40 protein-coding genes and 1 other RNA gene (1 of these 41 cut by a window edge) are annotated in these 48,435 nt (G+C 62.5%); 15 read left to right on the top strand and 26 right to left on the bottom strand.

The window, feature by feature from the left end:
- Window positions 1-325: 325 nt before the first annotated feature.
- The 5 genes from ACF8GB_RS03180 (at window position 326) to ACF8GB_RS03160 (ending at window position 4,624) form a co-directional block, all read left to right on the top strand.
- The gene (locus ACF8GB_RS03180; protein ID WP_078478873.1) at window positions 326-1,264 is read left to right on the top strand and encodes a 2-hydroxyacid dehydrogenase; all 939 of its coding nucleotides are present in this window, start codon (window positions 326-328) and stop codon (window positions 1,262-1,264) included.
- Window positions 1,265-1,315: 51 nt separating this feature from the next.
- Complete coding sequence (locus tag ACF8GB_RS03175; protein ID WP_196186250.1) at window positions 1,316-2,104, top strand: PhzF family phenazine biosynthesis protein; 789 nt, start codon at window positions 1,316-1,318, stop codon at window positions 2,102-2,104.
- 105 nt (window positions 2,105-2,209) lie between these two features.
- Complete coding sequence (locus ACF8GB_RS03170) at window positions 2,210-2,548, top strand: FKBP-type peptidyl-prolyl cis-trans isomerase (RefSeq protein ID WP_027915980.1); 339 nt, start codon at window positions 2,210-2,212, stop codon at window positions 2,546-2,548.
- 176 nt (window positions 2,549-2,724) lie between these two features.
- Window positions 2,725-3,387, top strand: coding sequence for a hypothetical protein (locus ACF8GB_RS03165; RefSeq protein WP_058639835.1), 663 nt, complete (start codon window positions 2,725-2,727; stop codon window positions 3,385-3,387).
- 43 nt (window positions 3,388-3,430) lie between these two features.
- Window positions 3,431-4,624: a D-amino acid dehydrogenase gene (locus ACF8GB_RS03160; RefSeq protein ID WP_392526525.1), complete on the top strand. Its 1,194-nt coding sequence runs from the start codon at window positions 3,431-3,433 to the stop codon at window positions 4,622-4,624.
- Window positions 4,625-4,678: 54 nt separating this feature from the next.
- On the opposite strand, the gene ACF8GB_RS03155 is transcribed toward ACF8GB_RS03160, so the two are convergent.
- Both ACF8GB_RS03155 and ACF8GB_RS03150 read right to left on the bottom strand, forming a co-directional pair.
- A complete protein-coding gene (locus ACF8GB_RS03155; RefSeq protein WP_058605966.1) occupies window positions 4,679-5,407 on the bottom strand; it encodes an aspartate/glutamate racemase family protein in 729 nt (242 codons plus the stop codon).
- 16 nt (window positions 5,408-5,423) lie between these two features.
- Window positions 5,424-6,956, bottom strand: a complete 1,533-nt coding sequence (locus tag ACF8GB_RS03150; protein WP_058639838.1) for an NCS1 family nucleobase:cation symporter-1 — start codon at window positions 6,954-6,956, stop codon at window positions 5,424-5,426.
- Window positions 6,957-7,456: 500 nt separating this feature from the next.
- On the opposite strand from ACF8GB_RS03150, the gene ACF8GB_RS03145 reads away from it, so the two are divergent.
- Window positions 7,457-8,383, top strand: a complete 927-nt coding sequence (locus ACF8GB_RS03145; RefSeq protein ID WP_196141639.1) for a class I SAM-dependent methyltransferase — start codon at window positions 7,457-7,459, stop codon at window positions 8,381-8,383.
- 68 nt (window positions 8,384-8,451) lie between these two features.
- On the opposite strand, the gene ACF8GB_RS03140 is transcribed toward ACF8GB_RS03145, so the two are convergent.
- The 8 genes from ACF8GB_RS03140 to gcl all read right to left on the bottom strand — a co-directional run bounded on the left by ACF8GB_RS03140 (window position 8,452) and on the right by gcl (window position 18,013).
- Complete coding sequence (locus tag ACF8GB_RS03140) at window positions 8,452-9,450, bottom strand: sulfate ABC transporter substrate-binding protein (RefSeq protein WP_058605969.1); 999 nt, start codon at window positions 9,448-9,450, stop codon at window positions 8,452-8,454.
- Between the two features lie 205 nt (window positions 9,451-9,655).
- Window positions 9,656-10,480 (bottom strand): ion transporter, encoded by an 825-nt coding sequence (locus tag ACF8GB_RS03135; RefSeq protein ID WP_058605970.1) that lies wholly within the window; start codon window positions 10,478-10,480, stop codon window positions 9,656-9,658.
- A gap of 44 nt (window positions 10,481-10,524) precedes the next feature.
- Window positions 10,525-11,400 carry an urea transporter gene (locus ACF8GB_RS03130; RefSeq protein WP_197844518.1) on the bottom strand — a complete coding sequence of 292 codons (876 nt, stop codon included), beginning with the start codon at window positions 11,398-11,400 and terminating at the stop codon, window positions 10,525-10,527.
- Window positions 11,401-11,604: 204 nt separating this feature from the next.
- Complete coding sequence (pyk, locus tag ACF8GB_RS03125) at window positions 11,605-13,020, bottom strand: pyruvate kinase (protein WP_392526524.1); 1,416 nt, start codon at window positions 13,018-13,020, stop codon at window positions 11,605-11,607.
- Complete coding sequence (locus ACF8GB_RS03120; RefSeq protein WP_392526523.1) at window positions 13,017-14,291, bottom strand: glycerate kinase; 1,275 nt, start codon at window positions 14,289-14,291, stop codon at window positions 13,017-13,019. The genes pyk and ACF8GB_RS03120 overlap by 4 nt, the downstream gene beginning before the upstream one ends.
- 177 nt (window positions 14,292-14,468) lie before the next feature.
- Window positions 14,469-15,362 carry a 2-hydroxy-3-oxopropionate reductase gene (locus ACF8GB_RS03115; RefSeq protein WP_058639843.1) on the bottom strand — a complete coding sequence of 298 codons (894 nt, stop codon included), beginning with the start codon at window positions 15,360-15,362 and terminating at the stop codon, window positions 14,469-14,471.
- 43 nt (window positions 15,363-15,405) lie between these two features.
- On the bottom strand, window positions 15,406-16,188 hold the full coding sequence (gene hyi, locus ACF8GB_RS03110; protein WP_326384025.1) for a hydroxypyruvate isomerase: 783 nt from the start codon (window positions 16,186-16,188) through the stop codon (window positions 15,406-15,408).
- A gap of 49 nt (window positions 16,189-16,237) precedes the next feature.
- A complete protein-coding gene (gene gcl, locus ACF8GB_RS03105; RefSeq protein ID WP_078478867.1) occupies window positions 16,238-18,013 on the bottom strand; it encodes a glyoxylate carboligase in 1,776 nt (591 codons plus the stop codon).
- A 246-nt stretch (window positions 18,014-18,259) separates the two neighbouring features.
- On the opposite strand from gcl, the gene ACF8GB_RS03100 reads away from it, so the two are divergent.
- Window positions 18,260-18,706 carry a heme-binding protein gene (locus ACF8GB_RS03100; protein WP_167338470.1) on the top strand — a complete coding sequence of 149 codons (447 nt, stop codon included), beginning with the start codon at window positions 18,260-18,262 and terminating at the stop codon, window positions 18,704-18,706.
- An 81-nt stretch (window positions 18,707-18,787) separates the two neighbouring features.
- Here ACF8GB_RS03100 and ACF8GB_RS03095 read toward each other — a convergent pair whose 3' ends face one another.
- Window positions 18,788-19,399, bottom strand: coding sequence for a TetR/AcrR family transcriptional regulator (locus ACF8GB_RS03095; RefSeq protein ID WP_078478865.1), 612 nt, complete (start codon window positions 19,397-19,399; stop codon window positions 18,788-18,790).
- 268 nt (window positions 19,400-19,667) lie between these two features.
- Window positions 19,668-21,392: a ubiquinone-dependent pyruvate dehydrogenase gene (gene poxB, locus ACF8GB_RS03090; protein WP_230384462.1), complete on the bottom strand. Its 1,725-nt coding sequence runs from the start codon at window positions 21,390-21,392 to the stop codon at window positions 19,668-19,670.
- 283 nt (window positions 21,393-21,675) lie between these two features.
- Here poxB and ACF8GB_RS03085 point away from each other — a divergent pair, with 283 nt between their 5' ends.
- The gene (locus tag ACF8GB_RS03085; RefSeq protein WP_197844524.1) at window positions 21,676-22,596 is read left to right on the top strand and encodes a DUF808 domain-containing protein; all 921 of its coding nucleotides are present in this window, start codon (window positions 21,676-21,678) and stop codon (window positions 22,594-22,596) included.
- A 53-nt stretch (window positions 22,597-22,649) separates the two neighbouring features.
- Here ACF8GB_RS03085 and ACF8GB_RS03080 read toward each other — a convergent pair whose 3' ends face one another.
- The 7 genes from ACF8GB_RS03080 to puuE form a co-directional block, all read right to left on the bottom strand.
- Window positions 22,650-23,432: an outer membrane protein OmpK gene (locus ACF8GB_RS03080; protein WP_023535873.1), complete on the bottom strand. Its 783-nt coding sequence runs from the start codon at window positions 23,430-23,432 to the stop codon at window positions 22,650-22,652.
- A 354-nt stretch (window positions 23,433-23,786) separates the two neighbouring features.
- Window positions 23,787-24,572, bottom strand: a complete 786-nt coding sequence (locus tag ACF8GB_RS03075) for an outer membrane protein OmpK (protein ID WP_058638546.1) — start codon at window positions 24,570-24,572, stop codon at window positions 23,787-23,789.
- 133 nt (window positions 24,573-24,705) lie between these two features.
- The gene (locus tag ACF8GB_RS03070; protein WP_023535929.1) at window positions 24,706-26,061 is read right to left on the bottom strand and encodes a nucleobase:cation symporter-2 family protein; all 1,356 of its coding nucleotides are present in this window, start codon (window positions 26,059-26,061) and stop codon (window positions 24,706-24,708) included.
- Window positions 26,062-26,220: 159 nt separating this feature from the next.
- The gene (locus ACF8GB_RS03065; protein ID WP_392526522.1) at window positions 26,221-27,534 is read right to left on the bottom strand and encodes a urate hydroxylase PuuD; all 1,314 of its coding nucleotides are present in this window, start codon (window positions 27,532-27,534) and stop codon (window positions 26,221-26,223) included.
- Window positions 27,535-27,593: 59 nt separating this feature from the next.
- Window positions 27,594-28,097, bottom strand: a complete 504-nt coding sequence (locus ACF8GB_RS03060; RefSeq protein WP_023535901.1) for an ureidoglycolate lyase — start codon at window positions 28,095-28,097, stop codon at window positions 27,594-27,596.
- Between the two features lie 49 nt (window positions 28,098-28,146).
- Window positions 28,147-28,662: a 2-oxo-4-hydroxy-4-carboxy-5-ureidoimidazoline decarboxylase gene (gene uraD, locus ACF8GB_RS03055; RefSeq protein ID WP_058638547.1), complete on the bottom strand. Its 516-nt coding sequence runs from the start codon at window positions 28,660-28,662 to the stop codon at window positions 28,147-28,149.
- Window positions 28,662-29,588, bottom strand: coding sequence for an allantoinase PuuE (gene puuE / locus ACF8GB_RS03050; RefSeq protein ID WP_196186257.1), 927 nt, complete (start codon window positions 29,586-29,588; stop codon window positions 28,662-28,664). Before puuE ends, uraD begins: the two co-directional genes overlap by 1 nt.
- Before the next feature lie 371 nt (window positions 29,589-29,959).
- Here puuE and uraH point away from each other — a divergent pair, with 371 nt between their 5' ends.
- The gene (uraH, locus tag ACF8GB_RS03045) at window positions 29,960-30,313 is read left to right on the top strand and encodes a hydroxyisourate hydrolase (RefSeq protein ID WP_058604793.1); all 354 of its coding nucleotides are present in this window, start codon (window positions 29,960-29,962) and stop codon (window positions 30,311-30,313) included.
- Between the two features lie 71 nt (window positions 30,314-30,384).
- Here the strand turns inward: uraH and ACF8GB_RS03040 are convergent, their stop codons facing one another.
- Both ACF8GB_RS03040 and ACF8GB_RS03035 read right to left on the bottom strand, forming a co-directional pair.
- Entirely contained in the window at window positions 30,385-31,128 is a 744-nt protein-coding gene (locus ACF8GB_RS03040) for an RHS repeat-associated core domain-containing protein (RefSeq protein WP_392526521.1), read from the bottom strand.
- Between the two features lie 145 nt (window positions 31,129-31,273).
- Window positions 31,274-32,623, bottom strand: a complete 1,350-nt coding sequence (locus ACF8GB_RS03035) for an NCS2 family permease (protein ID WP_058638550.1) — start codon at window positions 32,621-32,623, stop codon at window positions 31,274-31,276.
- Between the two features lie 299 nt (window positions 32,624-32,922).
- On the opposite strand from ACF8GB_RS03035, the gene ACF8GB_RS03030 reads away from it, so the two are divergent.
- On the top strand, window positions 32,923-33,678 hold the full coding sequence (locus tag ACF8GB_RS03030) for a GntR family transcriptional regulator (RefSeq protein WP_058638551.1): 756 nt from the start codon (window positions 32,923-32,925) through the stop codon (window positions 33,676-33,678).
- 31 nt (window positions 33,679-33,709) lie between these two features.
- Here the strand turns inward: ACF8GB_RS03030 and guaD are convergent, their stop codons facing one another.
- From guaD to xdhA, 4 genes are all read right to left on the bottom strand, one after another.
- Window positions 33,710-35,020, bottom strand: a complete 1,311-nt coding sequence (gene guaD, locus ACF8GB_RS03025) for a guanine deaminase (protein WP_196127833.1) — start codon at window positions 35,018-35,020, stop codon at window positions 33,710-33,712.
- A gap of 10 nt (window positions 35,021-35,030) precedes the next feature.
- Window positions 35,031-35,876 carry a xanthine dehydrogenase accessory protein XdhC gene (gene xdhC, locus ACF8GB_RS03020; protein ID WP_144967046.1) on the bottom strand — a complete coding sequence of 282 codons (846 nt, stop codon included), beginning with the start codon at window positions 35,874-35,876 and terminating at the stop codon, window positions 35,031-35,033.
- An 82-nt stretch (window positions 35,877-35,958) separates the two neighbouring features.
- Window positions 35,959-38,355 carry a xanthine dehydrogenase molybdopterin binding subunit gene (gene xdhB, locus ACF8GB_RS03015; RefSeq protein ID WP_197844528.1) on the bottom strand — a complete coding sequence of 799 codons (2,397 nt, stop codon included), beginning with the start codon at window positions 38,353-38,355 and terminating at the stop codon, window positions 35,959-35,961.
- Complete coding sequence (gene xdhA / locus ACF8GB_RS03010) at window positions 38,348-39,802, bottom strand: xanthine dehydrogenase small subunit (RefSeq protein WP_196121861.1); 1,455 nt, start codon at window positions 39,800-39,802, stop codon at window positions 38,348-38,350. Before xdhA ends, xdhB begins: the two co-directional genes overlap by 8 nt.
- 268 nt (window positions 39,803-40,070) lie before the next feature.
- On the opposite strand from xdhA, the gene ACF8GB_RS03005 reads away from it, so the two are divergent.
- The 5 genes from ACF8GB_RS03005 (at window position 40,071) to ffs (ending at window position 48,186) form a co-directional block, all read left to right on the top strand.
- A complete protein-coding gene (locus ACF8GB_RS03005) occupies window positions 40,071-40,730 on the top strand; it encodes a GntR family transcriptional regulator (protein ID WP_167338465.1) in 660 nt (219 codons plus the stop codon).
- A gap of 3 nt (window positions 40,731-40,733) precedes the next feature.
- Window positions 40,734-44,225, top strand: coding sequence for a chromosome segregation protein SMC (smc, locus tag ACF8GB_RS03000; protein WP_197844529.1), 3,492 nt, complete (start codon window positions 40,734-40,736; stop codon window positions 44,223-44,225).
- A 204-nt stretch (window positions 44,226-44,429) separates the two neighbouring features.
- Complete coding sequence (gene zipA, locus ACF8GB_RS02995; protein ID WP_392526520.1) at window positions 44,430-45,320, top strand: cell division protein ZipA; 891 nt, start codon at window positions 44,430-44,432, stop codon at window positions 45,318-45,320.
- Between the two features lie 224 nt (window positions 45,321-45,544).
- A complete protein-coding gene (gene ligA, locus ACF8GB_RS02990; RefSeq protein ID WP_325943333.1) occupies window positions 45,545-47,875 on the top strand; it encodes an NAD-dependent DNA ligase LigA in 2,331 nt (776 codons plus the stop codon).
- A 214-nt stretch (window positions 47,876-48,089) separates the two neighbouring features.
- Window positions 48,090-48,186, top strand: an RNA gene (gene ffs, locus ACF8GB_RS02985) — signal recognition particle sRNA small type.
- A gap of 177 nt (window positions 48,187-48,363) precedes the next feature.
- Here the strand turns inward: ffs and ACF8GB_RS02980 are convergent.
- On the bottom strand, window positions 48,364-48,435 hold the end of the coding sequence (locus tag ACF8GB_RS02980) for a helix-turn-helix domain-containing protein (protein WP_058638560.1). Its footprint extends 345 nt past the window's final position; only the last 72 of its 417 coding nucleotides appear in the window; its start codon lies beyond the right edge, outside the window; its stop codon occupies window positions 48,364-48,366.

Here is a 48,435-nt window from a genome sequence, read left to right as displayed (position 1 = left end):
ACTTTTTGACAAGACAAAAAGTGAGCCGCCGTAAGGGCGGAAAGGTGATCATGCGCCACCCTAACTATTGAATACCAACTCAATATAAATGCCCACACTGATACTCAGAATTCAGATGTCAAAGTTCAAAGTTCAAAGTTCAAAGTTCAAAGTTCAAAGTTCAAAGTTCAAATCCCGCCGAGTTTGATTCAAAATCCGGGTGACTACTAAGCTAAGCGCCCGCCCACAAACCCCATTCCCACCTCCCATAAAGTCCCCACCGACAATACCCATTGACTGTACCACCCACCCCCTCCGCATAATCCCCAACCCACCCGGAGGCACCATGCACAAGACAATCCTGGTCCTGGTCGAAACCGTAGACACCTATCTACCCCTGTTGACCAACGCCGGCTACCACCTGATCCTCGCCCAAACCCCCGACCTGCGCGCCCAAGCCATCGAGCACAACGGCCCCCGCATCGACGCCGTCCTCACCCGCGGCCCCCTCGGCCTGACCGCCCAGGAAATCGACGCACTGCCCAACCTGCAGATCATCTGCGTCATCGGTGCCGGCTATGAGCAGGTCGACCTGCAAGCCGCCCATGCCCGCCACATCACCGTCACCAACGGCGCCGGCGCCAACGCTGACGCTGTGGCCGATCACGCCATGGCTATGCTCCTGGCCCTGCTGCGCAACATCCCACAAGCCGACGCCAGTACCCGGCGCGGCCAATGGCAGCGCGTGATCAGCCCATCGGTCACTGGCAAACGCCTGGGCATTCTGGGCATGGGCGCCGTTGGCCGAGCCATCGCCAAGCGCGCGCATCAAGGGTTCGACATGCCCGTAAGCTACTACAACCGTACACCACGTCCGGCATTGCCCTACACCGGCTACGACAGCGTCCTGGCCCTGGCCGGGGCAGTCGATATTCTCGTGGTCGCCACACCCGGCGGCGCCGATACACGCCACCTGGTGGATGCACAGGTGCTGCACGCACTCGGCCCCCAGGGCTACCTGGTCAACATCGCGCGGGCCAGCGTCGTCGATACCCAGGCGCTGACCCAGGCACTGCAGGGCGGGCAATTGGCCGGTGCGGCCCTGGACGTGTTCGATGAGGAACCTGACGTTCCCGACACCCTCAAGTCGCTGCCGAACACGGTATTGACGCCCCATGTCGCCGGACAATCGCCAGAAGCGGCAGAAGCCACGGTGACGTTGGTGCTGCGTAACCTCGATGCTTTTTTCGCCGGCAAGCCAGTGCTGACACCGGTGCTTCATTAAGCCCCATACTGCCAAATGCCTGCACAAGGGCAGGCAACAAGGAGCGCATCCATGCAACTTGAAATCTTCCAGGTCGACGCCTTCAGTGCCGAACCCTTCGGCGGCAACCCGGCTGCGGTCATCCCGCTCGATCACTGGCTACCCGATGCCGTGCTGCAGCGCATCGCCGAGGAAAACAACCTTTCCGAAACGGCGTATTTCGTACGCAACGGCGAGGCGTTCGACCTGCGCTGGTTCACGCCCACCGTGGAAGTGGACCTGTGCGGCCACGCCACGCTGGCCTCGGCCTACGTGCTGTTCGAACACCTCAATGAACCGGCGCAGGTGCTGCGCTTCAGTACCCGCAGCGGTGAACTGCGGGTAACTCGTCAAGCGGACGGCCTGCTGGCCATGGATTTCCCCGCTCGCCAACCAGAGGCCCAGCCCGTGCCAGCCGGTCTGTTGCAGGCGTTGGGCCTGCAACAGGCGCTGGCGGTATATCGCAGCGACGACTACGTGGTGGTGGTCGATGACCCTGGGTTGCTCGACACCCTCACGCCAGATTTTGTCGCGCTGGCCGGCTTTGACGTGCGCGGCATCGCCGTGACGGCGGCGGGGCGTGGGTTCGATTTCGTGACGCGCTGGTTCGGGCCACGCGTGGGGGTCAATGAAGACCCGGTGACCGGTTCGGCCCATACCTCGCTCGCACCGATCTGGGCACAACGGCTGGGCAAGCAGTCACTTGAGTGCGAGCAGGGCGGTGCGCGCAAGGGCCAGCTGCGCTGCGTGCTGCCGGGCAATGGCCGGGTGATCATCAGTGGGCGGGCGGCGTTGTTCATGCGCGGTACCGTCTACCTATAGGACGGCCCTGTCGTCACGGACAATGCGCGAGCCGACACCAAGGCTTGCCAAATCCGGGCAATGCTGCGAAAAGGACGGCATTTTCGTAGCGGCTGGAGCCTGCGCATGAACCAAGAACTGCAGATCATCGACCTGGTCGAGGGCGACGGCAAAGCGGCCGTCAAAGGTGCCCTGATCACTACCCAATACACCGGATGGCTGGCCGATGGCACCGAGTTCGACTCCTCCTGGTCACGCGGCAAGCCGTTTCAATGCGTGATCGGTACCGGGCGCGTTATCAAGGGGTGGGACCAGGGCATCATGGGCATGCGCGTTGGCGGCAAGCGCAAGCTGTTGGTGCCGGCGCACCTGGGCTACGGGGCGCGTAGCGTCGGATCTATTCCACCTGATTCGGACCTTGCGTTCGAAATCGAGCTGCTTGAAGTGCTGACGCGCGACGACTGACAGGATGGCCCCGTAATGCCCGTGCCAGACGCCTGGAACCCGGGCAGCGGGGAACAAATCGGGTTTTTGGCACTCTGAACCGAACCCGTCGTCAAGGAAGGCACTCACTGCAAAAGGCGCCCTGTGCCCGTCCGGGCGATGCGCGGGTGACCCGTTTGTCACACGAGCCTGCATTGATGAAGTTGATTCCACACCTGCATCGTCGCCGTCATTGGTTGCTGGGCCTGGCCCTGACCGCCGTAGGCGTACCGCTGGCGCTGGACGCCGTCGAGAGCCGCGCGCAACCGGTCGATGGCACCCAGACCCTGGTGTTTCTGCGCCATGCCGAAAAACCCGGTGAAGGCTTAGGCCAATTGAACTGCCAGGGCCTGAACCGTGCACTGGACCTGGCCACGGTTTTACCCGAACGTTTCGGCAAGGCCGATTACGTGTTTGCCGCCAACCCGTCCCGGCACGTGGAGGAGGGCGCCGATGATCAAAGCTACAGCTACCTGCGTCCGCTCATGACCATCAGCCCCAGTGCCATTCGCCTTGGCCTGCCGGTCAACATCGACTACAGCGCCAACGACACCGATGACCTGGCCGATGAGCTGCTCAGCAACAAGTACCGTAACGCGACCATCTATACCGCGTGGTCACACGGCTACCTGCCGGACCTGATCAATACCGTCGCGGAAAAAGCTGTCGGCAAGGAGCACGTCATCACCGAGGATTGGCAGGATGGTGATTTCGACACCCTCTATGTTCTGACCCTGAACTGGCACGATGGCAAGGCCAGCCTGCGCAGCCGTAACGTGCGTCAAGGGCTCGATGACGGTGAGCATAGCTGCCCGACCTGATCCGCTGGTACTGTTGAGCCAGGATGCTGAACAGGGATGAACGATGAAGCGGCAGGTGACGGTGATAGGGGGCGGCGTGGTCGGGCTGGCGACGGCCTATGCGCTGGTGCAGGAAGGCCATTGCGTAGAATTGATCGAGGCCCACGACACCTTGGGGGCAGCCACCAGCTTTGCCAATGGCGGTCAATTGTCCTACCGCTACGTCGCGCCACTGGCTGATGCGGGCGTGCCGTGGCAGGCGCTGGGGTGGTTGCTGCAGGGCGATTCCCCGCTGCGCCTGCGCCTGCGTCTGGACCCGGCGCAGTGGCGCTGGCTGTTGGCCTTTACCCTGGCATGTCGACGCGGCGTCAATCGGCGCAACGCCGCCGTCTTGCTTGACCTTGCCCTGCACAGCCAGGCGGTGTTGGCCCAGTGGCGCCAAGCCCAGGACCTCGGCGACTTTGCCTGGCGCCGCAATGGCAAGCTTGTAGCGTTTCGCAGCGAGTCCCAGTTCAAGCGCAGCCGTCTGCAACTGACCGATCCTGATCACCAGCAGGTACTGGGCGCTGCTGAGCTGCGGGCTCTGGATCCTGCGCTGCAAGAGTCGCCCTTCGTGGGTGGGGTATTCACCCCGGACGAGGAGGTGGGCGACTGCCATGCCTTCTGCCTGCGCCTGGCCGCCGCGCTGCAAGCCTCCGGCCAATGCCAGTTCCGGCTCGGTCAGCCGGTGACCCAGCTGCTTCACCGTGGGCATCAGGTGGTAGCGCTGCGCCTTGGCCACGAAGAACTGGCAGTCGATCAGTTGGTGCTGTGCGCCGGTTACCGCAGCGCTGCGCTGAAGTTGCCAAGCGTGAACATTCCGATCTATCCACTCAAAGGGTACAGCCTGACCGCGCCGCTAGTATCAGGGCAGCGTGCGCCTGAAATCAGCCTGACGGACTACGAGCGCAAGATCGTCTATGCCCGGCTGGATCGGCAACTGCGCGTTGCGGCCATGGTCGACATCGTGGGGCAAGACGAGGCGCTGGACAAACGCCGTTTGCAGAGCATGCGACGCCTGGCGCTGGAGACACTGCCCCACGCCGCCGATTATGCCTACGCGGTGGAGTGGGCCGGCATGCGACCGGCGACGCCCACCGGTGTGCCGATCATCGGCGCAACGCCTTATCGCAACCTTTGGCTCAACCTTGGTCATGGCGCGCTGGGCTTCACCCTGGCCTGCGGCAGTGGCCAGCGGCTGGCCAGAATGATCGGTTGAGCAGGCCCTGCGCAGGGTCGGTTGCCGATCCCGCGCAGGTTGCGCCGTGGTGCCCTAGCGGCCGAGCCGCATCGGCCAGCCTATGACCTTCTTTACCCGAGGGGTCGCGTAGGTGCGGACCTTGGACGTACTCAGACCCAGGCGCACCAGCGACTCGGCGATGGTCACCGCCGCGCTGACCCCATCGACCACCGGTACCCCGGTGCGTTGGCGGATCTGCTCGTCCAGCCCGGCCATGCCTCCGCATCCCAGGCAGATGACCTCGGCCTTGTCATCGCGTACGGCCCGTTCGGCCTGCTCGACGATGGCCTCGACAGCGCGCTGCGGATCGGCCTCGAGCTCCAGCACCGCCAGGCCGCTGGCGCGTACCGAGGCGCACCGATCGTAGAGCCCGGAGAGTTTGAGGCGGTCCTCGATCAAGGGCACGGTACGGTCCAGGGTGGTGACCACCGAGTAAGCGTGGCCCAGGTACATGGCGGTACTGGCGGCGGCATCGGTGATGTCCACCACCGGCACGTTCAGCAGCTCCTGCAAGCCTTCACGGCCGTGCTCGCCATAACCGGCCTGGATCACGGCATCATACGGACCCTCATAGGCCAGTACCCGATCCATCACGGCGATAGCGGCCAGGTAACTCTCGAAGTTGCCCTCCACCGATTCTGCGCCGAACCACGGCGTTAGGCCGATGATCTCGGTGCCCGGCGCCGCCACGGCGCGGGCCTGCTCGGCGATGGCCTCGGTGATGGCTTCGGTGGTGTTGACGTTGGCAATCAGGATTCGCATGGGCAGTCCTCCTTGTTCAGTGGCTGCTGTGGTCGACGGCGATGCATTCGCCGCTGACGTCGTGGTAATGACGGTTGCGCGGCGCGATCAACAGGTACAGGGCGGCGGCGATGCCAGCCCCGATCAGCCACGAGAAGGGCGCGACGCTGTGGAAGTTGGGGACCAGGGCCAGCACGATGGCCAGCAGGGCCGCCGGCACGAACGCCGCGACCGCGCGCAGGTTGATGCCCTTGGTGTAGTGATAAGCGCCGGCCGGGTCTTCGCTGTAGAGCTGCGGGACGTTGATGCAGCCTTTGCGCAGCAGCCAGTAGTCGGACATGATCACCCCGTACAACGGGCCCAGCAATGCACCCAGGCCGGAGAGGAAGTAGACGATCACCAAGGGGCTGTTGTACAGGTTCCACGGCAGGATCAGCACCGCCAGCGTGGCGCTGATCAGCCCCGCGCGGCGGAAGTTGAGGTGACGCGGTGCCAGGTTGCTGAGCACGAAGGCCGGCGCCACGAAGTTGGCCATGATATTGACCGCGACCGTGACGATCAGGAACGACAGACAGCCCAGCACCAGGAAGGTGGTGTTTGGAATGGCTGCCACGATCTGGGTGGGGCTATCGATGATCTGGCCGTTGATCTTGAATTGAGCGCCGCACAGCACGACGGTGATCACGGCAAACACCAGGATGTTCACCGGCAGGCCCCAGAAATTGCCGACGCGAATGGTCTTGCGGCACGGCGAGGAGCGGGCGAAGTCGCAGAAGTTGAGCACCAGCGTGCCGTAGATGGCCAGCCACAAGGCACCGCCGGCAAAAATGTTGCGCCACATCTCGTAACCACTCAGGGGCTCTGCCACCGACCAGGCGATGCGGGTGTCGGCCTTGAAGTACATGAATACCGCCAGCGCCGCGACCGTTACCAGGATGACAGGGCCTGCGAAGGCTTCGTAGCGACGCACCATCTCCATGCCGTAGGCGAGGATCACCAGCTGCACCAGCCAGATGGCCACGAAACAGGCCCAGCCCAGGCTGGAAAGGCCAAGGATGCTGTCGTGGTCATAGGCTGCCATTTGCGGCCAGATGGCGCTGAGCAGCACGCGCAGGACCACCGAGGCCAGGTAGGTCTGGATGCCAAACCAGGCGATGGCGATGACCGCACGTATCAGCGCCGGGATCTGCGCGCCGTGAATGCCGAAGGCGATGCGGCTGATGACCGGGAAGGGTACGCCGGTTTTCTGCCCCATGTAGCCCGATAGGTTCATGAAGAAGTACACCAGGGCCGCGCCAATGGCCAACGACAGAAGTATCTGCCAGCCGCCCAGGCCCAAGGCGAACAGGCCCATGGCAAATGAATAGTTGGCGATGTTGTGCACATCGTTGGTCCACAGCGCGAAGATGCTGTAACGGCCCCAGCGGCGTCCGGCGATGCGCGTGGGGGCCAGGTCTCGGTTGTGCAGGCGAGGGCTCAGTGCCATGTCCGGCATTGTGTCGGCCGGGGTTGGGTGGGTCTGGGTGCTGGCGACGGATAGTTCAGGGGCAAGGTTGAGGCTGCTACTCATTCCGGCGGGCTCCTGATGCACGTTGACTGCGATGAGCGGGCAGCGCACGGGCTCGCCATCTCGTCGGTGCAGCGTTGGCATCTCGGGTTCTGGGCGCGGCGGCCGACGGTCAATCGGCGTCGCGGGTTCTTGTGTATTTATGTTCGTTGAAACTTGTATACAAAACACAAGCACAGTAAAGCCAGTTCCATGCCAGCTTGAGTAAGCGACCACTAGGGTATTCATTCGGAAAGCGGATATATTGCGGTAACAAGCTGAAAAATCAGGTTTTTAAACTGACCATAAAGTCAATAATTGTTTGAATTCATGGGCTTAGTTGATCAGTTAGTCAGCATTCAATGAGCGCTTCATGTAACACATCGGGGCGTAATCGGTGTAAGTGCACACAAAAATGACACTTAAGGTGACATTAGTGTGTACAAAAAATAGACAAACCGAGATGGCGCCCCTTCGTGGCCTTGCCATGTAAAATACGACTCCGCTTACCGATGTGACCTGACATGACCTCTCCGATTGCCGCCCTCGAGCAGCATCTGCTTGCCGCCCTGAACCCCGCCCCTGAAGAAACCCGTCGTCTTTTCCACGGTCGTGGCCGTTGCTGGCCTGGTCTTGAGCAAATCACGGTGGACTGGCTTCAAGGCGTGTTGTCGGTCGCCTTGTTCCGTGAGCCCCCGGAAGGACAATTGGCAGAGCTTGAGGCGATGCTGTTGCGGCTGTCGCGCCTTGAGCAGTGGACAGGCCAGGCGATCCTGCTGCAACACCGTTACCTGCCCGACAGCCCCGGTCAATGGCTGGTGGGCGAGCCGTGTCAGCAACGTGAAGTGATCGAGGACGGGTTGACCTATCTGCTGGACCTGGGGGTACGCCAGAACAATGGCTTGTTCCTGGACATGCGCCTTGGTCGCCGGTGGGTGCGCGCCCAGGCCAAGGGGCAGCGCGTGCTGAACCTGTTTGCCTACACCTGTGGTTTTTCGGTGGCGGCGATTGCAGGTGGCGCCGAGCAGGTGGTGAACCTGGACATGGCCAAATCGGCACTGTCCCGAGGGCGCGATAACCACCGCCTTAACCAGCACGACCCGTCCCGGGTGGCCTACCTGGGCCATGAGCTGTTCAAGTCGTGGGGCAAGGTGCGCAAATACGGGCCTTACGATCTGATCATCATCGATCCGCCTACCTTCCAACGCGGTAGCTTCGTGCTGACCCAGGACTACGCGAAGATCCTGCGGCGCTTGCCTGAGCTGTTGAATGAAGGTGGGACGGTGTTGGCCTGTGTGAACGACCCGGGCATCGGGCCTGAGTTCTTGATCGAGGGCATGGCCGAGCACGCGCCCGGCCTTGCCTTCGTCGAACGCCTGCAGAACCCGCCGGAGTTTCCGGATGTGGATCCGGCTGGGGGGTTGAAGGCGTTGGTGTTTCGGTTGGGTTGATGGGGCGGGGCCACGCGGCGAAGCTCAAGCCCCCAGGCGCGTGCGCGGCTGACCCAGCTCAGCCCGCTTCACTGACCGGTATAAATCTGATCGAACACGCCCCCATCGTTGAAATGCGTTTTTTGCACGGTGCGCCAGTCACCAAAGGTCTTCTCGACCGAGAGGAATTCAACCTTGGGGAAACGGTCGGTGTACTTGGCCAACACAGTCGCATCGCGTGGGCGCAGGTAGTTCTGGGCGGCGAGTTCCTGGGCCGCCGGGGACCACAGGTATTTCAGGTATTCCTCGGCCACCGCCTGAGTGCCTTTGCGGGCGACGACTTTATCGACCACGCTCACCGGCGGCTCGGCTTCGGCCGACACGCTTGGGTAAACCACCTCGAACTGATCGCGACCGAATTCGCGGGCGATCATTTCGGCTTCGTTCTCGAACGTCACCAGCACATCGCCAATCTGGTTGGTCATGAACGTGGTGGTGGCGGCGCGACCACCGGTGTCGAGCACCGGCGCCTGCTTGAACAGCTTGCCGACGAACGCGCGCGCCTTGTTCTCGTCACCGCCTTGCTTGAGCACATAGCCCCACGCCGACAGGTAGGTGTAGCGGCCGTTACCCGAGGTCTTGGGGTTGGGTACGATGACCTGTACGCCATCCTTGAGCAGGTCGGGCCAGTCTTTCAATGCCTTGGGGTTGCCTTTGCGCACGATGAACACCGTGGCAGAGGTGAACGGTGCACTGTTGTTCGGCAGGCGCGTGACCCAGTTGTCAGGGATCAATTTGCCGTTGTCGACCAAGGCATTGATGTCGGTGGCCATGTTCATGGTGATCACGTCGGCCGGCAGGCCATCGATCACCGCGCGCGCCTGTTTGCTCGAGCCACCGAAGGACATCTGCACATTGACCTTCTCGTTATGCTCGGCCTCCCAGTGCTTCTGGAAGGCGGGGTTGTAATCCTTGTAGAAGTCACGCATCACGTCGTAGGAAACGTTCAGCAAGGTCGGGGCAGCGTGGGCCAGGGTGCCGAAGGCCAGGCTGGCGGCGGCCAGCGAGACGGTGAAGAACTTTTTCACGACGCATTCCTTATGGGTATGAATGTTGGGCAATGTGCCAGCGACTATAGCGTCTTGTTCTTCAGGTATTAAAGAATCAATGCGTCTTTGCTTATATGCGCTGGCCGGTTGGCGGTTCTGGCAGTTGTCCAGGGGCTTTGCCCACTTAATGACTCGCTCAGCCGTCAAGGTGAGCGAGCCCTTCAGATCGTCAGGGGCGCCTTAGTCAACCGGATTTCGGGAACAACGCATTGCCACACCGGGCACAAAACGCCGCGCCACTTTCATGGGATTTCTTGCTGCAGGTCGGGCAGGCGTGCTGCAGTTGTTCTCCACGCATGGCATTGGCGAGCTCGGCCGTAAAGATCCCGGTCGGCACCGCGATGATCGAGTAGCCGATGATCATCACCAGTGAAGAGAGCACCTGGCCCAATGGCGTTCTGGGCACGATATCGCCGAACCCGACCGTGGTCAGCGTGACGATGGCCCAGTAGATCCCCTTGGGAATGCTCGTGAAGCCATGTTCCGGGCCTTCGATCACATACATGAGGGTGCCGAACACGGTGACCAGCGTCGAGACGCTGACCAGAAACACGATGATCTTCTGCTTGCTGCCGCGCAGGGCATCGAGCAGGTAATTGGCCTGCTTGAGGTACGGGCTGAGCTTGAGCACACGGAAGATCCGCAACATGCGGATGACCCTCACGATCAGCAGGTACTGCGCGTCGCTGTAGTACAGCGCGATGATGCCCGGCACGATCGCCAGCAGATCCACCAGGCCGTAGAAGCTGAACGCGTAGCGCAAGGGCCGGGGCGAGCAGTACAAGCGTGTCAGGTATTCGCACAGGAAAATGGCGGTAAAGCCCCATTCGATCGCGGCCAGCAGGCCCCCGTACCCGCGATGCACCTCGTCGATGCTGTCCAGGATGACCGTGACCAGGCTGGCCAGGATGATCAGCAACAGGGTCTTGTCGAAGCGTCTTCCGGCCACGGTATCGCTCTGGAAGACGATCACGTAAAGCCGCTCGCGCAGGCTTGCAGGTTTGTTCATTGGCTCTGTCCATCGTGAAGTCGGCTGAGCCTATGGGGTGCCTTTCAGCTATGCAAGCGCCCCGGTGTCTGGCGTTTGCCAAGCTTCAGGTGAAGACCGAAGTGGATGAGCCAGCAGGCGGCGACGAAGGGTGCCGTGAGCGCCGGGACCGGCAGCCTGCTCAAAAGCGGCTGCAACGCCAGCGCCAGGCCAATGGCCAACAGCGTGACCCAGGGTTTTTCCCCTTGTCGGCTGAAGGCCAGGGCTGCCAGGGCTGCGTTGAATCCATACAGCCCCATCCATGCTGACTGCGCATCACCCACGAGCAGTGCCAGGCCTGCACCCGCGGCAGAGCCTATGACCGCCCAGAGACAGGCATACGGGTTGGCGATCAATAGGCCGACGATGATCAGCAGCCCGGCCAGGGGTTGATCGAGCAGGAAAATCTGCCCGACCCCTCTTGCCAGGGCACTCGCCAGGTCGGCCTCGACCACCACGGGTGCGCTAGCCGTCTGCACGAATAGCAACGTGCCCCAGCCCAGCAGTACGAAGGGCGCCGTGTAGGCGACCAGCAGCTTGCCCCCCCGCTTGCGCCATTGGTGGGTGATGATGCTGGACAGGCCGGCGGCAGCGATTACCAGCGGTGGCTGGATGATCGACCAAGGCAGCACAGCGCTGATCAACAAACCGATGAGCACGCCGTTGTAGCTGTACAGCCCAGCCTGTCGATCGGCGCGGTCGTAGCCGCGGGCCTGTGCCGTCAGCAGGCCTGCCAGCGCGCCAAGCAGCGCGCCGCCCAGCAGCGCCGGTGCGGTCAACAAGATCGCCAGCAGGCAGCATAGCCCGCACCAGGGGTTACGCAGCAACAGCACCTGGCTGAAGCCGTTTAGCAGCGCCGTGGCCCAGTCGGGGCACGGGTTTACGAAATTTTTGGTGTACATGGGGCAGTCAGTGAGGTGGATGGGAGGGCGGTGGGCCTCTTTGGGCCTCGATTGACCGCAGGTCTGGTACATCGGTGTTAGGGGAGGGCTGCGTCCTCCATTCCTGGGGCAAGCCCGCTCCCACAAGGTCTGCGCTGTGCCATGGAGTGGCGCGCATCCTGTGGGCTTGGCCCGCCACTGGGGCGCAGGGCGCCCCCGGGGATCTCAGTTCAACGTCTCGATCCGCAGCGTGTTGGTCGACCCTGGCTTGCCGAAAGGCACACCGGCAGTGATCAGAAGCGTGTCGCCACGGCTGGCCATGCCTTGGGCCTGGGCAATTTCCAGCGCAGTGGAAACCACTTCGTCCACCTGGCGCAGGCGGTCATTCACTACCGAATGCACGCCCCAGGCCACGCTCAGGCGGCGAGCGGTGTTCAGGTTCGGCGTCAGGTTGAGGATCGGTGCCCGTGGGCGCTCGCGCGCAGTACGCAGGGTCGAGGCGCCCGACTCGCTGTAGTTGACCAGCACCGCCACCGGTAGGATGCCGCTGATGCGGCGGATGGCGCAGCTGATGGCGTCCGATACGGTGGCCTCGGCCTTCGGCCGGCCAACGTCGAGCTGGGCCTGGTAGTCCGGGCCGTTCTCCACCTGGCGGATAATCTTGCTCATCATCTGCACGGCTTCGAGCGGGTAGTTACCCGAGGCCGTCTCCGCCGACAACATCACAGCGTCCGCACCTTCGGCCACGGCGTTGGCCACGTCGGTGACTTCGGCACGAGTCGGTGCTGGCGAGAAACGCATCGATTCGAGCATCTGCGTAGCCACTACCACCGGTTTACCCAGCTGCCGGCAGGTGCCGATGATGCGCTTCTGAATCTGCGGCACGCTCTCGGCCGGTACTTCCACGCCCAGGTCGCCACGGGCCACCATGATCGCGTCCGCCAGTTCGGCAATGGCTGGCAGTTGTTCGACCGCCGAAGGTTTCTCGATCTTGGCCATCAGGAAGGCGCGGTCACCAATCAGCTGGCGCGCTTCAAGGATGTCCTCGGGGCGCTGTACAAACGACAGGGCCACCCAGTCCACACCCAGCTCCAGGCCGAAAGCCAGGTCGCGGCGGTCTTTTTCGGTGAGCGGGGAGAGGTTGAGCACCGCTTGCGGCACGTTGACGCCCTTGCGGTCGGACAGCTCGCCACCGTTCAGCACTTCGGTGTCGATCGCATCGCTGTGTTTGGCGGTCACCTGCAGGCGCAGCTTGCCGTCATCCAGCAGCAGGTCCATGCCGGGCTCAAGGGCTGCGATGATTTCAGGGTGTGGCAGGTTGACTCGGCGGCTGTCGCCAGGGGCCTCGTCCAGGTCCAGGCGCAGGGCCTGACCGCGTTGCAACTGCACCTTGCCTTCAGCGAAACGGCCCACACGCAGCTTCGGCCCTTGCAGGTCCATGAGGATGCCTAGCGGGTAGTGCAGCTGCTGCTCCACCTCGCGGATCCACTGATAGCGCAGCGCATGGTCGGCGTGCTCGCCATGGCTGAAGTTGAGGCGAAAAATGTTCACGCCTGCTTCCACCAGTTGCCGCACATCGTCGATGCCACCCGTAGCCGGGCCCAGGGTGGCGAGGATTTTCACTTTCTTGTCAGGCGTCATGAGGGGTCGGTCTCGAGAATCAGGATGGCGCGAAAGTCATTGACGTTGGTGCGCGTGGGTTCGGTGACGATCAGCGCATCGAGTGCGGCGAAGTAGCCGTAGCCGTTGTTGTCGTCCAGCTCGTCGCTGGCCGACAGGCCCAACGCTTGGGCGCGTGCGTAGCTGTTAGGCGTCATGACAGCGCCGGCGTTTTCTTCCGAGCCGTCGATGCCGTCGGTGTCGCCTGCCAGTGCGTAGACGCCCGGCAGGCCCTTGAGGCTTTCGGTGAGGCTGAGCAGAAATTCCGCATTGCGCCCGCCGCGGCCATTACCGCGCACGGTGACGGTGGTCTCGCCGCCGGACAGAATCACGCAAGGGGCCTTGAGCGGCTGGCCATGCTGAACGATCTGTCGGGCAATGCCTGCATGCACCTTGGCCACTTCCCGTGACTCACCTTCCAGGTCGCCCAATATCAACGGGCTGAAACCTGCCTGGCGCGCCTGGACCGCCGCAGCTTCGAGCGACTGTTGAGGCTTGGCGATCAGCTGGAAATGGCTGCGGGCCAGGGCTGGGTCGCCAGCCTTGAGGGTTTCCGAGGCCGGGTCGTTGAGCCAGTCGATGACGGCCTGTGGAGCGTCAATGGCGTAGCGCTTGAGGATCGCCAGTGCCTCGGCCGAGGTGCTTGGGTCGGCCACGGTGGGGCCTGAAGCGATGACCGTGGCCAGGTCGCCCGGCACGTCCGAGATCGCGTAGGTGTAGACCGTGGCCGGCCAGCAGGCCTTGGCCAGGCGCCCACCCTTGATCGCCGAGAGGTGCTTGCGCACGCAGTTCATCTCGCCGATGGTGGCGCCGGATTTGAGCAGGGCCTTGTTGATGTGCTGTTTGTCCGCCAGGGTCAGGTTGGCGGCGGGCAGCGCCAGCAAGGCAGAGCCGCCGCCGGACAGCAGGAATATCACCCGATCCTGCTCGCTGAGGTTGCCGACCAGTTCCAGCACGCGCCTGGCAACCGCCAGGCCGGCCGCATCAGGCACCGGGTGGGCGGCTTCGACCACTTCGATGTGTCGGCAGTTGGCACCGTGGCCGTAGCGGGTCACGACCAGGCCGCAGACCTCGCCTTGCCAGTGCTTCTCAACCACCTCGGCCATGGCGGCGGCCGCCTTGCCTGCGCCGATGACGATCACCCGACCGCTGCGGTCGGCGGGCAGGTAGGGTTCGAGCACGTGGCTGGGATGGGCCGCGGCGATGGCTGTGTCGAACAGCTCACGCAGCAGTTTGTGTGGATCGACCGACATGGCAGGCTCCCTTTATTGTTGTTCTGCACAATCGAGAACGCCCCTGGAACAGCCTCCGTGCAGGCCGAACCAGGGGCGGTGTTGCTCGTGTTCACCCCTGGCTGTGCTCAGCCAAGGGGCGTAACAGGTGTGCCGGGTTACCGGCAGCAGGGCTGCAAGGCAGGCCCTGCGCTCGGATCAGCGGTCGTCGCGGATCGAGAAATTGGCCATGTGCTCCAGGCCCTTGATCAGCGCCGAGTGGTCCCAGTTGCCGCCACCCAGGGCCTGGCAGGTGTTGAACACTTGCTGGGCATTGGAAGTGTTAGGCAGGTTGATGCCCAGTTCCTTGGCGCCTTGCAGGGCCAGGTTAAGGTCCTTCTGGTGCAGGTTGATGCGGAAGCCTGGGTCGAAGGTGCCTTTGATCATGCGCTCGGCGTGCACTTCCAGAATTTTCGACGATGCGAAGCCGCCCATCAGTGCCTCGCGCACCTTGGCCGGGTCTGCGCCGTTCTTCGCGGCAAACAGCAATGCTTCGCTGACGGCCTGGATGTTCAGGGCGACGATGATCTGGTTGGCCACCTTCGCGGTCTGACCGTCACCATTGCCGCCTACCAGGGTGATGTTCTTGCCCATGCTCTGGAACAAGGGCAAGGCGCGCTCGAAAGCTTTCGGGCAGCCGCCGACCATGATGCTCAGGGTCGCGGCCTTGGCGCCCACTTCACCCCCGGACACCGGGGCATCAAGGTAGGTAGCGCCGGTGGCGTTGATCTTCTCGGCAAAGGCTTTGGTGGCGGTTGGGGAAATCGAACTCATGTCGATCACCACCTTGTTCGGGCCAACGCCCTGGGCAACGCCGTTGTCCCCGAACAGCACGCTGTCGACCTGTGGGGTGTCCGGGACCATGACGATGATGAACTCGGCTTCCTGGGCCACCTCCTTGGGGTTGGCCAGGGCCACGGCGCCGTCGGCGATCAGGTCGGCTGGAGCTGCATCGTGGTGGGTGGAGACGAACAGGCTGTGCCCTGCTTTTTGCAGGTTCTGGGCCATGGGCTTACCCATGATGCCGGTGCCGATGAAACCGATTTTAGCCATCAGAAATTACCTCTTTTATCGTTGTTCGCGTTCCCGGTGGGATTCAGATCGCGTTGTGCGTTTTCAGCCAGCCCAAGCCCGCTTCGGTGGTGGTCTTGGGCTTGTATTCCGCGCCCACCCAGCCCTGGTAGCCGATGCGGTCCAGGTGCTCGAACAGGAAGCGGTAGTTGATCTCGCCAGTACCCGGCTCGTGACGGCCCGGGTTGTCGGCCAGCTGGATGTGGTTGATCGACTGCAGATTGGTTTCCATGGTGCGCGCCAGGTCACCTTCCATGATCTGCATGTGGTAGATGTCGTATTGCAGGAACAGGTTGTCGCTGCCCACTTCGGCCTGAATGGCCAATGCCTGCTCGGTGGTGTTGAGGTAGAAGCCCGGAATGTCGCGGGTGTTGATCATTTCCATGACCAGGCGAATACCGGCGGCCTGGAGCTTGTCGGCGGCATAGCGCAGGTTTTCCACGAAGGTCTTGCGCACGGTGGCGCAGTCAGGGCCGTCTGGGCGAATCCCAGCCAGGGCGTTGACCTGGGTGTTGCCCAGCACCTTGGCGTACTCGATGGCCTTGTCGACACCTGCACGGAATTCTTCGACGCGATCGGGGTGGCAGGTGATGCCACGCTCACCCTTGGACCAATCCCCCGCGGGAAGATTGAACAGCACCTGGGTCAGGCCGTGAGCCTTGAGCTGCGCCTGGATTTCGGCAGCGCTGAAATCGTAGGGGAACAGGTATTCGACACCACTGAAACCGGCGTCGGCGGCGGCCTTGAAGCGGGCCAGGAAGTCCTGCTCGGTGAACAGCATGGACAGGTTGGCAGCGAAGCGAGGCATGGTTGTCTCCTTGCGTTGAGAGCCCCGGGCCAGCCGGGGCGTCAGGCTATCAGTCCAGCAGCGAGATGGCGGTCGGCGCATCGTTGCCGACCAGGGCGAGGTCTTCGAACTCGTTGACCGCGTTGATCTCGGTGCCCATGGAAATGTTGGTAACCCGTTCAAGAATGATCTCGACCACGACCGGCACGCGGAACTGCTCGGCCATTTGCCGTGCTTTTAGCAGGGCAGGGGCGATGTCGGCCGGCTCGAATACCCGCAGGGCCTTGCAGCCCAGGCCTTCGACCACGGCGACGTGATCGACGCCATAGCTGGCAGCGTCGGTGGCGTTGATGTTCTCGAAGGCCAGTTGTACACAGTAGTCCATGTCGAAACCACGCTGGGCCTGGCGAATCAGCCCCAGATAGGCGTTGTTCACCAGCACGTGGACGTAGGGCAGGTTGAACTGCGCCCCGACGGCCAGTTCTTCGATCATGAACTGGAAGTCGTAGTCGCCCGACAAGGCCACGACCTGGCGCGTGGGGTCGGCCTTGACAACACCCAGTGCCGCAGGGATGGTCCAGCCCAGTGGGCCGGCCTGGCCGCAGTTGATCCAGTGCCGTGGCTTGTACACGTGCAGGAACTGCGCACCGGCGATCTGCGACAGACCAATGGTGCTGACATAGCAGGTGTCCTTGCCGAACACCTGGTTCATCTCCTGGTACACGCGCTGGGGCTTGACCGGCACGTTGTCGAAATGGGTCTTGCGCTGCAGGCTGGCCTTGCGCTGCTGGCAGTCTTCAAGCCAGGCCTGGCGGCACTTGAGTTTGCCAGCGGCCTGCCATTCCCTGGCGACTTCCAGGAACACCTCCAGGGCCTTGCCGGCATCGGAAACGATCCCCAGGTCTGGGGTGAACACGCGACCGATCTGGGTCGGCTCGATATCCACATGCACGAATTTACGGCCTTCGGTGTACACGTCCACGGAACCGGTGTGGCGGTTGGCCCAGCGGTTGCCGATGCCCAGTACCAGGTCGGACTTGAGCAGGGTGGCGTTGCCATAGCGGTGGGAGGTTTGCAGGCCGACCATCCCGACCATCAGCGGGTGGTCATCCGGGATGGTGCCCCAGCCCATGAGCGTCGGGATCACTGGCACACCGGTCAATTCGGCGAATTCGACCAGTTTGTCGCTGGCGTCGGCGTTGATGATGCCGCCGCCTGCCACCAGCAAGGGCCGTTCGGCCTCGTTGAGCATGGCAAGGGCCTTTTCCGCCTGGACGCGCGTGGCGGAAGGCTTGTGCACGGGCAGCGGTTCATAGGCGTCGATGTCGAACTCGATTTCAGCCATCTGCACGTCGAATGGCAGGTCGATCAGTACCGGGCCGGGCCGGCCGCTGCGCATTTCGAAGAACGCTTTCTGGAACGCATACGGCACCTGGCCAGGCTCCAGCACGGTGGTTGCCCACTTGGTGACGGGCTTGACGATGCTGGTGATGTCCACGGCCTGGAAGTCTTCCTTGTGCAGGCGGGAGCGTGGCGCCTGGCCAGTGATGCACAGGATCGGAATGGAGTCGGCACTGGCGCTGTAAAGGCCGGTGACCATGTCCGTGCCCGCCGGGCCGGAGGTGCCGATGCACACACCGATGTTGCCGGGGTTGGCACGGGTGTAGCCCTCTGCCATGTGCGAGGCGCCTTCGACGTGGCGAGCGAGGACGTGATCGATGCCACCCACTTTCTTCAGGGCTGAATACAACGGGTTGATGGCAGCCCCTGGGATGCCGAACGCAGTCACCACGCCTTCACGGCGCATGACCAGTACGGCTGCATCGATTGCTCTCATTTTGCTCATGATTTGTGCCTCATCGATTTTGTAATTGTATACAACCTGCGTTGCGATGCAGTGTATTCATGCTCAGGTGATCCGGTCAATGGGTTTTGATCGGGCAAGTCGATGCGGCCGTGAAATAGGGTGTTTGCGCTATCGAATACGATTGAATCTAAATATTGTATACAAAAATATTTTTGGTTGTGTTCTATTGGCGTATCGGTTTTCAACTGCCCTCAGGGCTTCTCACAATAAAAAGAGGACCTTCCCATGAATGCTTTGAACCTGAACCTGAACCTGGCGCTGAGCCTGGTAAACGCCGCATTGGCTGCCGGGCGTACCATCCAGGCGGCGCCACTGACGGTGGCGGTGCTCGATGCCGGTGGGCACTTGCTTGCCTTGCAGCGCGAAGACGGGGCGAGCCTGATCCGACCCGAGGTCGCCACTGGCAAAGCCTGGGGTGCGATAGCGCTGGGCAAGGGCTCGCGTCTGCTGGCGCTGGATGCGCAGCAACGGCCGGCCTTCTTCGCCGCGCTCAACGGGTTGGGCGAACGGGCGGTCGTGCCGGCGCCAGGCGGTGTGCTGGTGCGTGATCAGGATGGGCGGGTGCTGGGGGCGGTGGGGATCAGCGGGGACACATCGGATATCGACGAGCAGTGTGCGATCAGTGCCATCGAGGCGCTGGGGCTGCGCGCCGATGCGGGCGCGGTGGCCTGACCCGCATCAACTGCCGTTGCTCGATGCCCCAGCCCCCAGCGGGCCTGGGTCCGTGCAGGGCAAACGGCAAGGCGGTACTGCTCAGGCCGGCTCGGGTTCGCAGCCTTTGAGCACCATGCGGATGATGGTTTCGGCCGCCGCGTCGTAGTCGCTGTCGGCCAGCTTGGCCTTGCCGGTCACTGCCGAGATCTGCCAGTCGAAATCAGCGTACGTCTGGGTTGCCGCCCAGATGCTGAACATCAGGTGATGCGCATCGACGTGGGCGATCTGGCCGCGGTCTATCCAGTGCTGGATGCACTCGATGTTGTGCCGCGCCTGCTCGTTGAGCTGTTCGACCTGGCTGGGCGACAAATGCGGGGCGCCGTGCATGATTTCGCTGGCGAACACCTTCGACGCATGGGGCAGGTCGCGGGAGATGCGGATCTTGGAGCGAATGTATGCGCTCAGCACCTCGCGAGGATCGCCATCGGCGTTGAACGGGGTGGAGGCCTGCATGATCGGCGCGATGATGCTTTCCAGCACCTCGCGGTACAGGTTGTCTTTGGACTTGAAGTAGTAGTAGACGTTGGGCTTGGGCAGGCCAGCCTTGGCGGCAATATCGCTGGTTTTGGTGGCTGCGAAGCCCTTGTCGGCGAATTCCTCGCTGGCCGCGCGTAGGATCAATTCCTTGTTGCGCTCGCGAATGGTGCTCATGGTCAGGGATTTTCCTCGTGTCAGGCCACCTCTAGGCTCTGTGTGAAAAGCCTTGATACTCGGTGATGCTGCGTTGAAAACAGCCTCGGAATGCTCATTTACAACCCGTAAACTCCGCTTCCTCGGCTGTTTTCGCCTTGCCTGACCTTCGTCTCAAGACTTTTCACACAGAGCCTAGGAGGCAGCCGGCATGGTAGCACCGTGCCCAAGGGCGGCTCAAGGCAGCGGCTTTGGGCAGGGCCTTTGCATCCAGTCGCGCGCGTGGGCGCTAGCGCAGCAGGTTGGTCTTCGCCAGGTCCAGCACTTCGTCGCCGCGCCCGCTCATCACTGCCTTGAGCATGTACAGGCTAAAGCCCTTGGCCTGCTCCAGCTTGATCGCCGGCGGCATGACCAGCTCTTGCGTGGCGGTGACCACATCGACCAGTACGGGGCCGTCGTGGTCCAGAGCACGGCGCAGGGCCTGCTCCAGGTCTTCGGAGCGCTCGACGCGAATGCCCAGAATGCCCATGGCATTGGACATGGCGGCGAAGTCTGGGTTGTGCAGGTCGGTGCCGGTATCCAGGTAACCGGCAGCCTTCATTTCCATGGCGACGAAGCCCAGTGACGCGTTATTGAACACTACCACCTTCACGGGCAGCTTAAGCTGGGCGAGCGAGATGAAGTCACCCATCAGCATGCTGAACCCACCGTCGCCACTCATCGAGATCACCTGGCGCCCCGGGAAGGCCGCCTGTGCGCCCATGGCCTGTGGCATGGCGTTGGCCATCGAGCCGTGGTTGAACGAGCCGACCAGGCGACGCTGGCCATTCATCTTCAGGTAACGCGCCGCCCAGACCGTGGGCGAACCGACGTCGGCGGTGAAGATCGCGTCTTCGCTGGCCAGTTCGCTGAGCAGGCGCGTGACGTATTGTGGGTGGATCGGCCGGTCACCCTTGGAGGGTACCGCCAGGTCGTCCAGCCCCTGACGCGCCTTGCTGTAGGCTTTGAGTGCATCATCCAGGAAGCGCCGATCGGTCTTGCGCGTCAGGCGTGGCAGCAAGGCGTTGAGGGTTTCGCCGACATCGGCAGCGATGCCCAGCGATAACGTGGCGCGTCGTCCCAGCGCTTGCGGATCACGGTCGACCTGCACGATCTTGGCGTCGCTTGGGAAAAACTGCCGGTAGGGGAAGTCGGTGCCCAGCATCACCAGCGTGTCGCAGCCGAGCATCGCGTGGTAACCGGAACTGAAGCCGATCAAGCCCGTCATGCCGACATCGAAGGGGTTGTCCCATTCCACATGCTCCTTGCCGCGCAACGCATGGACCACCGGTGCGCCGAGTGCATCGGCCAGGGCCACGACCTGGTCATGCGCACCGGCGCAGCCGCTGCCGCACAGCAGGGTCACCTTGTGGCTGTCCTGCAACAACTCGGTCAGGCGCTGCAGATCGACTTCGGTTGGCAGGATGCGTGGCTGCTGCAGGGAAGGCCAGGCCGCCGGTTTCTGCTCGACCTCCAGCAGCGATACGTCACCGGGAATCACCACCACCGCCACACCGCGATTGAGGATGGCCGAGCGCATGGCCCGGTGCAGCACCTGCGGCATCTGCGCAGGGTTGCTGACCAGTTCGATGAAATGGCTGCATTCCTTGAACAGTTCTTGCGGATGGGTTTCCTGGAAGTAGTTCAGGCCAATCTCCGAGGAGGGGATCTGCGCGGCGATGGCCAGCACGGGCACCCGGTTGCGATGGCAGTCGAACAGGCCATTGATTAAGTGCAGGTTGCCCGGCCCGCAACTGCCAGCACACACCGTCAACTCACCGGTGACCGCCGCCTCGGCACCGGCGGCGAAGGCAGCGACTTCCTCATGGCGCACGTGCATCCATTCGATGCTGTCCATGCTGCGCAGGGCGTCGGTCAGGCCATTGAGGCTGTCGCCGGTCAGGCCCCAGATACGTTTGATACCGGCCTGTTCGAGGGTCGAGGCCAACTGCTGGGCCATGTTGAGCTTTGCCATGAATACTCCTGGTGCGAATGAAAGGGTGTGATCGATGGGATAGAGACAGGCGCTTGGCCATGACTGTTCGTTTGCGTCCATGAACGAATCGTCATGCGCGCTGCCCCGTGCCTGACGCTGCCCTGAACCCCCTCTGCTGCCGACAGGCCACGGCACACACGCCCGGCAGAACTGTTCAGCCACCGGCCGGTCTGTATGCCATCGTGATTGCCCTGGGAGCACGTCTGGCTATTCAGGCGTTTCAGGATGATGAAATCGCACGCGTCTACTAAGGGTGAATGGAATGGCTGGCAGCAGTTTTTTTGCGTTGTTGGATGACATCGCGGCCCTGTTGGATGACATCTCGTTGATGACCAAGGTCGCGGCCAAGAAGTCGGCCAGCGTGCTGAGCGATGACTTGGCCGTTAACGCCGAGCAAGTGACGGGCATGAAGGCCGATCGCGAACTGCCGGTGGTATGGGCGGTATTCAAGGGCTCTCTGAAGAACAAGGCCATCCTGGTGCCCTGCGCCCTGATCCTCAGTGCAGTGCTGCCGGCAGCGGTCAAATGGCTGCTCATGGCCGGCGGCCTGTATCTGTGCTACGAGGGCTTCGAGGCGATCAAGGACAAGTTTTCCCGCAGCGAGCATGGCGCCAAGGCGCAAGGAAAAAAGGCGCTTCCCAAAACCCCCGAGGCACTGGCCGCGTATGAGCAACGCAAGATCAAAGGGGCGATCAAGACCGACTTCATTTTGAGCGCGGAGATCATCGTCATCACCCTCAACGTGGTGGCTGAGGCTGCGCTGTACCAGCAGATCCTGACCTTGGTTCTGATCGCCCTGGTCATGACGATGGGCGTCTATGGGCTGGTCGCTGGCATTGTGCGGCTGGACGACGCAGGCTTCGCCTTGGCCAAATCCAAGGCCCAGGGTATGTGGGGCCGTGCGGTCAGAAAGTTGGGTGAAGTGCTGGTGTCGGCCGCGCCTTTCCTGATGAAGGCGCTGTCCTGGATCGGAACGGTCGCGATGTTCTTGGTCGGCGGGACATTCATTGCCGAAGGCATTGCACCCCTGGAGCATGTCATCGAAGGCTGGGTTGCGCACAGCGGAAGCTGGGAAGCGGTTGCCAAGCACGTCGTGTTCGGGGTTGTCGGGGCTGTCGCCGGAGGCCTGGCGGCACTGGTGGTCGGCGGATTCTCTTGGGTTCGCGCACGCGCGACCGGTTGAGCGACGACGCCTCGGCAAAGGGGCCGGCTCGCGGCCCCGCGATCATGCCGTGATCAGAACAGCACCTTGACCAGGAAGCTCATGGTGTTCTGGTCGGTGGTGAAGGCGCCGGAGTCCTTGATGCCGTACTTGTTCTTCCAATAGTCGTACTCAACACCCACGTACAGCTGCTTCTCGCCCAGGTGCATGGCTTTGCCCAGGTCATACTTGATCTGCGGGTTGAAGTGCAGGTTGGCGTGGTAGGTGCCACGGCGGTTTTCATCGTTGTCCACCACCCAGTCCATGAAGCCATCGATCAACACGTCGGAGGAGCCGACCGGGATGGTGTAGGCCCACACCGGGGTGATCTGCCAGACATTGTCGCCAGGGCGGCTGCCATCGGTGGTGCGCTGGTAGAAGTTCAGCTGGAAGTAGTCAAAGCCTGGGATGTCCAGGTCGAAGCCGGGGCCGATCAGGTAGGCTTCCGTGTCGCCCTCGCCAAACTCATAGGTCATGGCCAGCAGCACGTCCTTGACCGGGCCGAAGGACAGCTTCTGGTCGAAGATCTTGTTGAAAGACAGGCGCGGGCTGATTTCGCCGTAGTAGGTGTTGGGACCGTTGCCGGCGTCCTTCTGGCCTTGGTAGAAGATCTTGTCGACGAACAGGAAGTTATCGCCGTACTTCCAGCCGTCGGCGTGCTCGAAGGTCAGGGTCTGTTGGGTCGACGGGTTGACCTTGAAGTTCTTGCCCCACAGGTAGGTCAGGCTGTTGCTCTGCCACTGCAGCAGGTCGCCGGCGAAGGTGGTGCCACAGGCCAGCAGGCCGCCGGCGAGGATCAGGCTGTTGATGGTACGCATTGCGGATGTCGCTCCCTTGGTTGATCTGTTGTCAGCGCTCGGTGTTGGCGCTTTTTCTGTCTTTTTAGTCAGCTTTTTTCGATGGGCCACAGCTGTCTGGCAAGGGTTGAGCCAACTTTCTCCCGGTTGGCGAAACCGTCCTGCTCGACGTCGTTCTGAACGGATGAAAAGGGTCTTTCAGGCTGGCAACACGTTGGCCAACCGCCCGAATTCATTGACTGAGCGGTCAGTAAACGCAGGCAGAATCCGTCCTGCCCTGATCGAGGGGGCGCGCAGATTACTGGCTTGCGCGCCTGGCCTCAAGTGCTCCGTCGTGGAGCACGGTGGAGCAAACCTGTGCATATGGTCAGGTTGTCAGAAGTGTACCTTGATCAAGGCACTGGCCACGCTCTGATTGCTGTCCAGGGCGCCCCGGCTGTCGATGCCGTATTTGTCTTTCCAGTAGCTGTACTCCAAGCCCACGTACAGCTGCTTGTCACCCAGGCTGAGCGCCTTGCCCAAGTCGTATTTCACCTGCGGGTTGAAGTGCAGGTTGGCGTGATAGGTGCCCCGTCGGTTCTGGTCGTTGTCGGTCACCCAGTCCATATAGCCGTCTATCAGAATGTCGGACTTGCCCAGTGGCACGGTGTAGGACCAGGCAGGCGTGATCTGCCATACGTTGTCGCCAGGGCGGCTGCCTTCGGTATTGCGCACGTAGAAATTGAGCACGAAATAGTTGAAGCCTGGCACGTCGAGGTCAAAGCCTGGGCCGATCAGGTAGGCTTGATTGTCACCTTCGCCACGCTCGTAGGTCATGGCCAGCAGCACGTCCTTGACCGGGCCGAACGCGAGCTTGCGGTCGAGGATCTTGCCCAGCGAGAAGCGAGGGCTGAACTCGCCGTAGTAGGTGGTCACCCCTTTGCCGGGGTCGGCCTTGCCGTTGTAGAAAATCTTGTCGACGAACAGGAAGGTGTCGCCGTATTTCCACTTGTTGGCGTGCTCGAAGGTGAGCGTCTGCTGGATGCCAGGGTTGATCTTGAAATCCTTGCCGTACAGGTAGGTCAGGCTCTCGCCGTGCCATTGCAGCCATTGGCCGGCCTGGCTCGGTACGCTGGCCAGCAGGCTGGTGCCCAGCAACAAGGCTGTGGGGATGTGGTTCATGTGACAGCTCCCGGATGTTGTTCTTGTGGGTTGTCAGGCGCGTGCGCGCCCCGGGCGGCCCACGCGGGGTGGGCCGACGGCACAGCAGTGATTCAGGCGTAAAGCACGGGCGGCCAGGGCGCCGCCCGTTGGCTCAGTGGGGGTGGCAGGGCGCGTTGTGCGCCGCGCGGTCCGCGCCGCCGAGAATGTTGAACAGCACGTTGAGCACCAGTGCACTGACCGTGGCCATGGCGATGCCGCTATGGGTGATGGGCTCCATCCACTGGGGCATCTGAGCGAAGAATTCCGGCCGTACCACCGGGATCAGGCCGAAACCGACGCTGACCGCCACCAGCAACTGGTTGCGCCGATCCCCGATGTCCGCTTCCTGGAGGATCTTGATGCCAGTGGCAGTGACCATGCCGAACATGGCAATGGACGCGCCGCCGAGCACCGCTGGCGGAATCGAGGCGATCAGGTAGGCCGCCTTGGGCAGCAAGCTGAGCACCACCAGCAAGCCGCCGGCCACCACCGTGACGAAACGGCAGCGTACGCCGGTCATCTGCACCAGGCCGATGTTCTGGGCGAACGAGGAATGGGTGAAGGTGTTGAAAAAACCTGCGATGAAGGAAGCGCCAGCGTCGCACAGCAGCCCGCGGCGCAGCATGCCTGGGGTGACTTCGCGGTCGGTGACCTTGCCCAAGGCCAGGAACATGCCGGTGGACTCGACGAAGATGATCACCACCACCAGGCACATCGACAGGATCGGGGCCAGGCTGAAGGTGGGCATGCCAAAGTGCAGCGGGGTGACCACCTGCAACCAGGGCGTGGCCCCCAGGCCCGAGAGGTCGACCATGCCGATCGATCCCGCCAGCAGGTAACCCAGGCCCATCCCCACCAGCACCGACACGTTGACCCAGAAGCCCCGCATGAAGCGGTTGATCAACAGAATCACTGCCAGCACCAGGCCGGCGACCAGCAGGTAGATCGGTGAGCCGAAGGTGGTCGCTTGCTGGCCGCCTCCGGCCCAGTTCACCGCCACGGGAAACAGCGACAGGCCGATGGACGTGATCACCGTGCCGGTCACCAGCGGCGGGAAAAACCTCACCACCTTGGACATGAAGGGCGCGACCAGCATGCCGAAGAAGCCTGCGGCAATGGTGGCCCCGAAGATACCCTGCAGGCCCACGCCGGGCATGCCGGCCATGGCCACCATGCTGCCAACGGCGGCAAAACTGGCCCCCATCATCACGGGCATGCGAATGCCCACCGGGCCGATGCCCAGCGATTGCACCAGGGTGGCGACCCCAGCGACCAGCAGGTCGGCGTTGATCAGAAAGGCGACTTCTTCGCGGGACAGGCCTGCGGCCTGGCCGATGATCAGCGGTACCGCGATGGCGCCACCGTACATCAGAAGCACATGTTGCAGGCCAACCAGAAAAAGCTGGAACAGGGGCAGGGGCTGTCGCGGCGGCGCTACCGGGATAGACGCCTTGGATGACTCGGACATGCAGCACCTCGAGTTTTGTTTTTATTCTCGGATCCAAGCGGCGGGCGAGCCCAAGGTTCAAGCGGCGATCTTCGACTTGAAGATCGCGTTGCTTTAAGCCTGGGCCAGCGCCTGCGCTCGATGCTTGCGTACGACGTTATGCGGTGTAGCCAATTGCGGTCAGTTGACAGGCGCGCCCTTGGCGATCCAGTCGCCTACCAGCTTGCGCTCTTCGGTGGTCATCTGGGTGATGTTGCCCAGCGGCATGATCTGGCTGGCAACCGCTTGCGCTTGGATGCGCGCGGCCTGGGCCTGGATCTGTTGCGGGGTGTCGAACATCACGCCACCTGGGGCGGCACTGAACAGTGGGCTGGTCGGCTTGGAGGAGTGACACACGGTGCAGCGTTCCTGGATGACGTGGTGGATCTTCTCGAAGCTGTCACCGCCGGCCTGCACCGTCGCCTGCGCCGGCGCTGCCGGTTCGGCGGGCTTGGCCGCGTCTTCGGCGCGGCGTTCGGCTGCCGTTTTGCCGCCCACGGCAGTGGCTGGCAACGGCTGGTACTCGATCTTGGCAGCGGCTTGTTCCGGGCTGACCGGCATCGGCTTGGGACCTGTGACATAGGCCAGGCAGATCATGGCCAGGGCGCCGACCGGCAGCGTCCAGGCGTACTTGTTGCTGTCGTGGCGGGTGTTGAAGTAGTGACGGATCAACACCGCCGCCACTGCGATCCCCGCCAGGATCAGCCAGTTGTACTGGCTGCCGTAGGTGCTGGGGAAGTGGTTGCTGATCATGATGAACAGCACCGGCAGCGTGAAGTAGTTGTTGTGGCGTGAACGCAGCAGGCCCTTGGCCGGCAACACCGGGTCCGGGGTCTGGTTGTTCTCGATGGCAGCCACCAGCTGGCGCTGGGCCGGCATGATGATGCGGAACACGTTGCCGACCATGATGGTGCCGATGATCGCGCCCGTGTGCAGGTAGGCCCCACGGCCACTGAACACCAGGCTGAAGCCCCAGCAGGCGGCAATGATCAGTACGAACAGCACCGCACCCAGCAGGGCAGGGCGCTTGCCCAGGGGCGAGTCGCAGAGGAAGTCGTAGACGAACCAGCCCACGACCAGCGACCCGATACCGATCGCCACGCCCTCGGCGCCGCTGAGGGTGCTGCCAGGTGCCAGCAGGTACAAGGTGGGGTTCCAGTAGAACACCACGCATAGCAGGGCAATGCCGGACATCCAGGTGAAGTAGGCTTCCCATTTGAACCAGTGCAGGTTCTCGGGCATTTTCGGCGGGGCGAGCTTGTATTTTTCCAGATGGTAAATACCACCGCCATGGATGGCCCAGAGGTCACCTGACAACCCATCGCGCGGGTTGCTTCGATTCAGGTGGTTCTCCAGCCAGACAAAGTAGAACGATGCACCGATCCAGGCCACGCCGGTGATCATGTGAACCCAGCGAATGCTCAGGTTCAGCCACTCGTGAAGGTGTGCTTCCACAGTATGTACCTCTTGCCGGTCACAGGCGCGGGCAGTGCCCTGGCATGACCGACCTTTTCTTATTGGTGGGGGTTGAGGATCAGCATCTGTTCCTCGCTGAAGTAATGCTCATCGCAGTTGTTGCCAGAACCACTGCGATCAACCACCAGGAAGTCATCCCGCTTTTCGATCGTCAGCACCGGGTGGTGCCAGACGCCGCGATGGTAATTGACGCCCTGCCTGCCGTTGCTGCGGAAGGCGCGGACCAAGCCTGATACAGGTGCATCGCCAAGTGGCGCGACCACGATCAGAAAGGGGTTGCCGAGCAGCGGAATGAAAGCCTGGCTGCCCAGCGGATGGCGTTCGAGCATGCGCACGGTCAGCGGCATTTCCAACGCGTCGGCGCGGAAAATACTGATGATCGCCTTGTCTTCGGGCTCGGCGGTCTCGACCGTGGCGAGCTTGTGAAAGCGCATGGTCGAGCCGTTGTTGATCATGAAGTGGTCGCTGCCGTCGGTTTCGATCACGTCACCGAAAGGGGCGAAGGCTTCTTTGGTCAGGGGCTCGATCATCAGGGTGCGCATGCGGTTATCTCTTCTATTGTGCGTTGTTCTGTTAAGAATCGTCGGTCGCTTACAGCTGTTGCAGGCGGAACAGGGCGATCTGGTTGATCTGCTTGAGCGCCTCGGCGAATTCGGCCTTGGCATCGTTGTGGATGCGCTGTTCGAACGAGGCCAGGATCTGGTGCCGGTCGCTGCCCTTGACGGCCATGATGAACGGGAACTGGAACTTGGCCTTGTACGCCTCATTGAGCGAGGTGAAGCGCGCAAATTCCTCGGCGGTGCATTGGTGAATACCGGCTCCGGCCTGTTCGTTGGTGCTCGAGGCGGTCAGTTCACCCTGCACGGCAGCCTTGCCGGCCAGGTCCGGGTGGGCGTTGATCAAGGCCAGTTGGTCGGCTTGGGGTGCGCTCAGCAGGATGTCGCTCATACGCTGGTGCAGTGTTTGCACGTTGTCCAGTTCGTCCAGTTGACCGAGGTCGTAGGCCTTCTCGGCGACCCACGGCGAGTGCTCGTAGATGTCGGCGAAGGCGTGGACGAACGCGTCACGGTCAAGGGTGGACGGCTTGAGGGTCTTGAAGGTGGTCATCAGACGGTCCCTTTCTGGTACGGGTGGGTGGCTTGCCAGTGGCGGGCGATGTCGACGCGGCGGGCGAACCATACCTGCTCGTGGCTTTTGGCGTAGTCGACGAAGCGCTTGAGCGCTGCCAGGCGTGCCGGCCGACCGACCAGGCGGCAGTGCAGGCCGATGGAGAGCATCTTCGGCGCCTCGGCGCCTTCGGCGTACAGCACGTCGAAGGCGTCCTTGAGGTATTGGTAGAACTGCTCGCCACAGTTGAAGCCCTGGACTTGGGTGAAGCGCATGTCATTGGTATCCAGGGTGTAGGGAATGACCAGGTGCGGCTTGCCGGTGGGGTTGTTCGGCTCCCAGTAGGGCAAGTCGTCGTCATAGGTGTCGCTGTCGTAGAGAAAGCCGCCTTCTTCCATGACCAGTCGGCGGGTGTTGGGGCCGGTGCGGCCGGTGTACCAGCCCAGCGGACGTTCGCCGGTGATTTCGGTGAGGATGCGGATGGCTTCGAGCATGTGCTCGCGCTCCTGGGCCTCGTCCATGTACTGGTAGTCGATCCAGCGGTAGCCGTGGCTGCAGATTTCATGGCCGGCCTGGACCATGGCGCGGATCACGTCGGGGTGGCGCTGGGCGGCCATGGCCACGGCGAAGATGGTCAAGGGAATGCCGCTGTCCTTGAACAGTTTGAGCAGGCGCCACACGCCTGCGCGGCTGCCGTATTCGTAGAGCGACTCCATGCTCTGGTTGCGCACGCCCTGCAATGGCTGGGCAGCGACCATCTCGGAGAGGAAGGCTTCGGACTCCTTGTCGCCGTGCAGGATGTTGCGCTCGCCGCCTTCTTCGTAATTGAGCACGAACGACAGGGCAATGCGGGCGTTGCCTGGCCATTGCGGGTGAGGAGGGTTATTGCCGTAACCGATCATGTCGCGAGGGTAGTCAGCGCTCACTGCAGTCTTCCTTCTTGTACGTGTGGGCAGGGTGGCGGGCCGCGTCGCTGTGTCGCACCACCGGATGCAATGATTGTATACAACTTATGAATTCTTTTGTAAGTCTGAATTTCCGTATTTCTGCCTAGGAGCTGTGTCTGGGTACCTTGCAAGAAACCTGCCCACTTGGTCAACTAAGCCTGACGACAACGCAGTGCTCCGCTTTATTGCTGCTGGTGTCATGGTCCGTCACCTCCTTCGCCGGGAAAGCAAAAAATTGTGTACAATTTTCCATGCGAATGTCTTAATTAGGCGAATTCAAGGCGCTCGCTGCCCCAGTTCGGGTCACTGGCGTGCGTACTTGCCCCTGGCAAACAAGAGGCGACAAGCAGATGGGACGTTTGACCACTCACGTACTGGACGCAGCCCACGGCTGTCCAGGCAGCGCAATCAAGGTGGAGTTGTACCGTGTCGAAGGCAGCCAGTTGACGTTGGTCACTTCGGCGCTCACCAACAGCGATGGCCGCGTCGACGCGCCATTGTTGCAAGGCGATGACTACCGTTCGGGTGTTTACCAGCTGCAGTTCAATGCTGGTGACTACTACCGTGGGCGTGGCGTGGCGCTGCCTGAACAGCCGTTTCTGGATGTGGTGGTATTGCGCTTTGGCATTGATGCGCAGCAGGAGCACTACCATGTGCCGCTGCTGATTTCGCCGTACAGTTATTCGACCTACCGTGGAAGCTAGTTGGTCGCTAGAAGAATCTTCGTAGGTCCTTTGGCCCGCTCTCACACTGGCGGGCTTTTTTTCGCCTAGGCCTAGGTGGTTTCGGTACGAATGCTCTGTTGCATATATGCCAGCGACTTGCCGGTCCTGAACAATGCGTGGTCTTCTGCGCCTGCGGCCAACGCACCTAGCAGGTTGAAACTCGTGCCGACCAGGCGCGGTGCTCCCCGTTCCTTCATCCATTCCTGACTGGCCAGTAAATGCGCAGATGTGTTGGAAATGCTAGCGCGTCTAGTGCGATCGGCGATGTCTACATAGACTCGCGCGTGCTCAATGCTCAGGGAATTATCACCGTGGCTGGCCAGGTTGCTGTTGACCACGCCAAGCTTGTGGATGAAAGGCGTACTGGTTGAGAGTTTCCTCGTGTATTCATGGATCACGGCCCGTCCCCCATTAAAACTAGGTATGGACTGCGGGTTTGGCGATAGCGACTTTCGGGTAAGACCCAAGCTTTCGGCCGCGAGCTCATGATTTGACCTCCACCACTTCTTGATTGCGCTGAACGTCACGGGCGCTCGACCCGACGGGTCGGCCATGTTCACCGGATCGTTCTGGCAGTAGGCGTATGGATTGAGCCCACCCTGAGCAAATGGACTCCAGTGGTCAGGGCTCTGCAACCTCATCAGTGTCGGGTTGTAGAGCCGGTGGCCTTTGCCTAGAGGGTACAGGCGGGAAATCGGATCACTGAACTCGCCGTTGAAGCCCAATGAGCTCTTGCTCCATAAGCTATGACCATATGGGGTATAGGTGGGTAAGGCAGAGGTAGGTGTGTGCATCGGCAGGCCTCCGTAAAGGCTTTCACTTGTAACAAGCACCGATTCAGTTTGCACCTGGCAAAAATCCTAGTTTGATCGATTTGCACGCCAATCGCGCCGGTAATGACAAATGGGCGCCGAAGCGCCCTTGGCTGTTGCGAAAGTTTCAGAGGAAGATGAACTTGGCAATAAAGATCGCACACAGCACCCACAGGCTGGCAGAGATCTCCTTGTATTTACCCGTACCGGCTTTAAGCGCCACGTAGCTGATGAAACCCAGCGCAATGCCATCGGCTACCGAGAACGTCAGTGGCATCATGATCACGGTGACGATTGCCGGAATGCTGTCGGTCGCCTCGTCCCAGTTGATGTGCGCCATGCTGCCCATCATCAGCATCGCGACGTAGATCAAGGCGCCAGCGGTTGCATAGGCGGGGATCATGCCAGCCAGCGGTGCAAAGAACATGGCGGCAATGAACAGCACGCCTACCACCACCGCCGTCAGGCCGGTGCGCCCCCCGGCGGCCACCCCCGCGGCACTTTCCACATAGCTGGTGACCGGCGGCACGCCGACTACGGCGCCGAACACGCTCGAAGCACTGTCGGCCTTGAGGGCTCTGGACAGGTTCTCGATACGGCCGTCAGGGGCCACCAGGTTCGCCCGCTGCGCCACGCCCATCAGCGTCCCGGCGGTGTCGAACATATGCACGAACAGAAAGGCCAGGACCACGCTAATCATGCTCACGTTGAACACGCCCGCCACGTCCATGGCCATCCAGGTCGGCGCCAGGCTGGGCGGCATCGACACCACGCCGCCGAACTTCACCAGTCCCAGACCCCAGCCCGCCAGCGTTACGCCGATGATGCTGATCAGGATCGCCCCGAATACCCGCTTGTAGCTGAGGATGGCGATCATCAAAAAGCACATCGCCGCCAGCAGCGGGCCTGGCTCATGCAGCGAACCGAGTTTGATCAGGGTGGCGGGGCTGTCGACGATGATACCTGCGGTCTTCAGGCCGATCAGGCCGAGGAACAGGCCCACCCCGGCGCCCATGGCATGGCGCAGGCTGACGGGGATGCTGTTGAGCAGCCACTCGCGCACCTTGGACAGCGTCAGGAACATGAACAGCACGCCGGAGATGAAGACCGCGCCCAGTGCCGTTTCCCAGTTGTAGCCCATGGTGCCGACCACGGTGTAGGTAAAGAACGCATTGAGACCCATGCCGGGTGCCAGGCCCACTGGCCAGTTGGCATACAGCCCCATGAGCAGGCAGCCGAGGGCGGCGGCGATGCAAGTCGCCACGAAGGCTGCGCCATGATCAATGCCGGCATCGGCCATGATGTTGGGGTTGACGAAAATGATGTAGGCCATGGTGATGAAGGTGGTCACCCCGGCGATCAGCTCGGTTTTAACGGTACTGCCGTGTTGCCTGAGTTTGAAAATGCGCTCCAGCCAACCCGTGGCGGGCGGTGAAGCGATGTCCAGCGTAGGGACTTCGGTTTTGCGGCTTTCCACAGCGAGTACTCCTCAAGTCTTTCTTGTTGTTATGGAGCCCGTGGTCCTGAGCAATGCACTTGGCGGCTCCGCGAGGGCGGCAACTGGCCAGCAGCATGCAGTGCCGTGGCGCATTGTTGACCGTAAGGTCAGGAAGTTGCCTGAGCGATTATGCTTTTGTGTACAAAGAAAGCAAATACTGTTTTATGTTTTGTATGCTAGGTGAGGTGAACAATCGCTATATGCGTTAAAGCACGCCTGCAGAAACGGCTCAGCCTGTGTACAATGACGCCATACTTTCCTTCGTGCCTCGAGAGCCCATGAACGAACAGCTGCAACCCCTGAAAAAACCCGCGCGTGCCGGCAAGGCCGGTCGCAGTGGTACCCAGGACGACATTGTCTATGCGCACATCTTCGAGGCCATCCTGGAGCAACGTCTAGCGCCGGGCACCAAGCTCAGCGAAGAGGCGCTGGGCGAGATTTTCGGCGTCAGCCGCACCATCATCCGCCGGGCCCTGTCACGGCTGGCCCATGAGAGCGTGGTGCTGCTGCGGCCCAACCGAGGTGCCGTGGTCGCCAGCCCAACCGTGGAGGAGGCGCGCCAGGTGTTCTTCTCGCGGCGCATGGTCGAGCGTGCCATCACCGAGCTTGCCGTGGAGCACGCCACCGCCGAGCAGCTGGCCGAGCTTCGGCAGATGGTCCGCGAAGAGCGCGACAGTTTTTCCCGAGGGGATCGCGGCGCCGGCATCCGGCTGTCCGGCGAGTTTCACCTCAAGCTTGCCGAAGCGGCGGGCAATGCGCCGTTGGTGAGCTTCCAGCGCAGCCTGGTATCGCAGACCTCGCTGATCATCGCCCAGTACGAGAGCGGCAATCGTTCCCACTGCTCGTACGACGAGCATCTGCAGCTGATCGATGCCATCGAGGCGCGTGACGCCGCCCAGGCAGTCAGCCTGATGATGCATCACATGGACCACATCGACAGCAAGCTGAACCTGGACGAGGAGAGCGCCTCGGACGATCTGCATGCGGTGTTCTCCCATCTGCTGAAAAAGCCCAAGCTCACGGTCAAGAACTGACCGTTCGCCTGGGCTCGCATCAGCGCGACCCTTACCTTTCGCGCTGATGCACGCAACGCCCGGCCGCATAGGTTTCACGAACCGTGCGGTCGTCGCCTAGGGTGGTCAGCACGAACAACGTCTCCTCGATGCTTCTGGACTGCTGCAGGCGATAGTCCAGCAGCGGCGTTGCCTTGTAGTCCAGCACCACAAAGTCCGCGTCATTGCCCGGGCGCAGGCTGCCGATCCGGTCATCCAGGCGCAGCGCGCGCGCACCGCCCAGGGTCGCCAGGTAGAGCGACTTGAAAGGGTGCAGGCGTGCGCCTTGCAGCTGCATCACCTTGTATGCCTCATTGAGCGTGTTGAGCAGCGAGAAGCTGGTACCGGCGCCTACGTCGGTGCCCAGGCCGACATTGACCTTGAAGCGCTCCGCCTGAGGCAGATTGAACAGCCCGCTGCCCAAGAACAGGTTGGAGGTGGGGCAGAACGCGACCGCCGAGCCCGTCTCGGCCAGGCGCTGGCATTCTTCGTCGCACAGGTGCACGCCATGGGCGAAGACCGAGCGCTCGCCCAGCAGTTCGAAATGGTCGTACACATCCAGGTAGCCCTTCTGTTCCGGGAACAGCGACTTGACCCAGTCGATTTCCTGAAGGTTCTCCGACAGGTGCGTGTGCAGGTAAACGCCTGGGTGTTCCTTGAGCAGTTGGCCCGCCCGTGCCAGCTGCTCAGGCGTGCTGGTCGGTGCGAAACGCGGGGTGACGGCATAGTGCAGGCGGCCTTTGCCATGCCAGCGCTCGATCAGCGCTTTGCTCTGGGCGTAACCGGACTCGGCGGTGTCGGTCAGGTAATCGGGGGCGTTGCGGTCCATCATCACCTTGCCAGCGATCAGACGCAGGTCCAGGCGCTCGGCTGCTTCGAACAAGGCGTTGACCGATTCGGAGTGCACACTGCCGAACACCAGGGCGGTGGTGGTGCCGTTACGCAGCAGCTCCTTGAGGAAGATCTGCGCCACCTGGTCGGCATGGTCCTTGTCGGCAAATTGCTTCTCGCAAGGGAAGGTGTAGGTGTTCAACCAGTCCAGCAACTGCTCCCCGTAGGAGCCGATCATGCCGGTCTGGGGGAAGTGGATGTGAGTGTCGATGAACCCTGGGGTGATCAATGCGTCCTGGTAGTGCTCTACCGGTATGTCGGCGTCCAGGGTCGGCAACAAGTCGCTGGCATGGCCCACGGCCTGGATGCGTCCGCCGTCGATCACAAGCACGCCGTCTTCGAAATACTCATGGGAAGCGTCCAGGCCTACCTCGGCCGGGTCGGCGATGCTGTGCAGGATGGCGGCTCGGTAGGCTTTGCGGGTAACGGTCATATCTCACTCGTCAAATGGCTTGGCTGCGCCGTGAAGGCGGCAGCAACTGGGCAATGGGGCCGGCGTTGGCGGCAGCGTCGTGCTGGCCGAAGCGGGCGTTGTAGGTGGCGATGATTTCGCCGGCGATGGACACGGCGATTTCGATGGGCAGCTTGCCCTTGACCTCGGTCAGGCCCATCGGGCACCGCATGCGCGCCACCAGGGCGGGGTCGAACCCGCGCTCGCGCAGGCGATGCTCGAACTTGACCCGCTTGGTCTTCGAGCCGATCAGGCCGAACCAGGTGAAATCGTTGCGCTTGAGGATGGCAGCGGTCAGCTCCAGGTCGAGCTGATGGTTATGGGTCATGACGATGCAGTAGCTGCCCGGCGGCAGGTCTGCCACTTCGTCGACCGGTTCCTCGCTGACCACGCGCGTCACGCCGGCGGGAATCTGGGCAGGGAATTCCTGCTCGCGCGAATCGATCCAGCGCACCCGGCAGGGCAGCGCGGCGAGCAAGGGTACCAGAGCCCGGCCGACATGGCCCGCGCCGAACACGGCGATCTGCGCCTGCACGGCGGCCATGGGTTCGAACAACAATACCGTCACACCCCCACAGCACTGGCCGAGGCTGGCACCAAGACTGAAGCGTTCCAGGTGCGGGGTACCGCGGTGCTCGCCGAGCATCTGCCGGGCGATGTGCAGCGCCTTGTATTCCAGATGGCCGCCGCCGATGGTGTCGTATGATCCGCAGGCGCTGACCACCATTTTCGAACCGGCATTGCGCGGGGTGGAGCCGCGTTCTTCGATGATGGTCACCAGTACGCAGGCCTCGCCGCGGGCTTGGTGTTCGGCCAGGGCGTTGATCCATTGGTGCATGATGCAAGATCCTCATCTATGGGTGCCTGTTCGGGCCTTCTCGCCGACTTGCCGGCAATGGGCCCGAACAGGCAACGCACCTTCAATTGTTCACTGCGTCCAGCTCCTGCACCGCAGGTTGCAGGGTGGCCGCCTTGCGCATCTGCTCACAGCCCCACAACACCCGCTCCGGCGTGGCAGGGGCATCTATGTTCGGTTGCACGCGGTAGTCGGCAAGGCTGGCCACCGCATCCTTGATCGCGCACCAGGCGGCGATCCCGAGCATGAACGGCGGCTCGCCCACGGCCTTGGAATGGAACACCGTGTCCTCCGGGTTCTTGCGGTTCTCCACCAGCTTGACCCGCATGTCCAGCGGCATGTCGGCCACCGCTGGAATCTTGTAGCTGGCCGGGCCGTTGGTCACGAGTTTGCCCTTGGCGTTCCACACCAGCTCCTCGGTGGTGAGCCAGCCCATGCCTTGAATGAACCCTCCCTCTACCTGTCCGATGTCGATGGCCGGGTTCAGCGAGTCGCCCACATCGTGCAGGATGTCGGCGCGCAACATCTTGTACTCGCCGGTCAGTGTGTCGACGATCACTTCCACGCAGGCCGCGCCAAAGGCGTAGTAGTAGAAGGGGCGCCCCCGTGCCTGGCTACGGTCATAGAAGATCTTTGGCGTGCGGTAGAACCCGGTGCTCGATAGCGACACCTGACCGAAATAAGCCTGCTGCACCAACTGCTCGAAGCTGACGATCTGGTCGCGCACACGCACGTGGCCATTACGGAACTCTACGTCCTCCTCGGTGACCTGGTAGTGCCTGGCAGCGAATTCGGTCAAACGTTTCTTGAGAATCTCGGCAGCATGCTGTGCGGCCTTGCCGTTCAAGTCAGCCCCACTGGAAGCGGCGGTAGGGGAGGTGTTGGGTACCTTGTCGGTGTTGGTGGCGGTGATCTGGATCCGGTCGATATCGACCTGGAAGACCTGGGCCACCACCTGCGCCACCTTGGTGTTCAGGCCCTGGCCCATTTCAGTGCCGCCGTGGTTCAGGTGGATGCTGCCATCGGTGTAGATATGGATCAGCGCTCCTGCCTGGTTGAGGAAGGTGGCGGTGAACGAGATGCCGAACTTGACCGGGGTCAGTGCCAGGCCTTTTTTCAGGATCGGGCTGCCGGCATTGAAGCGACCGATGGCCGCCCGCCGTTCGGCGTAGTCACTGCTGGCTTCAAGCTCGGCGGTCATCTCCTCGAGCATGTTGTGCTCGACGGTCTGGTAATAATGGGTGACGTTGCGCTCGTCCTTGCCATAGTAGTTGGCCTTGCGCACGGCCAACGGGTCGCGGCCGAGGTGCCTGGCGATGTGGTCCATCACCTGCTCGATGGCGACCATGCCTTGCGGTCCGCCAAAGCCCCGGTAGGCCGTATTCGACGCGGTGTTGGTCTTGCAGCGGTGCCCGTGGACGGTGGCATCGCCCAGGTAGTAGGCGTTGTCGGAGTGGAACATGGCGCGGTCGACGATCGAGCCGGACAGGTCCGGGGAGTAGCCACAGTTGCCGGCCAGCTCCAGGTTGATGCCGTGCAGGCGACCCTGGTTGTCGAAGCCCACGTCGTACTCGACGTAGAAGGGGTGTCGCTTGCCGGTCATGGTCATGTCCTCGACCCGCGGCAGGCGCATCTTCGTCGGTTGCCCGGTCAGGCGGGCGATGACGGCGCACAGGCAAGCCGGGCTCGCGGCCTGGGTCTCCTTGCCGCCAAATCCGCCGCCCATGCGGCGCATGTCCAGCACCACCTTGTTCATGGGCACATCGAGCACTTCGGCCACCAGTTTCTGCACCTCGGTGGGGTTCTGGGTGGAGCAGTACACGATCATGCCGCCGTCTTCGGTGGGCATCACCGAGGAAATCTGGGTCTCCAGGTAGAAGTGTTCCTGGCCGCCGATGTGCAGGGTGCCTTGCAGGCGATGCGGGGCGCTGGCCAGGGCTGCAGCGCTGTCGCCGCGCTGATGGGTGTGGCTGTCGAGCACGAAGTGCCGCTTGCGCAGCGCCTCGACCACATCGAGCACCGGTTCGAGGTCCTCGTATTCGATGACGGCGGCCATGGCGGCGCGGCGTGCGGTGTCCAGGTCACGTGCGGCCACGGCCAGGACCGGCTGACCGAAGAACTCGACCTTGTCGATGGCCAGCAAGGGATCGCCTGCCACCACCGGTCCGATGTCCTTGAGCCCAGGAATGTCTTGATGGGTGATCGCGATGCGCACCCCTTCGAAGGCGTAGCAGGGCGTGGTGTCGATGCGCAGGATGCGCGCATGGGCACGGTCTGCGGTACGTGCGTAGACGTGCAGCTGGTTGGGGAATTCCAGTCGGTCGTCGATGTACAACGCTTCGCCGGACACGTGCTTGTCGGCGCTATCGTGCTTGACGCTGCGCCCGACCCCGGTGGTCAGGTCCTGGCGGAACAGGTCGGCCATTTCGGCCTGGCTTTTGGGCACATGATGGTTAGACATAAGCGGTCACCCGGGTTTCGATGTGCGGCGTTTGCAGTTCGATAAAGTACTTGCGCAGCAGGTTCTGCGCGGTCAGCAGGCGGTATTGCTGGCTGGCGCGGAAGTCGCTGAGCGGGGTGAAGTCTTCGGCCAGGGCCTGGCAGGCGCGCTCCACGCTGGCCTTGTTCCAGGGTTGGCCCAGCAACGCCGCCTCGCAGGCACGGGCGCGCTTGGGGATGGCCGCCATGCCGCCGAAGGCGATGCGTGCGCCGCTGACCACCCCGTGCTCGATGCTCAGGTTGAACGCTGCGCACACCGCCGAAATGTCATCGTCCAGGCGCTTGGAAACCTTGTAGGCGCGGAACGTCCAGTCGTGCCGGGCTAGGGGTACCAGGATCTTCTCGATGAACTCGCTGTCCTGCCGGGCGGTGATGCGGTAGTCGATGAAATAGGCTTCCAGCGGCATCGTGCGCTGGCGCTCGCCCTGGCGCAGGACTACCTGGGCGTCCAGCGCGATCAACAAGGGCGGTGAGTCGCCGATGGGCGAAGCGTTGCCGATGTTGCCGCCCAGGGTGCCCTGGTTGCGGATCTGCAGCGAAGCGAAGCGATGCAGCAGCGCCCCGAAGTCCGGGTATTGGGCGTTCAACGCCTGGTAGCAGTCGGTGAGCGGGGTGGCAGCACCGATTTCAAGATGGGTGGCGGTCTGCTCGATCCGCTTGAGCTCGGCCACATGCCCCACGTAGATCATCACTGGCAGGGTCTTGTGCATTTGCGTGACTTCCAGCGCCAGGTCGGTACCGCCTGCCAGCAACCGGGCTTCGGGGTGCGAACTATAAAGCTCGGCCAGGTCGGCGACGGTCAGCGGGACCAGGCAACGCTTGTCGCCACTGTTCAGCTCGCCGGTCTGCGACGGTGCAATGGCCTTGAGGCGGGCGATGGTCTGCGCTTGCTGGGCATCGAACTGGTCGCGGCAGGGTTGCCGGCAGCTCTGCTGGGCGGCGTCAAGAATGGGTCGGTAACCCGTGCAGCGGCACAGGTTGCCGGCCAGTGCTTCCTGGGCCTGGTGCACGTCGGCACCTTGACTGTTCTTTTGCAGGGCGAACAGCGACATCACAAAGCCTGGCGTACAGAAACCGCATTGCGACCCATGGCAGTCCGCCATGGCTTGTTGCACGCTGTGCAGCTGGCCTTGGTGCTTGAGGCCTTCGACGCTGATCAGTTGCTTGCCGTGCAGGCTGGACACGAATGTCAGGCAGGAATTGAGGCTGCGATAGCGCAAGGCATCGTCGCCGGCATCGTCCTGGGTCAGTTCACCGATCACCACGGTGCAGGCACCACAGTCACCGCTGGCGCAGCCCTCTTTGGTGCCGGGTTTGCCCAACTGCTCGCGCAGGTATTGCAGCACGGTCATGTTCGGGTCCAGGGCGTGCTCGCTGCGCAGCTCCTGGTTGACGAGAAACTGGATCACGGGGATGGCCTCGCAATGGTTTTATTGTTGTTGGGCCGACTCTAAGCAACACCTGTCGCGCGGGTCAATGTTTTTCTGACTCAAAGGTCAGGAAATCGTCCGGCGGCCGGCCCACCCTGGTTGATGATGCTTACACCAAGCATAGATCGCGCCGGCCCGGCAGCTGTCCGGGTGGTCAAATAAACCCCGATAGCCCGCTGCGCTTCCCGGGGGCAAGTAGGCTACAATCCGCCCCCTTGTGTCCCGTTCAGTGATTTGAAGGAAAACCATGACGTTCAAGGCCCCGGACAGCCTCGCCGAGCAGATTGCCGATTACCTGGCCGAGCGCATCATCCGCGGCGAACTGGCGCCTGCAGAGCGTATCCAGGAACAGAAGGTGACCCAGGCGCTCAACGTCAGCCGGGGTTCGGTGCGCGAAGCGCTGCTGATCCTTGAACGTCGCCACCTGGTGGCGATATTGCCGCGCCGGGGCGCCCACGTCACCGAACTGGACGAGCGCAGCGTGCGCAGCCTGTGCACGCTCATGAGCGAGTTTTACATCCTGCTGGGCAACGCGGTTGCACAACGCTGGCGCAGCGAAGACGAACTGCGCCCGTTTCTGGACATTCAGCAGCGTCTTCATGTGGCGCATGCCGCACGCGACATCGAGGCGTTCGTGGCCGAGAGCTTCGAGGTGATGCGTGCTGCCTACCCCTTCGCCGACAACCCGTTCCTGCAGGAAACCGTCGAGAACCTGCAGCCAGCCATGAGCCGCGCCTATTACCTGTCCCTGGACCAGCGCCAGGCGAACATGGTCGATTACCTGGGCCTGTTCGGTCACTTGCTCGAGGCGGTGGTGCTGCGCGACTTGCCGCGCATTCGTGAAGTACTTACCGCCTATGGCCAGCGCAGTTGCGAACTGGTACTGGCGGCGCTGGCCCGGCCCTGACTGATGCGTCTGAAGTGCATCCGCCTGGCAGGGTTCAAGTCTTTCGTCGACCCCACCACCGTCAACTTCCCGAGCAATATGGCGGCGGTCGTGGGCCCCAATGGCTGTGGCAAGTCCAACATCATCGACGCCGTACGCTGGGTAATGGGCGAAAGTTCGGCAAAGAACCTGCGCGGCGAGTCGATGACCGACGTCATCTTCAACGGCTCCAGCGGCCGCAAGCCGGTCAGCCAGGCCAGCATCGAACTGGTGTTCGACAACAGCGAGACTACCCTTGTGGGCGAGTATGCCGCCTACGCCGAGATCTCGATTCGGCGCAAGGTCACCCGCGACAGCCAGAACAGCTATTACCTCAACGGCACCAAGTGCAGGCGTCGGGACATCACCGATATCTTCCTGGGCACAGGCCTTGGGCCTCGCAGCTACTCGATCATCGAACAGGGCATGATCTCCAAGCTGATCGAAGCCAAGCCCGAGGAACTGCGCAATTTCATCGAGGAAGCGGCGGGTATCTCCAAGTACAAGGAGCGTCGCCGCGAAACTGAAAACCGCATCCGCCGAACCCAGGAGAACCTGGCGCGCCTGACCGACCTGCGCGAGGAGCTGGAACGCCAGCTTGAGCGCCTGCACCGCCAGGCCCAGGCGGCCGAGAAATACCGTGAATACAAGGCGCAGGAACGCCAGCTCAAGGCGCGCCTGGCGGCGTTGCGCTGGCGCGAGCTGGACGAACGGGTTCGTCAGCGTCAGTCGGTGATCGGTAACCAGGATGTGTCCTTCGAGGCGCTGGTGGCCGAGCAGCGCAATGCCGATGCCAGCATCGAGCGGCTGCGTGACGGTCATCATGAGCTGTCCGAGCGCTTCAACCAGGTGCAGGCCCGGTTCTACTCGGTGGCCGGCGACATCGCCCGGGTCGAGCAAAGCATCCAGCACGGCCAGCAACGTTTGCGCCAGTTGCAGGACGATTTCAAGGAAGCCGAACGCACGCGCCAGGAAACCGAATCGCACCTGGGGCATGACCGTACGCTGCTGGCAACTTTGGCAGAAGAACTGGCCATGCTCGAGCCCGAGCAGGCGCTGACCCTGGCGGCTGCCGAAGAAAGCGCTGCCGTGCTGGAAGAGGCCGAATCAGGCATGCACGGTTGGCAGGAGCAGTGGGACACCTTCAACAGTCGCTCGGCTGAACCGCGTCGCCAGGCCGAAGTGCAGCAGGCGCGCTTGCAGCAGTTGGAAAGCGGCTTGGAGCGCCTGGCCGAGCGTCAGCGCAAACTCACCGACGAACAGGTGCAGTTGGGCGAAGACCCGCAAGACGCGGCGATGCTGGAGCAGGTTGAGCAGTTGGCCAGCAGCGAGTTGTCGCTCGAAGCACTGCAACTGGAGGAAGAGGAGGTTATCGAGCGCCTGGAAACGGTGCGCCAGGCGCTGCAGGAGGCCGGGCTGGCTCAGCAACAGGCCCAGGGTGATGTGCAACGCCTGGGCGGGCGCCTGGCATCGCTGGAAGCCCTGCAGCAGGCAGCCCTGGACCCAGGTGCTGGTGTGGGCCAATGGTTGCAGGGGCAGGGGTTGGCAGACTGCCCTCGCCTGGCACAAGCGTTGCGCGTTGAGCCCGGGTGGGAGCTTGCGGTGGAAACCGTGTTGGGCGCCGACTTGCAAGCCGTGCTGGTGGACGACTTCGCACCGTTGGATCTGGCGGGCTTGCAGCAGGGCGATGTGAGCCTGCTGCTCGCGGCTTGCGCCAGCCAGGCGGTGCCTTCCGGCAGCCTGCTGGACAAGGTACAAGGCCCCGTCGACCTCGCGCCATGGCTGGGCCAGGTCAGGCCCGTGGAAGACCTGGCCGAGGCCTTGGCCTTGCGTGCTGCGTTGGGCGAAGGGCAGAGCCTGGTCAGCCGCGATGGCTATTGGGTCGCCCGCCACAGCCTTCGTGTGCGCCGCGGTGGCAGCGGTGAAGGCGGGGTGCTGGCGCGCGGTCAGGAGATCGAGCGGCTCGAGCACAGTCAGCGTGAGCAGCACATCGCCCTGCAGCAGCTTGACCAGCAGCTGCACACCCTGCGTGAACAGCAGCAGCACCTGGAAGCGCAGCGCGAGCAGGTACGCCGTCGCGCCCAGGAAGAAAGCCGCCTGCAAGCCGAACTCAAGGCCAGCTTGTCAGCCAACCGTGCCCGTGCCGAACAGGTCGCGCTGCGCCGCCGCCGTTTGGACGAAGAGCTGGCTGAGCTCGACGAGCAGCGCGCCCTCGAGCATGAGCAACTGGGCGAAGCCCGTTTGCTGTTGCAGGATGCCCTCGAACTCATGGCCCAGGACACCGATCGGCGCGAAGTGCTGCTGGCCCAGCGCGACCGGCTGCGTGAGGGCCTGGACCGCATTCGTCAGGAAGCCAGGCAGCACAAGGACCATGCCCACCAGCTGGCCGTGCGCCTGGGGTCGCTGCGCGCCCAGCATGACTCCACGCGTCAGGCCCTGGAACGCCTGGAACTGCAAGCGGCCCGTCTGAGCGAGCGACAGGAGCAGCTGAGTCTGAACCTGGAGGAAGGGGAGGCGCCGTTGGAGGAGCTGCGGCTCAAGCTCGAAGAGTTGCTGGAACGGCGCATGGGTGTCGACGAAGAAATGCGCCAGGCACGCCTGCAAATGGACGAGGCCGACCGCGAACTGCGCGATGCCGAAAAGCGCCGCACCCAGGCCGAGCAGCAGGCTCAGTTGCTGCGTGGTCAACTCGAACAACTGCGCCTGGAGTGTCAGGGCCTGGAAGTGCGGCGTACCACATTGCAGGAGCAGTTGCTCGCCGACGGTTACGACTTGCAGGGCGTTCTCGCCACGGTCGAGCCCGACGCTACCGAGGCCGGCACCGAACAGGCCTTGGAGCAACTCGATGCCCGTATCCAGCGGCTGGGCGCGATCAACCTGGCCGCCATCGAGGAGTACGAACAGCAGTCCGAGCGCAAGCGCTACCTCGATGCCCAGGATGCTGACCTGGTCGAAGCGCTGGACACGCTTGAAAACGTCATTCGCAAGATCGACAAGGAAACCCGCCACCGCTTCAAAGATACCTTTGATCAGATAAATGCCGGATTGCAGGCACTTTTCCCAAAAGTTTTCGGTGGTGGCAGCGCTTATCTGGAACTGACGGGCGAAGATCTACTCGATACAGGGGTGACGATCATGGCGCGACCACCGGGCAAGAAGAACAGCACCATTCATCTGCTGTCTGGTGGCGAAAAAGCACTGACCGCCTTGGCGCTGGTGTTTGCCATCTTCAAGTTGAACCCCGCACCGTTCTGCATGCTCGATGAAGTCGACGCACCGTTGGACGATGCCAACGTTGGGCGGTATGCCCGACTGGTAAAGGAAATGAGTGAGAGCGTGCAGTTCATTTACATCACGCACAACAAGATCGCCATGGAAATGGCCGACCAGCTGATGGGGGTCACCATGCACGAGCCGGGCTGTTCGCGCCTGGTGGCCGTGGATGTGGAGGCGGCCATGGCGATGGTCGATGCGTGAAACCTGTGGTCGAACGGCACAATCTTCATTGAAATGCCCCTGTCATGTGAGACAGACGGTGTAAAGTTGTCTTTGGTCGTGCTAGCTTTATGTCACTCGTTTTCTGCGTGGGTAAAACGCCTGTCAGAACATAGGCTTGGCGCCACGTGTTAAAGGCCTTTGAAGCCTTTGTTTTCAGCATATTTATTAGAGGCACGGGATTACATGGAAATCGGTCTGCGCGAGTGGCTGATCCTTATCGGCATCATTGTCATTGCCGGCATTCTTTTCGATGGCTGGCGCCGTATGCGCGGCGGCAAGGGTAAGTTGAAATTCCGTCTGGACCGCAGTTATGCAAATGCGGCGGACGATGAAGGCGGTGGTGCCGAAGTGCTCGGCCCACCCCGCGTGCTCGACACCCACAGGGAGCCTGAGCTGGACGAAAGTGATCTTCCGTCGCTCAGTGCCTCGGACCGGGACCGTGATCGCGAACCCAAACCTGCCAAGGTCAGCAAGTGGCCAAAACGCCCGGCGGCTGCAGAAGCGCCGCGCGTTGACGCAGGCTTCAGCGCGCCCTCCCGTGAAGCGGATATTGTGATCGACGACGAGGACGACTTCGCGGCGGACAAGGGGCGTAGCCCATCCCCTGCAGCGGCCAACAACAGCGTCAAGGAGCTGCCGCCGGCCGAGGAAGTGCTGGTGATCAGCGTTATTTCCCGTGACGAGGGTGGGTTCAAGGGCCCGGCGTTGCTGCAGAACATTCTGGAAAGTGGCCTGCGGTTCGGCGAGATGGACATCTTCCACCGTCACGAGAGCATGGCCGGTCACGGCGAAGTGCTGTTCTCCATGGCCAATGCCGTCAAGCCTGGCATCTTCGACCTGGATGACATCGACCATTTCAGCACGCGTGCGGTGAGCTTCTTCCTCGGCCTGCCCGGCCCGCGCCATCCGAAGCAGGCCTTCGACGTCATGGTGGCGGCAGCGCGCAAGCTGGCCCATGAGCTCAACGGTGAACTCAAGGATGACCAGCGCAGCGTTTTAACGGCGCAGACCATCGAACACTACCGCCAGCGCATCGTGGAATTCGAGCGCCGTGCCCTGACCCAGAAGCGCTGATAAATCCAGACGAAGAGCAGCCTCGGGGCGTGCTGGTCGGTTCAGGCCTCTTGCTCATCGACTCGGCTTTCGGCAAGCGAGCCCGCTTCACGGTTTCACCGCAGCCTTTGAAGGCTGTGGCGAACCTGTGGAGCGGGCTCGCTGCCTAAGGCACAAGGCGATGACGAGACCTGGCTCTCCAGAGGCTGCCAGGCTGCTCTTTCGTTTTGCAAGAGAAGCTCAAAATGACCGCTGAAACCCGCATTCACGAACTGCGTGCCGAACTCGACCAGCACAACTACCGCTACTATGTGCTGGACGAACCCAGCGTGCCCGACGCCGAGTACGACCGGCTGTTCAACGAACTCAAGGCGCTGGAGGCCGAGCATCCCCACCTGGTCACGCCCGACTCGCCCACCCAGCGGGTAGGTGGGGCGGCCCTTGCCGCATTCAGCCAGGTTCGTCATGAGGTTCCCATGCTCAGCTTGGGTAATGCCTTCGAAGAGGCTGACCTGCGTGAGTTCGGTCGCCGTGTGACGGAAGGGCTGGACCAGCCAGGCGCGGTGGATTTCAGCTGCGAGCCCAAGCTCGATGGCCTGGCGGTCAGCCTGCTCTACCGTGACGGTCACCTGGTGCAGGGTGCCACGCGAGGCGACGGCACCACGGGTGAAGACATCAGCGCCAACGTGCGTACCGTGCGCAACATTCCCTTGAAGCTGCACGGGCAAGGCTGGCCTGCGGTGCTGGAAGTGCGCGGCGAGGTGTTCATGAGCAAGGCCGGCTTCGACCGGCTCAATGCGTCCCAGGCCGACCTCGGCGGCAAGACCTTCGCCAACCCGCGCAATGCCGCGGCAGGCAGCCTGCGTCAGCTGGACTCCAAGATCACTGCCAGTCGCCCGCTGGAATTCTGCTGCTACGGTGTCGGCCAGGTGTCCGCACCTGTGGCCGACAGCCATATCGCCACGCTGGAGCAGCTCAAGACATGGGGGTTGCCGATCAGTCGCGAGCTCAAGCACGCGGCCGGCATCGAGCAATGCCTGGACTATTACCGCGACATCGGCGAGCGGCGTAACAGCCTGCCTTACGAGATCGATGGCGTGGTGTTCAAGGTCAACAGCCTGGCCGCACAGCGGGAGCTGGGTTTCCGTGCCCGGGAGCCGCGCTGGGCCATCGCCCATAAATTCCCGGCGATGGAGGAGCTCACCGAGGTGCTGGACGTGGAGTTCCAGGTGGGGCGTACGGGCGCGGTCACCCCAGTCGCCCGCCTGAAGCCGGTCAAGGTCGCCGGTGTGACGGTGTCCAATGCCACCTTGCACAACATGGACGAGATCGCCCGCCTGGGCTTGCGCATTGGCGATACGGTCATCATCCGCCGCGCAGGCGACGTGATCCCGCAGGTGATGCAGGTGGTGCTGGAGCGTCGGCCGGAAGGGGCGCGTGAAGTGCGGGTGCCCAGCCAGTGCCCGGTGTGCGGCTCGCATGTGGAGCGCACCCAGCTGGTCAAGCGCAGCAAGGGCAGGGAAGTGACCAGCGAGGGGGCCGTGTACCGCTGTGTCGGTCGCCTGGCCTGTGGGGCGCAGCTCAAGCAGGCGATCATCCACTACGTGTCGCGCCGGGCCATGGACATCGACGGGCTGGGTGAGAAAAGCGTGGAGCAGTTGGTGGACGAGGGCCTGATTGCCTCACCCGCCGACCTTTACACGCTCACGTTCGACCAAATCGTCGGCCTCGAAGGTTTTGCCGAAGTGTCCAGCCGCAAGCTGCTCGATGCCATCGCCGCCAGCAAGCAGCCGACCCTTGCCCGCTTCATCTATGCCTTGGGCATTCCCGATGTCGGTGAAGAAACCGCCAAGGTGCTGGCCCGCTCACTGGGCAGCCTGTCGCGCGTGCAACAGGCATTGCCGCAGGTGCTCACCTATCTGCCGGACATTGGCCTGGAAGTGGCCCATGAGATCCACAACTTCTTTGAAGACGAACACAACCAGAAGGTCATCCGCCAGTTGCTGGACAGCGGCATGCAGTTGCAGGACGAAGGCGAACTGGCCGCGGAGTTCGCCGCCAGTACCACCCTGGCTGACATGCTCGCCAAGCTCGACATCCCCTCGGTAGGGCCTACCGGCGCGCAAAAGCTGGTGGCGCGCCTGGACAGCCTGGACAAGATCATCGCCGCCGACGGCATTGACCTGCGCCAGGCGCTCAATACGCGCCAGGCAGAGGCTGTACGTGCGTTCTTCAGGGATGAAGCCAACCAGCGTCTTGCCCATGCCATCGAGGCGCAGCTGCTGGCCTTCGGCATGCACTGGCGCAGCGAGAAGAAGGTGGCCGAGGGGCTGCCTCTGGCGGGCCAGACGTGGGTGCTGACCGGCTCCCTGGAACGCATGAGCCGCGACATCGCCAAGGAGAAGCTCGAAGGCCTGGGGGCGAAAGTGGCGGGGTCCGTTTCTGGCAAGACCCACTGCGTGGTGGCAGGGCCGGGTGCCGGGTCGAAGCTGGCCAAGGCCAGCGAGCTGGGCGTGAAGGTGCTCGATGAAGAGGCGTTCGTGGCGTTTCTTGCCCAGCAGGGCATCGAGGTCTGATAACCCTGGAGCCGTGTTGGCCCGGTGCGTGATTGTCGGCACTTGGCCATCTTGGCGTGCGGGGGTGGCTGGCGAGGTGTTTGACCGCGTGGCGCGCGCTAGCCAGACAAGTCATTGAGAAATGATGACTTTTTCTGCTGCAGAGGTTGTATCTGGGCTCAAGACCGGTACAATGGCGCCACTCGCTGTTCAGCGAGACATGTAGTGGTGGCCCTGTCGGTCCTCCCGCATTGATTACCCGTTAACCTGGTCAGGCCCGGAAGGGAGCAGCCATAGCGGGAACATCGAGTGCCGGGGTGTGGCTGGCGGGGCCGCCTCCATTTCAGGCCTTGAATTCTAAAAGGCCAAGCGCTTGGTCACTCAGACTGCACACGAAAATCTGTCGGCCTTTGCCACAATGCGCCAAGGCGTTTCGGTTTTTGTTGTAAGCGCAGCCCGTTCACGCCCCTGAGGCAATTGGCTATGGCGCTGCGCACACTACCGCGTTTCTACCCGGCCTTCACAGAGCGGCTCGATACTTTCATGCGTGCTGACCTCGCTGAGGCCACTGCCATCAACCG

The organism is Pseudomonas sp. xss_4 (assembly GCF_043104125.1).
Taxonomy (GTDB): Bacteria; Pseudomonadota; Gammaproteobacteria; order Pseudomonadales; family Pseudomonadaceae; genus Aquipseudomonas; species Aquipseudomonas parafulva_B.
The sequence above is the reverse complement of the archived record's forward strand: the minus strand, read 5'-3'. Positions and strand labels throughout refer to the sequence as shown.

What these genes read in the sequence shown, in the direction of transcription:
- ACF8GB_RS03180 (WP_078478873.1), top strand. Translation starts at nt 326, where the DNA reads ATGCACAAGACAATCCTGGTCCTGGTCGAAACCGTAGACACCTATCTA.
- ACF8GB_RS03175 (WP_196186250.1), top strand. Translation starts at nt 1,316, where the DNA reads ATGCAACTTGAAATCTTCCAGGTCGACGCCTTCAGTGCCGAACCCTTC.
- ACF8GB_RS03170 (WP_027915980.1), top strand. Translation starts at nt 2,210, where the DNA reads ATGAACCAAGAACTGCAGATCATCGACCTGGTCGAGGGCGACGGCAAA.
- ACF8GB_RS03165 (WP_058639835.1), top strand. Translation starts at nt 2,725, where the DNA reads ATGAAGTTGATTCCACACCTGCATCGTCGCCGTCATTGGTTGCTGGGC.
- ACF8GB_RS03160 (WP_392526525.1), top strand. Translation starts at nt 3,431, where the DNA reads ATGAAGCGGCAGGTGACGGTGATAGGGGGCGGCGTGGTCGGGCTGGCG.
- ACF8GB_RS03155 (WP_058605966.1), bottom strand. Translation starts at nt 5,407, where the DNA reads ATGCGAATCCTGATTGCCAACGTCAACACCACCGAAGCCATCACCGAG.
- ACF8GB_RS03150 (WP_058639838.1), bottom strand. Translation starts at nt 6,956, where the DNA reads ATGAGTAGCAGCCTCAACCTTGCCCCTGAACTATCCGTCGCCAGCACC.
- ACF8GB_RS03145 (WP_196141639.1), top strand. Translation starts at nt 7,457, where the DNA reads ATGACCTCTCCGATTGCCGCCCTCGAGCAGCATCTGCTTGCCGCCCTG.
- ACF8GB_RS03135 (WP_058605970.1), bottom strand. Translation starts at nt 10,480, where the DNA reads ATGAACAAACCTGCAAGCCTGCGCGAGCGGCTTTACGTGATCGTCTTC.
- ACF8GB_RS03130 (WP_197844518.1), bottom strand. Translation starts at nt 11,400, where the DNA reads ATGTACACCAAAAATTTCGTAAACCCGTGCCCCGACTGGGCCACGGCG.
- pyk (WP_392526524.1), bottom strand. Translation starts at nt 13,020, where the DNA reads ATGACGCCTGACAAGAAAGTGAAAATCCTCGCCACCCTGGGCCCGGCT.
- ACF8GB_RS03120 (WP_392526523.1), bottom strand. Translation starts at nt 14,291, where the DNA reads ATGTCGGTCGATCCACACAAACTGCTGCGTGAGCTGTTCGACACAGCC.
- ACF8GB_RS03115 (WP_058639843.1), bottom strand. Translation starts at nt 15,362, where the DNA reads ATGGCTAAAATCGGTTTCATCGGCACCGGCATCATGGGTAAGCCCATG.
- hyi (WP_326384025.1), bottom strand. Translation starts at nt 16,188, where the DNA reads ATGCCTCGCTTCGCTGCCAACCTGTCCATGCTGTTCACCGAGCAGGAC.
- gcl (WP_078478867.1), bottom strand. Translation starts at nt 18,013, where the DNA reads ATGAGCAAAATGAGAGCAATCGATGCAGCCGTACTGGTCATGCGCCGT.
- ACF8GB_RS03100 (WP_167338470.1), top strand. Translation starts at nt 18,260, where the DNA reads ATGAATGCTTTGAACCTGAACCTGAACCTGGCGCTGAGCCTGGTAAAC.
- ACF8GB_RS03095 (WP_078478865.1), bottom strand. Translation starts at nt 19,399, where the DNA reads ATGAGCACCATTCGCGAGCGCAACAAGGAATTGATCCTACGCGCGGCC.
- poxB (WP_230384462.1), bottom strand. Translation starts at nt 21,392, where the DNA reads ATGGCAAAGCTCAACATGGCCCAGCAGTTGGCCTCGACCCTCGAACAG.
- ACF8GB_RS03085 (WP_197844524.1), top strand. Translation starts at nt 21,676, where the DNA reads ATGGCTGGCAGCAGTTTTTTTGCGTTGTTGGATGACATCGCGGCCCTG.
- ACF8GB_RS03080 (WP_023535873.1), bottom strand. Translation starts at nt 23,432, where the DNA reads ATGCGTACCATCAACAGCCTGATCCTCGCCGGCGGCCTGCTGGCCTGT.
- ACF8GB_RS03075 (WP_058638546.1), bottom strand. Translation starts at nt 24,572, where the DNA reads ATGAACCACATCCCCACAGCCTTGTTGCTGGGCACCAGCCTGCTGGCC.
- ACF8GB_RS03070 (WP_023535929.1), bottom strand. Translation starts at nt 26,061, where the DNA reads ATGTCCGAGTCATCCAAGGCGTCTATCCCGGTAGCGCCGCCGCGACAG.
- ACF8GB_RS03060 (WP_023535901.1), bottom strand. Translation starts at nt 28,097, where the DNA reads ATGCGCACCCTGATGATCGAGCCCCTGACCAAAGAAGCCTTCGCCCCT.
- uraD (WP_058638547.1), bottom strand. Translation starts at nt 28,662, where the DNA reads ATGACCACCTTCAAGACCCTCAAGCCGTCCACCCTTGACCGTGACGCG.
- uraH (WP_058604793.1), top strand. Translation starts at nt 29,960, where the DNA reads ATGGGACGTTTGACCACTCACGTACTGGACGCAGCCCACGGCTGTCCA.
- ACF8GB_RS03040 (WP_392526521.1), bottom strand. Translation starts at nt 31,128, where the DNA reads ATGCACACACCTACCTCTGCCTTACCCACCTATACCCCATATGGTCAT.
- ACF8GB_RS03030 (WP_058638551.1), top strand. Translation starts at nt 32,923, where the DNA reads ATGAACGAACAGCTGCAACCCCTGAAAAAACCCGCGCGTGCCGGCAAG.
- guaD (WP_196127833.1), bottom strand. Translation starts at nt 35,020, where the DNA reads ATGACCGTTACCCGCAAAGCCTACCGAGCCGCCATCCTGCACAGCATC.
- xdhC (WP_144967046.1), bottom strand. Translation starts at nt 35,876, where the DNA reads ATGCACCAATGGATCAACGCCCTGGCCGAACACCAAGCCCGCGGCGAG.
- xdhB (WP_197844528.1), bottom strand. Translation starts at nt 38,355, where the DNA reads ATGTCTAACCATCATGTGCCCAAAAGCCAGGCCGAAATGGCCGACCTG.
- ACF8GB_RS03005 (WP_167338465.1), top strand. Translation starts at nt 40,071, where the DNA reads ATGACGTTCAAGGCCCCGGACAGCCTCGCCGAGCAGATTGCCGATTAC.
- smc (WP_197844529.1), top strand. Translation starts at nt 40,734, where the DNA reads ATGCGTCTGAAGTGCATCCGCCTGGCAGGGTTCAAGTCTTTCGTCGAC.
- zipA (WP_392526520.1), top strand. Translation starts at nt 44,430, where the DNA reads ATGGAAATCGGTCTGCGCGAGTGGCTGATCCTTATCGGCATCATTGTC.
- ligA (WP_325943333.1), top strand. Translation starts at nt 45,545, where the DNA reads ATGACCGCTGAAACCCGCATTCACGAACTGCGTGCCGAACTCGACCAG.